Origin of the sequence: Chloracidobacterium sp. (assembly GCA_016716305.1) — a bacterium.
GTDB lineage: Bacteria > Acidobacteriota > Blastocatellia > Pyrinomonadales > Pyrinomonadaceae > OLB17.
Genome location: JADJWP010000002.1, coordinates 1 through 57,671 on the forward strand (window position 1 = coordinate 1; position 57,671 = coordinate 57,671).

The 57,671-nt window shown below is 50.2% G+C and carries 48 protein-coding genes, 1 tRNA gene and 3 pseudogenes (1 of these 52 running past the window's edge); 43 read left to right on the forward strand and 9 right to left on the reverse strand.

Annotation, left to right across the window (positions count from 1 at the left end; all coding sequences use genetic code 11):
• Positions 1-630: 630 nt before the first annotated feature.
• From IPM28_01900 to speA, 9 genes and pseudogenes are all read right to left on the reverse strand, one after another.
• Entirely contained in the window at positions 631-1,356 is a 726-nt protein-coding gene (locus IPM28_01900; protein ID MBK9171746.1) for a hypothetical protein, read from the reverse strand.
• A 24-nt stretch (positions 1,357-1,380) separates the two neighbouring features.
• Positions 1,381-1,707, reverse strand: a complete 327-nt coding sequence (locus IPM28_01905) for a hypothetical protein (protein MBK9171747.1) — start codon at positions 1,705-1,707, stop codon at positions 1,381-1,383.
• Positions 1,661-2,044: a trypsin-like peptidase domain-containing protein gene (locus IPM28_01910; protein MBK9171748.1), complete on the reverse strand. Its 384-nt coding sequence runs from the start codon at positions 2,042-2,044 to the stop codon at positions 1,661-1,663. The genes IPM28_01905 and IPM28_01910 overlap by 47 nt, the downstream gene beginning before the upstream one ends.
• Positions 2,045-2,498: 454 nt before the next feature.
• Positions 2,499-2,924, reverse strand: coding sequence for an arginase family protein (locus IPM28_01915; GenBank protein MBK9171749.1), 426 nt, complete (start codon positions 2,922-2,924; stop codon positions 2,499-2,501).
• Positions 2,921-3,013 carry a hypothetical protein gene (locus IPM28_01920; GenBank protein MBK9171750.1) on the reverse strand — a complete coding sequence of 31 codons (93 nt, stop codon included), beginning with the start codon at positions 3,011-3,013 and terminating at the stop codon, positions 2,921-2,923. The genes IPM28_01915 and IPM28_01920 overlap by 4 nt, the downstream gene beginning before the upstream one ends.
• A gap of 30 nt (positions 3,014-3,043) precedes the next feature.
• The gene (locus IPM28_01925) at positions 3,044-3,301 is read right to left on the reverse strand and encodes a hypothetical protein (GenBank protein MBK9171751.1); all 258 of its coding nucleotides are present in this window, start codon (positions 3,299-3,301) and stop codon (positions 3,044-3,046) included.
• A 204-nt stretch (positions 3,302-3,505) separates the two neighbouring features.
• Positions 3,506-4,120, reverse strand: coding sequence for a deoxyhypusine synthase family protein (locus IPM28_01930; protein MBK9171752.1), 615 nt, complete (start codon positions 4,118-4,120; stop codon positions 3,506-3,508).
• Positions 4,110-4,364, reverse strand: coding sequence for a deoxyhypusine synthase family protein (locus IPM28_01935; protein MBK9171753.1), 255 nt, complete (start codon positions 4,362-4,364; stop codon positions 4,110-4,112). Before IPM28_01935 ends, IPM28_01930 begins: the two co-directional genes overlap by 11 nt.
• A 159-nt stretch (positions 4,365-4,523) precedes the next feature.
• Positions 4,524-6,445 (reverse strand): annotated as a pseudogene (speA, locus tag IPM28_01940) (biosynthetic arginine decarboxylase).
• A gap of 321 nt (positions 6,446-6,766) precedes the next feature.
• Here speA and IPM28_01945 point away from each other — a divergent pair.
• The 43 genes and pseudogenes from IPM28_01945 to IPM28_02155 all read left to right on the forward strand — a co-directional run.
• Positions 6,767-6,979 (forward strand): prepilin-type N-terminal cleavage/methylation domain-containing protein, encoded by a 213-nt coding sequence (locus IPM28_01945; protein MBK9171754.1) that lies wholly within the window; start codon positions 6,767-6,769, stop codon positions 6,977-6,979.
• Positions 6,980-7,254: 275 nt separating this feature from the next.
• Complete coding sequence (locus IPM28_01950) at positions 7,255-7,833, forward strand: hypothetical protein (protein MBK9171755.1); 579 nt, start codon at positions 7,255-7,257, stop codon at positions 7,831-7,833.
• Positions 7,791-8,909: a hypothetical protein gene (locus IPM28_01955; GenBank protein MBK9171756.1), complete on the forward strand. Its 1,119-nt coding sequence runs from the start codon at positions 7,791-7,793 to the stop codon at positions 8,907-8,909. Before IPM28_01950 ends, IPM28_01955 begins: the two co-directional genes overlap by 43 nt.
• Before the next feature lie 363 nt (positions 8,910-9,272).
• Positions 9,273-11,342, forward strand: a pseudogene (gene lon / locus IPM28_01960) (endopeptidase La).
• A 12-nt stretch (positions 11,343-11,354) separates the two neighbouring features.
• Positions 11,355-11,933: a YihA family ribosome biogenesis GTP-binding protein gene (locus IPM28_01965; GenBank protein MBK9171757.1), complete on the forward strand. Its 579-nt coding sequence runs from the start codon at positions 11,355-11,357 to the stop codon at positions 11,931-11,933.
• Between the two features lie 234 nt (positions 11,934-12,167).
• Positions 12,168-13,568, forward strand: a complete 1,401-nt coding sequence (gene rho, locus IPM28_01970) for a transcription termination factor Rho (GenBank protein ID MBK9171758.1) — start codon at positions 12,168-12,170, stop codon at positions 13,566-13,568.
• 108 nt (positions 13,569-13,676) lie between these two features.
• Complete coding sequence (locus IPM28_01975; protein ID MBK9171759.1) at positions 13,677-13,853, forward strand: glycogen/starch synthase; 177 nt, start codon at positions 13,677-13,679, stop codon at positions 13,851-13,853.
• Positions 13,783-14,598, forward strand: coding sequence for a glycogen/starch synthase (locus IPM28_01980; protein ID MBK9171760.1), 816 nt, complete (start codon positions 13,783-13,785; stop codon positions 14,596-14,598). Before IPM28_01975 ends, IPM28_01980 begins: the two co-directional genes overlap by 71 nt.
• The gene (locus IPM28_01985) at positions 14,598-15,098 is read left to right on the forward strand and encodes a glycosyltransferase (protein MBK9171761.1); all 501 of its coding nucleotides are present in this window, start codon (positions 14,598-14,600) and stop codon (positions 15,096-15,098) included. The genes IPM28_01980 and IPM28_01985 overlap by 1 nt, the downstream gene beginning before the upstream one ends.
• Complete coding sequence (locus IPM28_01990; protein ID MBK9171762.1) at positions 15,083-15,643, forward strand: GNAT family N-acetyltransferase; 561 nt, start codon at positions 15,083-15,085, stop codon at positions 15,641-15,643. The genes IPM28_01985 and IPM28_01990 overlap by 16 nt, the downstream gene beginning before the upstream one ends.
• A gap of 89 nt (positions 15,644-15,732) precedes the next feature.
• Positions 15,733-17,044: pseudogene (locus IPM28_01995) on the forward strand (adenylosuccinate synthase).
• A 1-nt stretch (position 17,045) separates the two neighbouring features.
• Entirely contained in the window at positions 17,046-17,528 is a 483-nt protein-coding gene (locus tag IPM28_02000) for a GNAT family N-acetyltransferase (protein ID MBK9171763.1), read from the forward strand.
• Between the two features lie 121 nt (positions 17,529-17,649).
• Positions 17,650-17,725, forward strand: a tRNA-Lys gene (locus IPM28_02005).
• Between the two features lie 658 nt (positions 17,726-18,383).
• Complete coding sequence (locus IPM28_02010) at positions 18,384-21,416, forward strand: hypothetical protein (GenBank protein ID MBK9171764.1); 3,033 nt, start codon at positions 18,384-18,386, stop codon at positions 21,414-21,416.
• Positions 21,406-22,071 (forward strand): response regulator transcription factor, encoded by a 666-nt coding sequence (locus tag IPM28_02015; protein MBK9171765.1) that lies wholly within the window; start codon positions 21,406-21,408, stop codon positions 22,069-22,071. Before IPM28_02010 ends, IPM28_02015 begins: the two co-directional genes overlap by 11 nt.
• Positions 22,072-22,197: 126 nt before the next feature.
• Positions 22,198-24,096 carry a M1 family metallopeptidase gene (locus IPM28_02020; GenBank protein MBK9171766.1) on the forward strand — a complete coding sequence of 633 codons (1,899 nt, stop codon included), beginning with the start codon at positions 22,198-22,200 and terminating at the stop codon, positions 24,094-24,096.
• Between the two features lie 39 nt (positions 24,097-24,135).
• On the forward strand, positions 24,136-24,924 hold the full coding sequence (locus IPM28_02025; GenBank protein MBK9171767.1) for a hypothetical protein: 789 nt from the start codon (positions 24,136-24,138) through the stop codon (positions 24,922-24,924).
• 69 nt (positions 24,925-24,993) lie between these two features.
• Positions 24,994-25,764: a CPBP family intramembrane metalloprotease gene (locus IPM28_02030; protein ID MBK9171768.1), complete on the forward strand. Its 771-nt coding sequence runs from the start codon at positions 24,994-24,996 to the stop codon at positions 25,762-25,764.
• A 44-nt stretch (positions 25,765-25,808) separates the two neighbouring features.
• Positions 25,809-26,582, forward strand: coding sequence for a hypothetical protein (locus tag IPM28_02035; protein ID MBK9171769.1), 774 nt, complete (start codon positions 25,809-25,811; stop codon positions 26,580-26,582).
• Positions 26,583-26,646: 64 nt separating this feature from the next.
• A complete protein-coding gene (locus IPM28_02040) occupies positions 26,647-27,423 on the forward strand; it encodes a CPBP family intramembrane metalloprotease (GenBank protein ID MBK9171770.1) in 777 nt (258 codons plus the stop codon).
• Positions 27,424-27,494: 71 nt separating this feature from the next.
• Complete coding sequence (locus IPM28_02045) at positions 27,495-28,169, forward strand: hypothetical protein (protein ID MBK9171771.1); 675 nt, start codon at positions 27,495-27,497, stop codon at positions 28,167-28,169.
• Positions 28,170-28,270: 101 nt separating this feature from the next.
• Positions 28,271-29,413, forward strand: coding sequence for a hypothetical protein (locus IPM28_02050; protein ID MBK9171772.1), 1,143 nt, complete (start codon positions 28,271-28,273; stop codon positions 29,411-29,413).
• Between the two features lie 131 nt (positions 29,414-29,544).
• Positions 29,545-31,182, forward strand: a complete 1,638-nt coding sequence (locus IPM28_02055; GenBank protein ID MBK9171773.1) for a M28 family peptidase — start codon at positions 29,545-29,547, stop codon at positions 31,180-31,182.
• A gap of 428 nt (positions 31,183-31,610) precedes the next feature.
• Positions 31,611-32,336 carry a lipid-binding SYLF domain-containing protein gene (locus tag IPM28_02060; GenBank protein MBK9171774.1) on the forward strand — a complete coding sequence of 242 codons (726 nt, stop codon included), beginning with the start codon at positions 31,611-31,613 and terminating at the stop codon, positions 32,334-32,336.
• A 467-nt stretch (positions 32,337-32,803) separates the two neighbouring features.
• Entirely contained in the window at positions 32,804-33,616 is an 813-nt protein-coding gene (locus IPM28_02065; protein ID MBK9171775.1) for a DUF3667 domain-containing protein, read from the forward strand.
• Positions 33,617-35,368: 1,752 nt separating this feature from the next.
• The gene (locus IPM28_02070) at positions 35,369-36,271 is read left to right on the forward strand and encodes a glycosyltransferase (protein MBK9171776.1); all 903 of its coding nucleotides are present in this window, start codon (positions 35,369-35,371) and stop codon (positions 36,269-36,271) included.
• Between the two features lie 58 nt (positions 36,272-36,329).
• Positions 36,330-37,271: a hypothetical protein gene (locus tag IPM28_02075; protein ID MBK9171777.1), complete on the forward strand. Its 942-nt coding sequence runs from the start codon at positions 36,330-36,332 to the stop codon at positions 37,269-37,271.
• 12 nt (positions 37,272-37,283) lie between these two features.
• Positions 37,284-38,564 carry an oligosaccharide flippase family protein gene (locus IPM28_02080; protein ID MBK9171778.1) on the forward strand — a complete coding sequence of 427 codons (1,281 nt, stop codon included), beginning with the start codon at positions 37,284-37,286 and terminating at the stop codon, positions 38,562-38,564.
• 80 nt (positions 38,565-38,644) lie between these two features.
• Positions 38,645-40,765, forward strand: coding sequence for a hypothetical protein (locus IPM28_02085; GenBank protein MBK9171779.1), 2,121 nt, complete (start codon positions 38,645-38,647; stop codon positions 40,763-40,765).
• Positions 40,766-40,805: 40 nt separating this feature from the next.
• Positions 40,806-42,104 carry a DUF2029 domain-containing protein gene (locus tag IPM28_02090; GenBank protein ID MBK9171780.1) on the forward strand — a complete coding sequence of 433 codons (1,299 nt, stop codon included), beginning with the start codon at positions 40,806-40,808 and terminating at the stop codon, positions 42,102-42,104.
• Between the two features lie 31 nt (positions 42,105-42,135).
• Positions 42,136-44,274 carry a YvcK family protein gene (locus tag IPM28_02095; protein ID MBK9171781.1) on the forward strand — a complete coding sequence of 713 codons (2,139 nt, stop codon included), beginning with the start codon at positions 42,136-42,138 and terminating at the stop codon, positions 44,272-44,274.
• Between the two features lie 64 nt (positions 44,275-44,338).
• On the forward strand, positions 44,339-44,980 hold the full coding sequence (locus IPM28_02100) for an HAD family phosphatase (GenBank protein MBK9171782.1): 642 nt from the start codon (positions 44,339-44,341) through the stop codon (positions 44,978-44,980).
• Positions 44,980-45,756 carry an NTP transferase domain-containing protein gene (locus tag IPM28_02105; protein MBK9171783.1) on the forward strand — a complete coding sequence of 259 codons (777 nt, stop codon included), beginning with the start codon at positions 44,980-44,982 and terminating at the stop codon, positions 45,754-45,756. Before IPM28_02100 ends, IPM28_02105 begins: the two co-directional genes overlap by 1 nt.
• Positions 45,716-46,447, forward strand: coding sequence for a glycosyltransferase family 2 protein (locus IPM28_02110; protein ID MBK9171784.1), 732 nt, complete (start codon positions 45,716-45,718; stop codon positions 46,445-46,447). The genes IPM28_02105 and IPM28_02110 overlap by 41 nt, the downstream gene beginning before the upstream one ends.
• Positions 46,448-46,504: 57 nt before the next feature.
• Positions 46,505-48,049, forward strand: a complete 1,545-nt coding sequence (locus tag IPM28_02115; protein ID MBK9171785.1) for a hypothetical protein — start codon at positions 46,505-46,507, stop codon at positions 48,047-48,049.
• A 4-nt stretch (positions 48,050-48,053) separates the two neighbouring features.
• Positions 48,054-49,805, forward strand: a complete 1,752-nt coding sequence (locus tag IPM28_02120) for a glycosyltransferase family 39 protein (protein ID MBK9171786.1) — start codon at positions 48,054-48,056, stop codon at positions 49,803-49,805.
• 67 nt (positions 49,806-49,872) lie between these two features.
• Positions 49,873-50,847: a glycosyltransferase family 2 protein gene (locus IPM28_02125; GenBank protein ID MBK9171787.1), complete on the forward strand. Its 975-nt coding sequence runs from the start codon at positions 49,873-49,875 to the stop codon at positions 50,845-50,847.
• Between the two features lie 27 nt (positions 50,848-50,874).
• A complete protein-coding gene (locus tag IPM28_02130; GenBank protein MBK9171788.1) occupies positions 50,875-51,429 on the forward strand; it encodes an isoprenylcysteine carboxylmethyltransferase family protein in 555 nt (184 codons plus the stop codon).
• Position 51,430: 1 nt separating this feature from the next.
• Positions 51,431-52,852 carry an FAD-dependent oxidoreductase gene (locus IPM28_02135; protein ID MBK9171789.1) on the forward strand — a complete coding sequence of 474 codons (1,422 nt, stop codon included), beginning with the start codon at positions 51,431-51,433 and terminating at the stop codon, positions 52,850-52,852.
• A gap of 366 nt (positions 52,853-53,218) precedes the next feature.
• Positions 53,219-54,241: an NAD(P)-dependent oxidoreductase gene (locus tag IPM28_02140; protein MBK9171790.1), complete on the forward strand. Its 1,023-nt coding sequence runs from the start codon at positions 53,219-53,221 to the stop codon at positions 54,239-54,241.
• Positions 54,242-54,254: 13 nt separating this feature from the next.
• Positions 54,255-56,306 carry a cobalamin-dependent protein gene (locus IPM28_02145; protein MBK9171791.1) on the forward strand — a complete coding sequence of 684 codons (2,052 nt, stop codon included), beginning with the start codon at positions 54,255-54,257 and terminating at the stop codon, positions 56,304-56,306.
• Positions 56,303-57,130, forward strand: a complete 828-nt coding sequence (locus IPM28_02150) for a glycosyltransferase family 2 protein (protein ID MBK9171792.1) — start codon at positions 56,303-56,305, stop codon at positions 57,128-57,130. Before IPM28_02145 ends, IPM28_02150 begins: the two co-directional genes overlap by 4 nt.
• A gap of 78 nt (positions 57,131-57,208) precedes the next feature.
• On the forward strand, positions 57,209-57,671 hold the beginning of the coding sequence (locus IPM28_02155) for a class I SAM-dependent methyltransferase (protein ID MBK9171793.1). It continues 734 nt past the right edge of the window; 463 of the gene's 1,197 nt are visible here — the first part of the coding sequence; it begins with the start codon at positions 57,209-57,211; its stop codon lies beyond the right edge, outside the window.

The following is a 57,671-nucleotide window of genomic DNA, read 5'->3' on the forward strand; positions in this document are numbered from 1 at the left end:
TTTTAATCTTCTCTCACTTACACATTTATTAATATTCTAGACGGGAATAATCTCGACCAGTTGGTCTGCAAGATGGTTGCAGTCTTCCCGGCTTAGCCAGCTGCTCATAGTTAGTCACTGACACGCAAAAGGCTGATTTCGATGTTGGAGCAATCGTGAGAGGTTGTGATTCACCTCAGGTTGGTTGGGGTGCGAGAGGTCGTGAGTTCAAATCTCGCCGTCCGATTAATCTCATATGCCCGCTGCCGTATCGAGGCTGCGGGCATATTTCGATAGGACGCAGCGTGCTTGCATCGATGTTGTTTTCTTCTGCTGATTCCGGCATTTCAGCAACGTCGTTCTTAGCCCCGTCCTTCGGCGGATAGATCCTGTTCGATATCTTTACCAATACAAGCTGGTCAAGGAAAACAACGGCGCCGAAACCGACACAAAGCATCAGGCCAGAAACGGGCCAAGTATATAACTGCCGGAATCGAGATCGTTTGCGCGTAGGAACGACGCCGCGAGACCGAAAGCCAAAAATACTTGATGACGACAAAGACACCGAAGTACAAGAACGTTGTCCACACGCCTAAGCCCGCAACGTGCGGGCAAGAATGAAATTCGCGATCATGAGAAAAACGACCGTCGTTAACCAAAGAAAGGTCCAGCCGATCGCATCAGAAGTATTAAAACCGGCAATTGCCGCGGTCGGTGAACCAGATACTTCGCAGCCAGCTCCACGAATAACAGGTGATAGATGCGAGTATCAGCGTAAACGCAGCCAAAGCGGTGATATAGACCCTGTTCCACATATCCGGGATATTTAGCAACAAGGGGCGAGAAAGAAAAAAAGCCGTCGATCTGACGGCTAAGAGAGCGATCGTGAATTTGTACTTCCCGATCAACGCGGCTGAACGGCCGCGAAGATCGTCGATCCTTTCGCGAAACAAGGAGCAAGACCCGGCTTGGCGCCGGCGATTCTGCAACGCCGACTGACCGCCTCGGTGTCGTAAACGGCTGACGGTTCACTTCCAGCAAAATCCCCGGCTGATGCCAGCGTCGGCCGCAACGCCGTTCGGGTCGACCTCCGAGGACGACCGGGCGCAGCCCTTCGGTCTCAGTACCGGAACCGAATTGTTTTGCGATCCGCGGCGTGATCGGCCGCAGCGTCAGCCCGAGCTTTCCTCCCGGAGCCGATCGTTCCGGTGCATTGTTCTCGTTGTTCTGCATCGGGGCGACCGATGATGTTTCAGTGTCAAATCTGTCGAGAGTGGCGGTCAGATCCTGGCTGGTTCCGTCACGCAGGATCGTTAACTTGATCTCGGGTTCCGGCAGAGTTCCGGCGACCTTATTGCGGAGAGACGTTACCGTCATCGATCTTGTCACCGTTGACGGCCGTTATGATGTCACCCCCGCTTGACGCCCGCTTTCTCGGCCGCACTTCCGGGCCGAACGTTGCTCCGCTAAGACGCCTGCAGAATCCTTCAGATCAAGTGCCCGGGCCGTGTCACCGGTGATGTTCTGTATGTTAACGCCAAGCATGCCGCGGCGAACCTTTCCGTTGCTTAAAAGCTGTTCCATGACACTCTTGGCCATGTTCGACGGTATCGAAAATCCGATACCGATGTTTCCGCCTGACGTTGAAAGAATCTGCGAATTGATGCCGATCAATTCGGCATTAAGATTGACCAATGCCCGCCCGAATTCCACGATTGATCGGGGCATCGGTCTGCAGAAAATCTTCGAAACTTCCGTCGCTCAGGCCGGTACGTCGGCCTTTTGCCGAAATTATCCCGCCGTCACGGTCTGTCCGATGCCGAGGGATTTCAATCGCAAGCGATATCGCCGACGCGCACCGAATCGGAATTCCTAGAGTCAGGAACGGCATGTTCTGAGCCTCGATCTTCAGAACCGCGAGGTCGCTTGGCTTGTCGAGACCGACAAGCTTCGCCTCAAACGTCTTGTTGTCATTCATCAAGACTGTGATGCTGTCGGCACCATCAATGACGTGAGCATTCGTTAGTATCGTGCCGTCCGCACTTACGATCACGCCCGAACCCATGCCGCGTTCGACCGGCGGACGCTGTCCGCCGCGAGGCGATGGAAGCTGTTGAAAAACTCGTCGAAAGGCGACTGTGGTTGCAGGCTGTTGGGCCTGAGGCGGGCGATTGCGTTGTTCGGCTTCGATACGGACAACGGCCGAAGATGTCTTTCAACGACGTCCGCGTACGATGTCCGAACGCCATCCACGACCAGCGGCGGCGGTGGAGCTGAAGGCTGAACAGGAATTTCTCCGGTTTCACCACTGCTTCAGCAGACCGGTCTTGCAAGAGACCGTTAATACAACCAAAACAAGAACTGAAAGCGAAAGGAACCGATTAAAACTCATTGATTCTTTCTCCAAATAACTGTAGGCAGGATTTTACCGCATCCCACGGTAGCTTTAAACTCTCGTCCTGCTTTACGACGCGATTCACAAAGTTTCGCGAAAACTTGATCCGCAAGAGCCGTTCACATCATTCCGGTGACCTTTGGCGTTTCACCATCGAAGATATAAGCAAGCGTTTTGTATACCAGTTTTGAACAAAGGAACGCAGGAGAATCGTATGATTCGACGTAGGAATATTCGACGAGATCCATACCGACGACGTTCTTCTTTCGGCAAGCTTGCGTATCAACGCCAACGTTTCGTACCAGCCTAATCCACCCGGTTCCGGTGTTCCGGTCGTAGGAACAATGCTCGGATCCAGTCCATCTATATCGATCGTCAAGTAAACGTTTTCGGTCAGGCCGTCGATCGCTTCATCGATCCAGTCCATTTTTCCAACGATGTCGCGAGCCCAAAAGATCTTTGTTGGCAAACCATCTGCGATCGCACGGGCTTCGTCGGCCGAAATCGAACGAATCCCGACCTGCACCGAAGGGATACGGAGATCTTTCACGACGCGGGCCATGATCGAAGCATGCGAGTGCGGGTGCCGTCATATGTATCGCGGAGGTCAGCATGGGCGTCGATCTGCAAAACACTCAGGTCATGATATTTCTCGGCATGAGCCTTGGATTATCGGAGCCGAAACCGAGTGCTTCTCCAAGCATGCAGACGAATTTTCCGCGCCGAGCAGTTCTTTGAGAACGAATAAAGCTCGTCCATCATCACTTCCGGTGAGGGCCGCGGTTTGAATTCGTCAAGGGTATGGATACCGATCTTATATACTTCGGAATCGGTCTCGTCGTCGTAAAGCTCCATATTACGAGAGGCATCGACAATGGCCATCGCTCCGGGAGCCTGTACCGGTACCGTATGAGACCGTACCCTCATACGAGACAGGGAGAATCAGCACACGTGCAGAATCAAAAGACGAGAATTGCTCCTCGTCTATTCCACCGAAATTCATTGGCAAGCTGGCACTTTCAGACATATCTTATGGCACATCTATCGAAAGGTCTTTGCCCGCAAAGCTGAAATTCGGCCGTTTGCGACCTTTCATGAATTTTGCTGCTGTTTGCGAAAGAGCGGTAATTATCATCGGCAATGCGATCGATGGGTCACTTGGGGACGTAGGCGGTCGTGGCTCCGCGATGGAGTTTGCCGAAAACTTCGCGGTGTGTGCCGCCGAACGATGGTGTACGCGTTTCCAGCGGAGCGGAATCGGTCGTGATCGAGATCGCATATCTGTAGGCCGCGGGCGGTTGTCCGAGTAATGTAAGACGACACTTCGCCGATATTGACCATGTTCTGAGCGTTAATGCTGCCTAGCGTGATGATGCCCGAATTCCGCGTTTTTTGCGCGATCTGCATCATTTCCATCGTATCCTGCGTCGTATCAAAAGTTAACTGCAGTTTCTTCTCAAACTTTGCACGTGCGATCCCAACCGAAAGCTCGGTTCCGGCGATGTCGGGGCAAAAGACCGGGATCCGGGATTTGTAAGCAGCGGTCATAATGCCGTCTTCGTGTGCGATCTCAGCCAATTCTCGGCCCATCAGGTGAAGAAACTCACGAACGGAATACGACCGCGTCGTTTCCAGCTGATTGATGACGCTGCCGATCCATTCATCGGCTTCCTGGTACTCGTCTCGATTAGCAAGCGTGTCACCGATACGTGCTACATCAGCAGCTTCAAGTTCTTCATCGCTCATACTCGGATGCTTGATAATGATTGCGTCCAAGTGTTTCGTGTATGTCGTGGTACAAAACGGTGCCGGACATCACAATGACGTCGACGAAACGGTTCTTGATGACATAAGCTATCAACCGCCGCATTCCGGAAGGGATCAAGTTTCCCGAACCGCAAAGGTAAATCGTCGAGTTGTCGTCGAGCATATCGAGCCAGATCCGGTGGGCTTCGGCCAACTGTTTTGCACCAAAGCCTGCTCCTTCCATTTTTCCAAAAGGCCCGCGACCGAACGGTCACGGTCGATGGGAACCGGCTTTGTCGGCACGGTCAGGAATTTTGAGGCCTTGGTCTTCTTTTGAGCTACCATATTTTCTCCAAATCAATAAGTTTGCAAATATTCAAAAATCGTTCGAACGGTACCGATCTCATTCAGTGCCGTTAGGCAAAAGGTATGTGTAACTTTCACCTTGAGTTTCGTAAAACTCGATAAGCTGATTGCCCTCTTTTGTCGAGAGGTCGCCGTCTTTGATCCTTTTCATCACCGCCCGGCGAAACTGGTCGTGCAGCTGGTCGGTATCATAACGCACAGCGCCGAGTGCATCCGCAAGCGTCGCTCCGTAGATCACTTTGCGGATTATGTGCCATCTTCGCCGATAAAGATGTGAGCTTCGTGCGGGACGCCAAAAAGGTTGTGATTATTGCCCATCACTTCCTGGTAGGCGCCAACGAGCATCATTGCCAAACAATACGGCCCGTTCGGAGTTAGCTTGTGAAGCTCGAGGACCGGCTTTACGTCATGAAGATCCACGAATTTGTCCACAATGCCGTCAGAATCGCACGTGATATCACAAAGGGTAGCATATTCCGTCGGCTTTTTGTTGAGTTTATGTATTGGGATTATTGGGAATAGCTGTTCGGTTGTTCCAATTATCAGGCATCGAACGGAAAACTGAAAAGTTGGCCAGATACTTGAAGCACATCAGCTTCCTAAGGTCGTTGAACTCTTCGGATACATACTTTTCAACTGGGCAAATTGATCTGCCTTTTCGCAAATATCCCAAAACAGAACTTCGCCTTTCCCTTTGTCCTCAAGAGTGATGAGACCGAGATTGAACATCGTGAAAGCTCCTCACGGTGTTCGAGAGCGTCATGATAGTATTCGCGATAGTTCTTGCTCGTGATCGTTTCGCGTAAGTCATGCAGTTCCTTAACGACCTGAGGATCGTCGAGATCAACGGTCATCGGTGAAATATCTTCAACGACAGTCTCGATCTCGTCCTGAATGTTGGTCACAAGGATCGCGTGATAAGCAGAAAGGTATCTCCCCGATTCCTGGATTATTGTCGGGTGAGGTACATTCTCGTCTTCACAGACCATCTTGATCATGTAAATCACGTCGTTGGCAAACTCCTGAGCATTGTAATTTGCCGAGGATTCGAATGATGTTCGCGAACCGTCGTAGTCCACGGCCATACCGCCGCCAACATCGAGATATTCGATCGGTATACCCATCTGATGGATCTTAGCGTATGTCCGCGCGGCCTCTTTCATCGCATTTTTAATGCGTTTGATATCGGTAAGCTGCGATCCGATGTGAAAGTGGAGCAGGCGGAGCATGTCGACCCTGCCGGCTTCCTGTAATTGCCGAATCACATCAAGGATCTCTGTGGTGGTAAGACCAAACTTAGCGGCTTCACCGCCGGATTTCTCCCACTTTCCCGATCCTTTCGAATAGAGTTTGACCTGGACACCGATCATCGGCAGTTTTGTTTCCGGGTTCTCGTTCGTTTCTTCCGCAACAAGCGAGGGTATGGGTCAACTCGCTCATCTTCTCAATGACGATGACCACGTTCTTGCCTGCTGCCGCTCCCGCGAAAGCAAGTTTGACGAAATCACGGTCTTTGAACCCGTTGAGAACAAGAAGGCTGTCTTTAGATTGCTCAAGCGCAAGAGCCGCATACAATTCGGCCTTCGAGCCAGCCTCAAGCCCAAAGTTATATCGCGAACCTTCGCGAAGGTACTCTTCTACGACTGCACGATTCTGGTTTACCTTCATCGGATATACGCAGAGGTGGCCGCCTTCATAATCAAACTCCTTGATCGATTTCTTGAACGCTGACTGAAGTTTCCGGATCTGACCAAAAAGCAGTTGTGGAAACCGAAGCAGTACCGGTGTGTTTACGCCCCGTTTACTGAGGTCGTCAATTATCTCCTTTACGTCCGCGGTGAGGTTCTCGTTTTCAGGTGATCTGACTACGAGGTTGCCTTTTCGATTTACGCCAAAATATCCGGCGCCCCAATTATCGATTCCGTAGGTCTCGATCGTCTGTTCGATGATTGAACTCACTTTTAGTTACTCCGCGCACGAAAATCTAAGTTGTCTGAAAAAGCAATAAAAACTATAAGTGTATGAAAAAACGAACAAAAAACAAATAGGTCAACGAAACAAAGTTTTTACGCCGATAGTTGCGCGTGCCTTAGGCGTTCGAAGTTCTGGCACGTCCTTGCAAACTCGACTGATCTGAGTGCGGTCGTTAGTGGAAATCACCGCCAAAAGTCAGCAAATATGGGACTTCTTGTAGATATTTTCAGAAATTGATAATCATTCTGGCAAAAAATGGTGGCAAAAAGTGTCACACGATTTATTCGGAAGGAATTTGAGGTTGTTATGAAGAATAGTCGAAATGAAGGGTTTTCATTGATCGAATTATTGATAGTGGTGGTTATTGTCGGCGTGATCGCGGCGCTTGCTGTGCCGTCACTCCGACGGGGTATCCGTGCGGCCGAGAACGGGACCACGTTCGCAACAATGCGGACGATCTCGTCGGCCAAGTTGGATTCTTTTCGCGGAATGGCCGATTTGCCCGTGTATCCGAGCTGAACAACCAGAGTTCGACGGTATTCGGTACCACAGCCGGTGATAGGGTCGTCCGGGGACGTTATACATTCGAGATGACACCCGTGACTCCGACCGATGCCGAATTACGAAACTCATTTACTCTGACCGCTACTCGAATGGTCACCGATGACACGATCTACAAATACGAGTTGACGCAATCAGGGGAAATTGTACAAATTTTGCCTTAAGTCCTCACACCGTGTTCTCCCACACCCTTATTTCCCGCCGTAAGACCCCGCCCCACCAAGGTGCAAAAAATGAATGTTTTCGAAGACCTCATTGAAGAACTAAAAGAGGAAAACCTGCTCGAGGAGACTGTGATCGACATCGAGCGGTCGAAAGTTAGACCTCTCGCGATCGAAGAGGTGCCCGCGGAGACCGACCCGATAGCTGACACGGAGGAAGACTCGTTCGCATTTGCAGAATCTGACGAGCCCGGATCAGACGTTCAGCCCGACATTGTTCCAGATCCGATCATTGAGAGCGGGGAAGTTACACCGGATGACGATGACGACGACGTGGTAGAACCGGCTATTGCCGATGTGCCCGAAATCGCGAGATCGCTGAATCCGCGAGACTTTTTCCGTAAACGAGCGGTCGACGAAGTCTCGAGCATGCAGATGGTCGAGCACGTACTCTCCGGCGTTGAACGCGAACACATGAAGGTCGTGCCCGAACCTTACGACGATCTCGAAGCAAAAAAGGCCTTACATCGATTTCTTCAGGTAACCGACGATCCGCAATCGGCGGCTTCGGCTGAAGCGGAATATCAGTTACTTCAGGAAACGCAGAATTGGTATTCTGGCTCGCTGAACGTGACAAAGCGATATCCGTAGCGAATATCAGACGCTTTTGTGAAAACTCACGCCCGGTGCTGAGTTCGCAGGCATTGATGGCGCTTGCCCGGTTTTATCGAAATTCGCCTTTCAACGAATCTGTCCGAGGGAAGTTCGATTTCGTGATGACACGCCTTTTTGCACGCGAGGTCGATAGCGAAAAGCGTCTGCTGTTGTTTGGCCGTAAGGAAATGATCGGCCACATAAAGACACTCTACGAAAACTGGTCGAGCATCGAGCTTTTTACACACGAAGAGAACCAAGCCGAGATCGCACCCGTTGTTGCGAAATTCACCCATTTTGCTGGCGAGGCAGAACATTCCGAGTCGCTCGATGCGCTGCTGAAAACCGACATTTTTGAACGTATCAGGGTCTTCAAAGAAGACATCGGCGAACTGTTCTTTGCACCGGAGGTCGCTGCGGCCGCGATCGATTGTAATGTGCGCGTAGGGAATCGATTCATCGACCTTATCGCCGCAGCGCGCGGAAGTCAGCCGGTTGCCGAGATCGAGGAAAAGTACGGATATAGCTACGACCAACTGATCTCGAACACGACGGGCAAGACCCTGCTTCTCGTTGATCTCCTCCGCGGGTCGGACGACTTAGCCGCGGACATGGATGAGATCGATTTTACGTCTGCGATCCCTAATACTCCGGCTAAGCAGGCGACCAAAGCCAGTTCAGATCGGTCAAGCTTGAAATTTGAGCTTTTCGGTGTGAACAAGTGGTTTCTTGCAGCCACGATCCTGATCCTTCTCGTAAGCGTTGGAGTTTACGTATGGGCCGATATGTTCGCGGGAAGCCAGGCCAATGCGGTGGTCGCGAAAGACATTGATATCTCCGCCACCGAGCTCAAACAACACCTGCGGATGGCACGGGCGACAAATGAGACGCTTTACTGCGTGATCGAACCGTCGTGGGATGGCCTTAACGAGGACGCACAAAAAGAATTTCTAAAGAAGGTTCTCGATTTCGCGGGGAAAAGAGGATTGAAAAAAGTGAACCTTCTTAACTACAAAGGACGATCGGTAGCATATGCTGCAGAAGACAGGCTCGAACTCCTCGGCCCATCTTGATGCTTTTGTTGCAATATTGAAGTCCCACACTCGGAGGCGGCAATTTGCCGCCTCATTTTTTTTAACTGCTTTGAGTAGATGTGCGATCGTTGAAACCCGTGAGATCCGACCCACCTTGTAGGATCTGTGCTTCAACAATTCGCTCGAAAAAAAAGAAAATTTGTCCGAATCGTATTTTACTTGAGCGAACACCGGAATGCCGATGCTTAACAGCGACCACTTTTATTGCATTTCTTTTTGGATTTTGCGTAAATAGAGGTATTCCAAAGTTATTCGCCCGAGATCAAACGTAAACTCAGATATTCCGATTTTTGTATGCAGGAATTCACCGACCAAATGCCCTCGGACATCAAGCGCTATCCGATGGTTCCGATTCGTGACGTAGTTATTTTTCCTTATACCAAGGTTGCTTTCAAAATAGGGCGACCAAGCAGCGTGAAAGCTCTTGAAGAAGCAATGACGGGCGAGCGATATTTTTCTCGCGACCCAACACGATGCGACGATCGACGAACCGCAGGCCGACCAGATCTATCCGGTCGGGACGCTTGGCAGAATACTCCAGGCTCAGCGACAGGAAAATGGTCAGATCAAAGTCGTTGTAGAGGGTCGCGAACGAGGTCAATCGGTCAGGGTCGAGCAGGATTCCGAGGGTATGTTCTTTGCCCATGTCCGAAAGATACAATCGACCGATGAATCGGGATTCAGGACCGACGGACTGCTGCAGAAGATCCATACATTGGTTGAGCAGTTTCTGCGTGTTTCGCCCGATGCTTACACCGACGCTTTACACGCATCGCTGCGAGGAATTTCGGCAGCACAAATCGCCGACGCGATGTCTTCACATCTCCGCATCGGGGTCGAAGAGAAACAGGAACTGCTCGAGACGTTCTCGGTGTCGGAGCGCCTTCAGAAACTGATCGACATTCTTGAGGCCGAGATCGAGAAACGTCAGCTAGATCGCACGATCCATTCGCGAACGAAAAAGCAGATGGACAAACATCAGCGTGAGTACTATCTGAACGAGCAGATCAAAGCGATCCACAAGGAACTCGGCCGAAAGGACGAAAAAGCCGAACTCGAAGATCTAAAGAATCCGGGCGTCGGAAAGACGTCGCTCGGAAAATCGATCGCAAATGCGACCGGACGAAAGTTCATGAGACTCGCACTTGGAGGCGTTCATGACGAGGCCGAGATCCGCGGACATCGTCGGACGTACATTGGTGCATTACCTGGCCAGATAGTTCAGCTGATGAAGCGTGCGGGAACGGTTAACCCGGTGATCCTGCTAGACGAGGTTGACAAGCTAGGCCGCGATTTCCGCGGAGATCCGAGTGCAGCACTGTTGGAGGTCCTCGATCCGGAACAGAACAACACATTTCGTGATCATTACCTTGATGTCGACTACGACCTCTCGAACGTGTTCTTCATAGCCACAGCGAATGTTTTGCACACCATTCCACCCGCTTTGCAAGACCGTCTTGAGATACTCAACCTATCGGGGTACACCGAGCGTGAAAAACTTGAGATCGCAAAACGCCATTTGATCTCCAAGCAGTGCGAGAATACGGGTATCGATCCTGAAAAGGTAAAATTTACTGATGACGGCATCCTGGAAACGATACGTCATTACACACGTGAGGCCGGAGTTCGAAATCTCGAACGTGAGATCGGTTCTTGTCTTCGAAAGATCGCGAGGAAATATGTCGTCTCTGACACTAAGGACGATTTTAAGGTCGTCATCGACGCCGAAAAAGTTCGCGAACTGCTCGGGACCATCCGTTTCCGCAAACAGGACATTGCCCGAAAGAGCGAGATCGGGCCGTGAACGGACTCGCCTGGACCGAGGTAGGCGGCGATGTTCTCCAGGTCGAGGCGACGCTTGTTGCCGGTAAAGGCGAGGTTACTCTAACCGGTAAACTCGGCGAGGTGATGCAGGAATCTGCACGTGCTGCTCTGACGTGTGTTCGTTCGAGGGCCGAGGAACTTGGGATCAACCCGAACGATTTTCGCGAAAAAGATCTACACATCCACGTTCCGGAGGGTGCGATCCCGAAGGACGGCCCTAGTGCCGGCATCACGATCGCGACGGCGATGGTCTCGGCGCTGACACGTACCAAAGCGCGCCACGATGTTGCGATGACGGGAGAGATCACGCTTCGCGGTAAGGCTGCCCCGATCGGCGGTGTGAAAGAAAAGCTGCTCGCGGCCCATCGATTCGAGAACAAGACGCTGATCCTATCTAAAGAGAATGAAAAGGATCTTGCAGACGTTCCAGAAGAGGTTCGCGAAGACCTTACGATCCACACTGTCGATACCGTCGACGAAGTACTCCGGTATGCACTTGAACCGACGACATCCGAAACAGTCATTACTGCGGCACCGGTTTGGGAAGTAGATAAGAACCCGGCAGATATTTCTACGAATGTAGAGTAAGCTTGATCGGGAATGAAAATAGCCTCAGCCGAATTTGTCAAAAGTGCCTTCGAACGCAGCCACTGGACGGATGACGGACTTCCAGAGATCGCATTTCTTGGACGGTCTAACGTTGGAAAGTCGTCGCTCCTTAATTCGCTATTGCAGCGAAAAGGGCTTGCAAGGACATCCAATACGCCCGGCCGGACCCAAAGCATCAATTTCTTTTTGGTCAACGGATCGTTCTATTTCGTCGACCTTCCCGGATATGGTTTTGCGCGCGTTTCGAAAACAATGCGTTCCGACTGGGGCAAGATGGCAGAGGACTACCTCTCCGAACGCGAAAACCTCGCTCTCTGTATCCAGTTGGTCGATTCGCGACACGATCCGACGCAGCTTGACCTGCAGCTCTACGAATGGCTGATGCATCGCGAAACGCCATACCTGGTCGTAGCGACAAAGGCCGATAAGCTGTCGAATAATCAATTCGCGAAGCAACTGCAGATCATAAAGGCGAAGATGCCAGGGCCTGAGGTGATCGGGTTCTCAGCTGTCTCAGGTAAGGGCCGCGAGGCACTTTGGTCAGAGATCGATTCGTCCGTAAAAAGTTAAAAAAAGAGTTGCTTTCTTGCTGTTAATGTAGTAATAAATAGGTATTCCCTAAAACTCGAGGGTTGACGGAAGAGCGCGTCGCTCATTTCTGTTGCAATACTACATACATATCCATACGAATTTCTCCGCGTTTGATTTTCAAATCATTTCGAATGGCATTCCGGTTTGATTTAGTTTGAAACTACAAAGCGTTGGAACTCAACAACGTTACTCCGACACAAAACGGAAACAAAAATGGCAACCAAAACCACCACATCCCGCAGGTCGAAACCGGAAAGGCCGGACGAAGAATCGACCGAGTCTGAATCGGTCAAATCGACCGAAGAAACCGTCGATCAAAACAGCTCAAAGGCGTCGAACAGCAACAACAATGCTAATGGCGACCTTCTGAACCTTGCCGATCTAAAGGACATGTCGATCAGCGAACTCACCCATATCGCCAAAGAAATGGGCATCGAAGGAGCGACCGGCCTGCGAAAGCAAGAGTTGATCTTCAAGCTGCTCGCTGCTCAAACCGAGAAAAGCGGGCTGATCTTTTCGGAAGGTGTCCTTGAAACGCTGCCCGACGGCTTCGGATTTCTTCGCGCCCTGAGTATAACTACCTCCCAAGTACCTGACGACATCTATGTAAGCCCCTCGCAGATCCGCAAGTTCGATCTTCGAACCGGCGATACGGTCTCTGGCCAGATACGTCCGCCAAAAGAAGGCGAGAGGTATTTTGCATTGATCAAGGTCGAGGCGATCAATTTCGAAGCTCCCGAAACATCGCGTGAAAAGATCTTTTTCGACAACCTCACACCGCTTTATCCTGATGAGCAGTTGAAGATGGAGGTCGGTCCGGAGAATATTTCGGCCAGAGTGATCGATCTCGTCACGCCTATTGGTAAAGGCCAGCGTGCCCTGATCGTTGCACCTCCGCGTACGGGTAAGACAGTTCTGCTTCAGACAATTGCGAATTCGATAACCGAGAATCATCCTGAGGTCACGCTGATCGTTCTCCTTATCGACGAGCGACCGGAAGAGGTCACCGACATGCAGCGTTCGGTCAGAGGCGAGGTCATCTCGTCGACCTTTGACGAACCGCCGACGCGTCACGTCCAGGTTGCAGATATGGTGATCGAAAAGGCCAAGCGTCTTGTCGAACATAAACGCGATGTCGTCATCCTTCTCGATTCGATTACGCGTCTCGCACGTGCCCATAACGCTGTTGTCCCGCCATCCGGCAAGATCCTTTCAGGCGGTATCGATTCCAACGCCCTTCAGCGTCCCAAGCGTTTCTTCGGAGCGGCCCGCAATATCGAAGAAGGCGGTTCGCTGACGATCATCGCAACGGCCCTGATCGATACCGGCTCGCGTATGGACGACGTGATCTTTGAAGAGTTCAAGGGTACGGGCAACTCTGAGATCCATCTTGACCGCCGTTTGTCCGACAAGCGTCTCTTCCCGTCGATCGACCTCCAGCGTTCGGGTACGCGTAAGGAAGAACTGCTCTTGAGCAAAGAGGATCTCAACCGCATTTGGGTCATGCGTCGGGTTCTCAATCCGCTTTCGCCGGTCGAGCAGATGGAAGTGGTTCTGGAACGCCTAAGCAAGACGAAGACCAACGCCGAGTTCCTCGCGTCAATGCAGACCTAGTGGCCTGCCGCGTCATTATGGCCTTCCTGATCTTGCGGGCCAGGTCAACGAAACGGAGAATGCGGTACGTCCGGGTTCTCCATTTTCAATTTTCGGTTCGAAATTCGTATGCGTGTAGCGGTCATATCTGCCGAGGCGGTTCCTTATTCAAAGACCGGCGGTCTTGGCGACGTTGCGGGTGCATTGCCCAAAGCGTTGAAAGCCGTAGGCATCGATTCGGTCGCTCATCACGCCCTGTTACTGGCAGACGAAAGGCGAACATCTCTGGAACACTGCGTTCGATGATCTGGCGGTCGACTGGAAAGGTGGAATTTATCCCGCCAAGGCGTTTCACAGCGAAGCGAATGGTTCACCGACGTTCCTGATCGACGCTCCGTCGCTGTTTCACCGCGATTCGATCTACGGTTTTCGGGAGGATCACGAGCGTTTCGCGTTTTTTAACCACGCCGCGCTCGTCCTGCTCAAACGCCTCGGCACACCGCCCGATATAGTCCATTTGAACGACTGGCATTGCGGATTCGCGGCTGTCGAGCTTGCTTCGGCGAGACGGCACGATCCCTTTTGGCGAAACACGCGGACGGTCTTTTCGATCCACAATATGGCTTACCAGGGCGGCTTCAGTTCCGAAGAGCTTTTTAAGTTCGGCTTTAGCAGCGACCTCGCACGCAACGCTTTCGCATTTAACGGTTACGCTTCGGCGATGAAGGCCGGCCTCGCGGTTTCTGATACGCTCTCGACCGTTTCCCGCCGCTATGCCCAAGAGATACAGACGCCTGAGAATGGTTATGGCCTCGATTGGCTTACCCGGCAGCGTGCATCGAGGCTGATCGGCATCACCAACGGCGTCGATTACGAGGTCTGGGATCCCGCGACCGACGCCGGCTCCCGGCAAATTACAGTATCGACGACCTCAGCGGCAAGCGTGTATGCAAACGCGTCCTGCTCGAACGCTTTTCGCTGCCTGTCGATCTCGAACGCCCGATCTTTGCCAATATCACCCGCCTCACCGCACAAAAGGGTATCGATCTGATGATGCAGGCCGCCGGCGAGATACTTGCTGCCGGTGCGTATATCATCTCGCTCGGTTCAGGCGAAAAGCAGTACGAAGATTTCTGGCAGCGTCTGCGTGATCACGCTCCGCATCAGGTCGGTGTCTATCGCGGATACAGCGAACCGCTTGCCCATTTGATCGAGGCCGGAGCCGACCTCTTCATGATGCCGTCCAAATTCGAGCCATGCGGCCTCAACCAGATGTACAGCCTGCGTTACGGCACGATACCCGTCGTTCGTGCCGTCGGCGGCCTTGACGATACGGTCCAAAATTGGGACGCCGTCCATTCGACCGGCAACGGCTTCAAGTTCGGCCCTTACAACGCTCAGGCATTTGCCGAAAGCATCTACGAAGCCCTCTTCGCCTACGCCGATCCCGAATCGCGTCTCCGCATCCAACGAAACGGCATGGCGATCGATAATTCATGGGAGAACGCGGCCCGTAAATATGTCGAACTATATTCATGGACGCTGAGCTGATCAATTTACTCGTGGTCGATCACGAGATCACACTACGTCGCCTGGAAGAGACCGACGTTGATCAAATGTTCGGTCTGGTCGACAGCAACCGCCAACATTTGCGGGATTTCATGCACTGGATGACACCGGACTATTCGATAGAATCGGCACGTGAGTTTATTCAGAACGCAAAAGATGCAGTCTTGGCACGTAAGGCATTGAGCTTTGGTATCTTTCGAAAAGACAAATTGATCGGTGCTGTCGGGTTTGTACAGTTTGACTGGAATTCACGCAAAAGCGAGATCGGGTACTGGATCGACAAGGCTGAGGAAGGTCAAGGTATCATTACGAGATCCACTGCTCTTTTGATCGAATATGCATTTGAAGAATTGAAGCTAAATCGCATCGAGATCCGTTGCGCGGCCGAGAACACTAGAAGTGCCGCGATCCCAGAGCGGCTTGGATTTCTACGGGAAGGCCGGTTGCGCCAATCCGAGTATCGCAACGGCAGGCTTCACGACTTCGATGTGTACGGTCTCCTCGCGGACGACGAACGTGTTTGGTAGAATGAGGGGTGATCCCCTAAAAGGCGTACGCGTTCAAAGGTTTTGGAGAGAATGATTTCGCCCTGACCGAGGTCTGGGCTGCTGCAAATATGATCATTGTGATAATCGGTGCCCAGTGGGGCGACGAGGGAAAAGGAAAGGTCGTCGATCTGCTCGCAGATCGCTTTGACATCGTTTCGCGGTATCAGGGCGGACACAATGCGGGGCACAGCGTCTATGTCGGCGATAAGGCGTTCGTGCTACGGCTGCTGCCTTCGGGCATCATCCACCCAGACAAAACGTGTGCGCCGGCAACGGCATGGTCATTGACCCGAAGGCATTTTTCGAAGAGGTCGATCAGATCGGCGAGCAGGGCATCGAGGTAACACCCGAAAGGCTGAAAGTCTCGAGCCGTGCACACCTCATAATGCCTTATCACCGTGCATTGGACCACACATCCGAAGAACGCCTCGGCAATGAAAAGATCGGGACGACGCTTCGAGGGATCGGGCCGGCTTACGAGGACAAAGCGGGCCGCCGCGGCATCCGTGTCGCCGATGCGATGTCGCCCGAACTGCTGAAACTTCGAGTCGAACGCAATCTCGAAGAAGCCAACCGCATTATCGTCCTTTTCGGCAATCAGCCGCTCAGGGCTGACGAGATTCTCGACGAGATCACGCCGCTCGTTGAAAGGCTCAGGCCGTTCGTCTGCGAAACCTCGCACTTCCTTGCCGAAGCCCGTAAGCAGAACAAGAAGATACTTCTCGAAGGGTCTAGGCGACGCTGCTTGACGTAGATCATGGGACATATCCGTATGTCACATCGTCAAACCCGACGGCCGGCGGGGCTTCGGTAGGTGCGGGCATTCCTCCGCACCATATCACCGGCGTGCTTGGCATCGTTCGTACATATGCGACACGCGTCGGTGAAGGGCCGTTCCCGACCGAAATGATCGACGCCGAAGAAGACATGGCAGATCTCATCAGGCAGCGTGGGAACGAATATGGTTCGGTGACCAAACGTCCGAGGCGTTGCGGTTGGTTCGACGCGGTTGCTACGCGATATGCTGCAGAGCTGAACGGTTTTGATTCGATCGCCCTTACAAAGCTCGACGTGCTGGACGAACTCGATGAGATAAAGGTCTGCATCGGTTATGAGATCGACGGACGCCGTGTGGACACCTTTCCGGCCGTTTCGCACGACCTCAGGAACATCAAACCGGTTTACGAGACGTATAAGGGATGGCGATCTGACACCGTCGGCACGACCGAGTTCGACAAACTGCCGGCAAAGGCGCAGGAATACGTAAGGTTCCTTTCGGATCAGATCGGCGTTGAGATCGGCCTGATCTCGACCGGTCCCGAACGCGATCAGACGATAATACTTCACGAATCAGTGATGGAAGGCTGGTTCAAGAGCTGAGATGAGCGAGGTTCTCGAGGTGAGGATCGTGACGTTTGACCAGTCGCTGGCAAAGGCCTTCGCCGACCTCAATTACGAGTGGATCGAGCGATTCTTCGTCGTTGAGAAACACGACCGCGAGATACTCGAACGCCCAAAAGAACTCGTTATCGACCGAGGAGGGCAAATATTCTTCGCAATGATCGGCGACCAGGTCGCGGGAACGGTCGCGTTGATAAATGCGGACAGCGGGTCGTTTGAACTTGCCAAAATGGCCGTCTCGCCTGCCTTTCAGGGCAATGGGATCGGCGACCGTCTGATCGAAGCCTGCGTTGAGCACGCCGAAGCATCAGGCAAGCGGCGGCTATTCCTGCTTTCGAATACCAAACTCCGGCCTGCCATCATTCTCTATCGCAAACATGGCTTTACCGAGACGATGCTCGACGAACGTTCGCCCTACGAACGCGTCGATATTTGCATGGAATTAGACCTCGCGACCCATTGATTTACAAAATCATCTAACCACAGACAGATGACCGACACCTTCTAACGATAGTTACTTGCCATCGAACGGCTCAGATTGTACAATTTTGAATTCGGTCGGGGAACGACCCCGGCAGGAACGTGGTCCGATAGCTCAGTCGGTAGAGCAAATGGCTTTTAACCATTGGGTCCCAGGTTCGAGTCCTGGTCGGATCACCATTATCTGCAACAGTTAAGGCCAGCATGACGCCGGCCTTTCTACTTCACGCACCCATTTACTCACCTTTTCGAATCAATACGGGTTTTCTTCGTAAAGAGAATCTGCGTTTTTAACGATCTTAACGCTGCGATTTCAGATCGACTTTCGAAATGTAAACGCCATTCTGAACACACTTAATAGAAGACGACGATTCCCAGAAGGCGCCTTTTGTAGCTGCGCCAAATGATGGACAATCACGAACCGGAGCCCTAACCGGACTGCTGGCCAGGCCAAGCTCCGGGAGGCCGAACCCGCGCAAGTATTTATTATGCGATTACGCAATAAACTTCATTTCCTACGCCCCTTTGTGGCTTGATCACTTTTCGCATGGGGGAACTGAATCTTCCATCCCGAACTGCCGCACCCTGCTCGATCGCCCTCACTCCCTCAAAACTCATGCTTTTGGTATAATATTGAAATCGAGGTATAACCTACGTGCTGAATACTTATCACCGCCCATCATTTTCTTATCGGGCGATCGTCGATAATGGGCATCGATTGGTTGCAAAATAAGAATTTCTTCACAAAGTTTGCATCTGCGAGCAGCTCTGTCACGAAAGTGGGAGTTAGGGCGTCACTTTACATCAAAATAAGGCAGCTCGGCCGCGTGCCGTCGGGATGAGATCGAAACGGATTAGCTCAAGTTTTAAGCTTGTTGGCATATTGTTCCTATCTGGGGCGCAATTTGGTCTGATCGTGCTTGCTCTAGAAGTGTGCGTCGTCGCCGCAGCGTCCAATTCAGTTAAGGGAGATTTCATTGTCCGCAAATGGACTACTGAAGAGGGGCTTCCGCAGAATACGGTAACCTCGATGGTGCAAACAGAGCACGGCTATATTTGGCTGGGAACGTTTGGGGGCCTGGCACGGTTTGATGGAGTGACGTTCAAAATATTTGACTCGACTAACGCGCCGGGCCTTCGGAGCAACCGTATTCTCTCCTTGTATGAGGATCGATGGAAGCGTCTTTGGATCGGCACTGAAGCCGGGGAGGTGTATACCTTAGCTGACGGAAACTTCATCGAGTTTCAGTCAGTTCCCGATTTCAAAAGAACGGTTGTTTGGCAGTTTTTGGAGGATGACAATGGAAGGCTATTCATCGCATCCGACGCAGGGCTCGAACGCGTCGAGTTTGGGCAGGATGGCTCTGTTATTCCGGATTCGATAAAAGTTCTATCGCGCCAGAGAGCCTTCCAACTTGCCAAGGGCCCCGGGAACACAATTTGGACGTCGAACGGAAAGGCGTTCATATTGCAAGGTGAACAGCTAGTAAGAGCGGATACATTGGGCCTTCGAATCCCTAAAGATATCATCAGTCTCGATTTTTCTAACGATGGAAGAATGCTTGTGGGGACGGTCTCGTCTTTCGGATGGTTTGAGAACGGCAAATTCTCCGATATCGAGACCACAAGCTCGAAAGACAAGCTTGCAGGGTGCACTCCTGCCTTCAGGTCCACCGAACTTTGGTGCCAAAAAGGCAGCAAATTGCACGAATTCAAAGACGGCAATATCGTCACCTACGATCTGAACGAGTTCGTCACTGACGGAACCCGCCAGTTGTTTTTCGACCGAAGTGGCAATATTTGGCTGGCTACGCAATCAGATGGGCTTATCTGCCTCTCTCCAAGGAAAATCAGTCTTGTCGGGGATATGACGGATCTTGACGTATGGGCTCGTTATGCAGTTGCGGAAGACTCGGAACGAGGGGTTTGGTTGGCTGGTCATAACCTGCTGAGGGTAAGAAATGGCAAGGTGCAGAAGATCGACATGAATCCTGCCGCGCCTGGCGAACTGATAACCTCCCTCGCAGTCGATCGAAACGGAGTGATATGGGCGGGCGGGGCGGCTGCACTGTACACGATCAAAAACGGAAGGCTGTTGAAGATTCCAGGATTCATTCCTGGCCGTACTCATTCTTTATACTTCGATAAGAATGCGGCTCTTTGGATCGGAACGCAGAACGGGCTTTGGAGGTTTAAGGACGGCAGCTTCACCAAATTCACTACCAACGACGGTCTTGTCGGCGACAGCGTTCACTTCATCACTCAAAGCCGGGACGACGCAATTTGGATCGGGACGATGGCCGGGGTCAGCAGATTCAAAGATGGGAGATTTGAGAACCTCACAACGGAGAATGGGCTGACCAATAATTATGTCAGGGAGATAATTGAAGATAGCGATGGAACAATTTGGCTCGGTACCTATGGCGGCGGAATAAATCGACTGCGCAATGGAAGGATTAATGCCGTAACAACCGGGCAGGGACTGCATGATAACTATGTTTCGCGAATACTTATCGACGAAACGAATAAGTTCTGGGTACTAGGAAACCTCGGGGTCTTTTCGGTGACTCGAGAGGAGCTCAATTCGGTGGCTGACGGCATAAGCAGTTCACTCGTCGGCGGTCTTTTTACCGCTGCGGACGGAATGAAAAGCAGCGAGGCAAGTGGCGGAAATCAGCCGGCGGGCATTAGAGCGAAGGATGGCCGTCTGTGGTTCCCGATGATCAAGGACGTCGTCATCATCGATCCGCGGGAACTAAATTACGAGCCGCCCAAAGTGTTGATCGAATCTGTCAGTACACAGGTCGGCGATTCGATCCCATCTCTTAGCGAGGGTTCTGCGCTTAAAGATCGAATACAACTCGGAAGCGGAGCTAGCAATCTTGAGATCAAATTCACCGGTATTGAGTTCACTCACCCTGACCGTATAAGGTTCTTCTACAAACTCGAAGGACTCGACCAGCATTGGGTTGATGCGGCGGGCAGGCGAACTGCCACTTATCCGTATCTTCCGAGTGGATCCTACGTATTCCGTGTTAAAGCAATTAGTACAACCGGTGTTTGGAGCGAAGAAACAGCATCGGTCGAGATAAATGTTGCTAAACGGTTTTGGGAGACCGGGCTGTTCTTGCTTATGTGCGCAGCGGCGATACTGCTGACGGTCTACTTCGGCCACAAGATCCGTGTCGCTCGTCTTGAGGCCCGCCAGCGGCAACAAGAGGACTTTACGCGGAGCCTTATCAGATCTCACGAGTCTGAAAGGCTGCGGCTTGCGGGCGAGCTTCATGACGGGATCGGCCAAAGCCTCCTCATTATGCGAAATTGGGCGGAGTTCGGTCTGAAGCACGACTCGTTGGATAACGAGGCTAGAAATCATTTCGAGCAAATCTCCGAGGTCGCGTCGAACACTTTGGCGGAAACACGGGCGATCGTGGGCAATCTTTCACCTCAGAATCTCGAACGATTCGGATTGAGCGAGGCGGTAAGAAGTATCGTCTATCAGATCGAGCGATCATCGGGAATCAAGTTTGAAACGCGAATCGACGACGTGGACGACCTGCTCTCGAATGAGTCCCAATTGGCAGCCTATCGGAGTCTTCAGGAGTGTTTGAACAATGTGGTCAAGCATTCGGGGAGTCCGACGGCCACCGTCGAAATGCGCCGAGCCGCATCCGGCGTGGAGGTTCGTGTCGAAGACGTAGGGAGAGGTTTCGATAGCGAGTACATTTTTGACGAAGATTCAAGCGGTGCGGGGTTTGGGCTAAGGAACATTGGACAGCGAATTCGTCTTCTCGGCGGCTCTATCAGTATCGAGTCGGATCCCGAGAAGTTAACACGTGTAGTTATCTGGATACCAAAGGATGGGACGTAAGAATATCAAAGTTGTCATCGCGGACGATCATCCGATCTTTCGGAGCGGCCTGGTATCTGTTTTCAGCCAGCAGTCCGACATCGAGATAGTTGGTGCGGCGGCGAATGGCCATGAGGCTCTCAGCCTGATCAAATCATCTGAAGCGGACGTTGCGATCCTCGACGTCGATATGCCCGAGCTCGATGGAATTGAGACCGCCCGGCAATTAAAGGAAGCGTTTCCGAGCGTCGCGGTGGTTTTTCTCACGATGCATCGGGATACGACGATCCTCCGTTCAATGAAGACTCTCAATGCCAAGGGTTATGTCCTCAAGGATTCCGCCCTTAATGACATCGTAGACTGCGTCAGACGGGTCTCAAAGGGCAAAACATTTATTGGAACAGGTTTGGATGAACTGGTCTTGGAAGCGGTGGATTCGCTCTCACTGCGGAGTGTTCCACAACTCGCGAGGCTTACCCAAACGGAATTGCAAATAATGCGTCTCGTCGGGGAATACAAGACAAGCAAAGAGATCGCACAAGAATTATTTGTAAGTATCAAAACGATCGAGACCCACCGCTACAACATTTGTCTGAAACTCGGAATTTCGGGTCCGCACGCCTTGCTCGCGTTCGCGGTCGAACACCAAAGGCACCTCGAAAACCTCGCCGGATAAGTACTTCTACCTAGAATATTCGGGGACTATCCGTATTCAATACAGGGCAGGAATCTCCTAAACTTCTATTTCACTCAATGACACGAGGTCCGCTTATTGCGGTGCATCTGCCGAATTTGGAGGAATATGAAGTTTCGCGTTCTCGCTCTGGCAACCCTGTTTGTCTGCCTCTGTACTGCAGACCATTTCGCGCAGGATCTCTACAAACCTCGGAACGTGAAAGCGGCCTATGCAGCTGGCCTACGGTCTAAGGACGGAAAGCCGACCGCTAAGTATTTTCAGAATAGTTCGGCCCACAACATCAAGATCTCGGTGAATCCGCCGAGCAGGTACGTCTCTGGCTCCCAAGAAATTGTTTACAAGAACAATAGTCCGTTGACGCTTGACCGGCTCATAGTTCGTCTTGAAATGAATGCACACGCGCCGGAATCTGCTCGTGAGAGGAACGTTGATACGAAACAACTCACTTCGGATGTGGTGATCACCGAATTCGCCGAGAACGGGGTGGTTCGACCATGGAAACCGCTTCTCGATATCAAAGGAATGTCGCTGAACGCCATTGGCCTCGAGAAGCCGATACCACCGGGCGGAGCGACGACGCTTTCCTTCAAGTGGGTCTACGAACTCGCTGAAAAACCCGATCGTGATGGGGCGATCGATCCGACGACCTTCTATATTGCCTATTTCTATCCGCGGGTGGCAGTTCTAAGTAATGTTGACCGTTGGGACACCGATCAGCATTTGCTGGGCGGACACGAGTTTTTTGGCGATTTCAACGACTACAACGTAGAGGTGAACGTACCGAAGAATTTCATAGTTTGGGGGACTGGAACCCTCATCAATATCGATGAGGTCCTTCAGCCAAAACATGCCGAACGCCTAAAGCGGTCGTTCACAAGTGACGCGGTGATCAATGTCGCATCGCTCGCCGAGGTCAGGGCAGGAACGGTTACTGCTCAAACACCCACCGTCACGTGGAAATGGCGATCCGAGAATGTCCCGGACGTGGTTTACGGACTCAGCGATCACTACATCTGGGATGCAAGCAGTATCGTGGTCGATAAGAAGTCCGGCCGTCGAGCCAGCACTCAGGCTGCCTATGACGAGACATCGAAGAACTTCACCGAAATGGTGACATACATCAAATCGGCTCTCGACTTTGCGTCGAACGACTGGCCAGGAATTCCTTATCCGTACCCAAAGATGACCATCTTCCGCGGCACAGCCGACATGGAAGCCCCGATGATGGCCAATGACAGTTCCCAAGAGGACCCTAAGTTTCAGCATTTTATCGCCGCACACGAGATCCTGCATACCTACTTTCCGTTCTTTATGGGCATCAACGAACGCCGCTATTCCTTTATGGAAGAAGGATGGACGACCGCCTTCGAGTACGGTTTTAATCAAAAGCGCTTCGGTCAGCCTTTTACGGACGATCTATTCAAAAAGATCCGCGTTGCCAACTGGGTAAATAACGCCGACCCTTCTGCCGATCTTCCAATAATGACGCCCGAGCATGCAGTCTCCGGATTGGTCCAAACCTATGGAGATAACAAATACGGTAAGGCGGCCCTTGGTTATCTTGCCCTCAAGGAACTGCTCGGGGATACCGACTTTCGGAAAGGCCTGCACGGATTCATGAATGACTGGAACGGTAAGCATCCGATGCCGTGGGATATGTTCTACAGCTTCAACACACACACTGAGAAGGATCTGAATTGGTTCTGGAACGCCTGGTTCTTCTCGCACGGGTATATCGACCATGCGATCGTCGATGTCAGGGCAGAGCAAGGCGGCACAATAGTGATGCTGAAGAATATTGGCGGCTACCCTGCACCAGCGAATATGGTCGTGACGTTTACAGATGGATCATCAGAAACGATCCGCCAAGGTCCGGATATTTGGAGGAAAAACACTAAGGAAGTCGAAACTAGGATAAACGTGCCGAAGTCGGTACGCTCGATCGTTCTCGACGGCGGAATATTCATGGACGCGAACGCGGCCGATAACAAGTGGCCAAGGTGATCGGCAACGGCCATGGGCAATGAATTTGGAGGAAAAATGATGGCAATTAATGGAAAGGCTTTGGGGATCTTCGCACTTACCGCGATATTTGCGGTTTCGGGATTTGCGCAGGCTGACGCTCTCAAGGATCTTGTGGACACACGGGCCGCAGCGGGCGAGACGGAACTCGAGAATCGCGGGTATGAACATCACCATACTGCAAAGACCGATGCGGGGAGCTGGAGTTATTGGTGGAACTCAAGCAAGAAGAAGTGCGTGATGGTTCTAACCGCCGATGGTCGTTACTCCAAGATCAAGGACGCCGAAAATGAAGACTGCGGAAAGAAATCCGGGATGAGCACAGGGACTAAGATCGCCATTGCTCTCGCGGCGGCGGCGGCGGTCGGTGGTACGGCCGCAATCATTCACAAGGCCCATGATCACGACGACGAGAAGCATTGGGACGATAACAATCACGAGGCAGAATACGAGCGCGGCTACCGTGACGGCCTGTACAGCACCACATATCACAACTGGAACAGCACAAAAGAATATTCTTCGGGCTATTCAGCCGGGGCCAGACAGCGAAACAACAATACTAACTATCGCTCCGGGTGGGGCGGTTATCATCCGCACGTGTACGTTAACGACCTTCAAGGTGATCGAGCCTCAGGAGCGGAGAACGCAATGCGAACTCGTGGTTTTCAGAATCGCAACACTTACAAGGTCGGAGACGCCAGCTACCAGGTTTGGTGGAATGGCAACACCCGCCAGTGTGTACAGGTTATCGTCTCTGACGGGCGTTATGAGAATGTCAGAGACATCGGATCTTCGCCATATTGTCGATAGATCCTTGGACGGCTATCGCCGATCAGCGGGGTGCGATAGCTGTCATTTTACCCAATTGGTGGGTCACAGATGAACAACAAGTTCGTAGCGTCGATCGTCGTATGCACGATCTATTTACTACTGATAATCGTTGGTCAAAAGCTACAGGTCGGCGCGGGCAATATCAGCCTGAACGACCTTGCCAGTAAGCAGATACTAATCGCTCCGGTTGTTGGACTGATCTTTCTCACAGTTGTCACCCTGGTCTCCGGATGGAGCCGAGAGATCGGGATCGTGCCGCCGCGAACCTTAAAGAGTGTGTCTCTTGCCTGGCTTCCGGCCCTTTTTATAGTTTGCTTCTTCCTTTTGGGAGCGGTGATCGGGTTTCCACCGGAGCAAACACTGCTGTTCATCGGGGTCAACACTCTTCTTGTCGGAATAACTGAAGAGATGGGATTCCGGGGGATCTTATTGAACGGGGCCGCATCAAGATTCCGGTTGCCTGCAGCAATTGCATTCGCTTCGGTCGCATTCGGTGCTGTTCACGCTCTGAACGGGTTTATCACGGAGGAGTTTCTTTTTTCAGCGGCACAGGCGGTTTCGGCTGCAATGGGAGCTGTGTTATTTACCGCACTATTGCTTCGTTCCGGCTCGATCATTCCGGGGATGATCGTCCATTGGTTATGGGATTTTGGCATCTTTGTTTTCACTGCGGGCCGGCCCGAGGACGCGAATGTAACTCCGGCATCAAGTGCTTTGCTTCTAATGGGCCCGCTTTTGTTCGATCTTCCGGGATTCCTTTATGGACTCTGGCTGCTGCGAGGGATCGGTAAAAGAACCAAGGAAGAAATGGTCGGGTGATGGCAACATTTCTCGGAGAATTTTAGAACTTTCAAGAGGATACTATGAAATTACGATTATTACTTTTGCTTTCCATCCTTGTTATCGGGATCGGCGAAGTTAAGGCCCAGGACACTCCGTCAGAACTGCGAACTCTAGTTGGGGCTCGGGCATCGAGCGGGGAAGCCACGCTTCAACGCTTGGGCTACAAGTTCGTTAAGACGACCGAGGGTGACGACCGGAAATGGTCAAACTGGTGGAAGTCTTCTTCGCGTACCTGCGTAACGGTAGCGACGGTCGAGGGGCGTTACGATTCGATCGTCACTGCTCCTGCCGCTGACTGCGAAAAGGGCGAAGATCCAGGTTCGGCCTCTGGAGGCGGCTCCGACGAGTTCGAGGACCTGGTCGGCGCACGTGCGTCGAGCGGCGAATCCGAACTCAAAAGTCGCGGTTTCAAGTTTGTCAAAGCCGTAAAGCAGGACGACCGATCATATTCGAATTGGTGGAAAGCATCCAGCAAGATCTGCTTGACGGTTGCTACGGTTGACGGCCGTTACGATTCGATCGTGAAGGGGCCTGAGGCTGATTGCAGAGCGGGCGGAGGGGCTTCGGCCGGCGGTTCCGAGCAGGTTGACCTTCGTGATCTGGTCGGTTCGAGGGCTGCCGGGGCGGAGACCGAAATGCAGTCCCGGGGATTCCGCAACGTGAAGGGCAGAAAGGCCGGTTCGACGAGCTATACATACTGGAAGAACGACGACACGGGCCAGTGTGTTCAGGTTGCGGTTCGAAATGGCCGCGTCAGTTCCATTCTTCGCAACAACGCGAATAACTGTAAATGACCTGATTGCGGGCTCGTGCTATATGTCCGGGCCCGCATACGAAGTCCCATGAATAGAGGCCTATATGTATAAACGGTTTGTCATATCTTTCATCGTTCTGGTCGTTTACCTCGCGATCATTATGGGCGGCGCAAAATTAGAAGTTGGCGACGGCACCATGGGGCAGGGGGAGATGATCAGCCGACATATCTCGACCAGCTTGGTTGTCGGACTTGTTTTCTTGCTTGCGGTAGTTGGCGTCTTTGGTTGGGCCCGTGATTCAGGGCTGAAGCCTGTTCGAAGCACGAAAAGCCTCGTGGTCCTATGGCTTCCCGCACTTTTGATTCTTGGCTTCTTTTCTGTTGGCTTGTTCCTCGGCTATCCGCCGCTCAAGGTGTTGATCTTCGTTGGGATAAACACGCTGATGGTCGGAATCTCGGAAGAGCTCGCGTTCCGAGGCATCTTCTTTAGCGGAGCCAGATCAGCGATGCGGCCTTGGCCCGCGATCGCTATTACTTCGGCGATTTTTGGCGCGGTGCATGTGCTGAATGGGATCACTACCGGCGACTGGGGAGCGGCCACTACGCAAGCTGTCGCGGCCGCGATGTCAGGAGTTTTGTTCATCGCCATTCTGATCAGAACAGGCTCGATCATTCCGGCAATGATCGTTCACTGGCTGTGGGATTTTGGCGTCTTTACGATCAGCACCCGGCATGGACATCCTGCCGCTCCGGTGGAGCCGACAGAACCTGGTCTTTTTCTTCTTTTTGCGCCAGTGCTGTTCGTTTTACCGAATTTTCTTGTCGGGCTTTGGTTTCTTCGCGGAGTTGGGGAGAGATCCAGCGAGGAATTACTGGACTAACGGTGAGAGCCCTGTAGTTCGATCTCGGAGAACTCGCCATGCACCGATTTCCGGCACATTTGAACAAGATTATGAAACACGATTATACCTTTACCGCGGTGTTGACTCTTGCATTCCTATCAGCTGCATGCGGTTCGCCGGCTACGATTAACAACGGCACGAACTCACCGAAGGCGGTCTCGGCTAACAGCGGCCGCGTGTCGGAATCCTTGATTACGACAAACTCAAATTCGGTGGCTGCTCAAAAGCCGTTTACCAAGACGTTTGAGCTCCACGGGATCAAGTTTGTCGTCGAGAGTCCCAATACGACGTCCGGAAATACCGTAAAGGTAACGCCCGCCGGCCTTGAAATATCGAATGATGTCCAGATGAAGGCTGTAAGCGGAGAGGTTTACGGTGCTGAGGTTGGCGACCTGAATGTCGATCAATCGCCCGAGATTTACATCTACGTACGCGACTTAGACGGAAAGAAAAAGACAAGCTTGATCGCATACTCAGCGAACAAGAAAAAATCGCTTAGCGAGATCAACCTACCGGCTGACGACCCGAACTCAAAAGAGCTAGTTGGGTTCAATGGCGGTGATGAATTTGCCGTCGTTGAGAGCTCGCTCGTGCGGAGGTTCTCGGTCTATGACGGTGCCACTAGCGAGGCTAATAAGACCGGGAAGACCCGTCAGATCCAGTATAAGTTGCGGGCTGGCGAAGCTTCCTGGCAGCTTGTTGTCGATAAGGTGACCGAGTTCTAGAGCGTGTTAGGGAGCGGACGCGAAGCAGTTCGAACTGTTAAGACTTGGAGCCCGGAAGCCGAGAAACGGCTCGATCCGGTGAGATCAATGGAGACGAATTTATGACATTTAGAAACTTATCAGTAGTACTTTTGGTCAGCACGATGTTGGCTATATCAACCTATGCACAAGACACGCCGTCAGATGTGAGAGATCTGATCGACGCACGAGCCTCGAGTGGCGAGACGCAGCTTCGCAACCGCGGATACCGAAAAGTGAAAAGCTCAAAGAGCGACGATCGTTCGTATTCGAACTGGTGGCGGTCTTCATCGCGGACCTGCGTCATCGTCTCGACCTACGACGGACGGTTCGAGTCGATAGGCACTGCACCGGCTGAAGACTGTAATCAGAACTTGCAATCCGGCGGAAACTGGGGTGGCGGAAGCTGGGGTGGCGGACAGGTAAATCCGCCGTCATGGGCTCGCGGTACGTGGTATGGAAGCGGCCCCGGCGGTGAGCAGATCACGCTGACCATAAGCAACAACGGAAGTGTGACTGCAAGTATCAATGGCGGTATAAGCAATGGAACGTTTTCCTCTGGAAATCTACTAAACATCGGCGGCGCGACCGCGCGCGTTACCCGACAGGGCAACGGCATCCTAACGACCCGAACCGACAACGGTGAACGGATCGCCTATACCAGATCAGGTTGGGGCGGCGACAATGCAGGAAACACCGGCGGTGGACAGATAAACCCGCCGAGTTGGGCACGCGGGACATTCTTCGGACGCGGCCCTCGGGGCGAAGATATCCGTCTGATCATAAATTCCGGTGGATCGGTTGAGGTCTACATCAATGGCCAGGCGTCCAACGGTACCTTTACCCGCGGAAACTACCTGAATCTCAATGGCGCAACCGCAAGCGTCACCCGGCAGGGCAACGGAATCCTTACGACCCGGACGGACACCGGCGAACGAATCTCCTATACCCGCGATCAGTGGGGCGGCAACAACAATCAAAGCGGAAACTGGGGCGGAAATAGTGGAAACGGTGTTGATGTAAGTGACCTTGTCGGCGCACGAGCGTCTTCAGGCCAATCCGAACTTCGCTCCCGCGGATTCCGAAACGTTGACACGTTCAAGACCGGAAACACCAGTTACACCATCTGGTGGAGACGCTCAAGCGGCCAGTGTATTCAAGTTGCTACCGCCGATGGACGATTTGATTCCGTGAGCGACATCGGTTCGCATCCGAAGTGTAATTAACAATTATGGGGCTTCTTCGAAGCATCGAAGCGGCCCCGATTTACGCGCAAAGAGTGGACGCTGCCCAGGCACGCTGTCTTCCGATCTGTTATCACGCAGAGTGGCCGATCAAACATAAACGAGGGATCGCTATGATTTCTGAAACTACTACATACTTGAGAAAGTGCATCGTACTCTTAATTCTCGCGGCATTTCTTTCGACCGGCGTTTCAGCTCAGTCTCGACTTTCAACGGACGAAAAACGGCTGACGAGAAACATAAAGGTTTCGACGATAAAGCGCATTACGACCGAACTCGCGTCTGACCGATTCGAAGGCCGCGGAACGCTCCAACGGGGCGGCGATATGTCCGCCAGCTGGATCGCAAGCCAGATGAAGGCCATGGGCCTGAAGCCGCTCGGCGATAACGGCACATATCTTCAATCGATGCCGTTTGTTGAAACAGTGTTTACCGACGAGACCGAGGTAAGCCTTAATGGCCAGAAATTGGTCTACGGAACGGACTGGAGCGCTCCTCTTCTCCTCGCGGATATGAGCGGCGAGAGCCAACTTATTTTTGTCGGCCACGGGTACGTCTCAGATGAGCTCGGCCGAAATGACCTTAAGGATGCAAATCTAAAGGGTAAGATCGTTGTGCTTATAGACGGTCCGCCGCGAAACTACACAGCAGAAAAATGGAAAGAGATAACGGATAAATCCTCTGCGGTTCCACTTTTGCTCCAGCGTGGGGCCGTCGGAGTGCTTCTCGTGGGCAATGGGCGCGAGCTCTACAAACACGACTTTATTGTTGACCAAACCGCTCGCCGCAATATCGCAACTCCTGAGAAAGCAAAAGAACGGTTTCCTTTGTCGGTGATGTTCCTTGGCGATGCGGCCGGAGCGAAGCTCTTTGCAGGTTCGGGGATGACGATCGGTGAAGCGATGGATGACGCATCAGACCTTGAGTTTCAACCGATGGAACTGAAGCCGAACCTGAAAGTGCATCTGCGGTCAAAGCAGACAGAGGCTAATTCTCACAACGTTGTGGGATTCATCGAAGGCTCTGATCCCGTCCTCAAGAGCGAAGCCGTGGTCTTCACAGCTCACTATGACGGATTCGGGCTGCTAAACGGCAAGATCTATAACGGAGCAGCAGACAACGCGATCGGCAACGGCGAGATGTTGGCCGTCGCAGAGGCATTCTCTAAGATGAAGGTCAAACCAAAACGCTCACTGGTATTCGTGTCGACAACTTCGGAGGAATATGGGCTTCTGGGCGGATACTACTTCGCTAAAAATCCAAAGTGGGAAATTACGAAGATCGCCGCAAACCTGAACCTGGACGGCATCGGCACCGAGATAATGGGTCCAATTAAGAACATGGTTGGGTTTGGTGCTGATTACTCCACGCTTGGGGCCATATTCAATGAGGTCGCCCGCTCATACAACATCACCCCGATGGAAGATCCGATTCCCGAACAAGGTGTATTCGGCCGATCCGATCATTATCCCTTTGTAACGCGCGGTATACCCGCATTGATGCTCGTAGGTTCGCCCGAAGCGACAAAGGAAGGATTTGTTCGCCGATTCAACGAGTTCGAGGAAACCAAATACCACCAACCGACCGATGACGTTTACAAAGATTGGTATTGGCCCGGAGCTAAGACCGTTGCGGACATGATGGGCATACTGGGGTATCGCGTCGCGCAGGCCACTGCCCCTCCGACGTGGATTACCGGAAACAAGTACTCAGGTCTGAAGCGCGGTGACTCGCTCCCTGAAGATAACTAGATCCTCCCACGGCCATTGTGGCCAGGGCGGGTGGTTTCGCGCTAACGAAGTCAAACCGTAAATCGGTTGTTTCCAAAGCTAAGAGATCGGATCGTCATTCGGTAAATTGCAGCCGTCAATAATGAGGTTATCAGCAAGATCACAACGGCTTTTGACAACGACTTGGTTACTACCGGTCGGGTTGATATTAGGGGGCCTTTCAGGAATCTGGCATCGGCTGATGAAAAATTGGAGCCGGGCGCGTCGGACAGAACTGCGGCCCGAGAGCTTGTATGAGCAACTTAGGGCTTTGCTTGCAGGCAAGAAGTGGGAGTAGAACCTCTCGGCAAATTTGAGAGCATATTGGAAGCGGAGCTGCCATTTTCAGACGTTGCTGGCCGGTTCGCAGGGCCGCTTGAATTGGAAAAAAAAAGGAGCTTAGAGCAGAGATGAAATTCATAAGACCATTCCTTGGGTGTACCTTGATCATGTTCGTCGGACTCTGTTTTTTCGTCACTAGTGCTGCAGCCCAGAAAAAGGACGCAAAAGAGCGTGCCGAGGCCGCAAAGACCGCTGGCGATGCGACCAAGGTACTCAACGAATTAATGACGATACCCGCCAAGTCGATACCACAAAGCCTTTTGAAGAAAGCTAAGGCAATCGCCGTCTTCCCCGGGGTTATCAAAGCGGCCTTCATAGTCGGCGGACGAGGTGGAAAGGGATTGATCTCCCGTCGGGTGAAGGGCGGTTGGAGCGCTCCCGCACTGTTCAAGCTCGGTGGCGGGAGTGTTGGGTTTCAGATCGGCGGGTCATCCACGGACGTCGTGATGCTATTCATGACGGACGACAGTCTGAAGAATTTGCTCGAGGATAGATTTGAGATCGGCGGTGAAGCCGCGGCCGCAGCGGGCCCAGTAGGCCGCACGGTTCGGGCGACAACGGACGCGCAGTTACAGGCCGAGATCCTTTCGTACTCGCGAAGTAAAGGAGTATTCGCGGGAGTCTCGATCTCTGGCGCAGTGATCAGTCCGGACAACGATGCAAATCAAATTCTTTATTCGTTAGACGCCACGGAACTTCTGACTGGAGAAAACAAAGTTGCGTTCAATTCGATTCCAGCCGAGACGGCCGGGTTCCATAAAGCTATTACCCGGCATGCAAAGACGGTGCGCTGAATGAGACGAGCGCGAGCAGGAGACTGGAAACCTGAAGAGTTTTCAAACGCGGTTAGGTGCCTGCTCCGATTTTAGAGCGGTCGCAGTCGGGCGGGTAATGCGGGGACTCTTCGGCAGTGTCAAACCGACGGACCGCCGGCGATCATCGTTTCGATTTTGCCGAACACCGATAGGGTGACAGCGGCATGACCTGGAAGAAACTTTAGCGTGAGTGCTGGAGACCTCTAACCGCTCGGCCTTTGTTGTTCGGCTCCCGTTTGTCCTTTAGAGACGCCAATGCAGAATACATCGTGGGTCAAAGTCGTCGGAAATGACCGCCCTGGCCGAATAGGTACGTCCGCGAAGATGAGAGAGCCCTTGCACGTTCTTCTTGCTACTGACCACGGCAAAGGCGGAATAATTAGGCCAATCCAAAAGGGTAACGGACGGGAGCTCTTGAGGTGGTAATCGCATAATTGGTTTTGAACATGTCGTCCAACAGAGCGCCTTCAAATGCGGGTCACGATGCCGCGGCCGGCAAAAACTGTCTCAACTGCGAAACGGCCATCGACGGGGAGTTCTGTAAGGTTTGCGGTCAAGCGTCTTCTGCCGAACGATACTCTTTAAGTTCGTTAGCTCAAGAGGTCTATATTCAGCTTCGAAAGATCGAGGCGGCAAAAACTGCCCGGACTGTTTGGGCGTTAACGGTTTCTCCCGGACAGTTCGTTCGTGATTATCTTGCCGGCAAAAGGGTCGCGTACATCAATCCTGTTAGGTATTTCTTCTACGCTTTCTTCATTGAAGTAACGGTAAAACTCGCGGCTGTTTCAGTTGTGCCTGAAAATCCCCTCGTTGTGCAGGCTCAGGGAGGAATAACGATCGAACTCATGAACTTCGGACTGACGATCGTCTGGGGTCTACTTTGGTCCGTGCTCTATTACAAAGCAGACTTAAACTTGATCGAATATGTAATTTCCGCGATATTTTTTGTTGCCCAAACATTTATACTTTCCGCAGCGCTGTTGCTAGTCATGCTCCCGTTTGCGGTTGCCCTGCCTTCTCCTGCCGTTATACACGCCTCGATCGACCTCGCGGTCTATTTCGCCTATTCGTGCATCTTTGCCTACACCCTATTCAACGTCCGCTGGCCCATACTAATCCTCAAACAGATCTTGGTGGCGGTAATTTTTGTCGCGATCATCTGGATACTCTTTTCGAAGGGATACTACCGCGCTTCGAAGCCAGTTTCCGGACCCCTGACTGAACAGGCCGGTCCGCGAACGCTACCGCCCGTTCGCTAGTGGCAATTTGTCCGCCGGACGCTTCTGTCGCAGCCTCGCGTCAGCCGTATTAGCATGGTCAGGAAACGACCTCCGCACATGCTTTATTTGTTGGCGGCCCCCGCGTCGCCAACATCCCACCCAACTCGCTAACGGACATGAAGAGGCTAAATCTCTTTTGCAGATTACAGAGTGTGGGTAAGCGGTTACCACGTTTGGGATAGAAGGATGTTCAACGAGGGCTCACAGAAAGTATGGAATGATTTTGAACTCGCTTCCTGGTGGTCGCAGAAACAATGAGCAAAGCACATTTTTCGAAACACCATACGCTCCCCTGGACTCCAACATGCCAAAAGTTGGCCGTTGCTGCACCCTATGCATTTATCGATGTGAGAAACCGACTGCTGATCTGGTCGCCCGTTGAATGATCGGACTTATGATGCGACAAAAATTCCGACTCTGCTAGTTCAATCCATCCCTCGGTTTCGCTCAGTAGATATTTCTTGATTTTATTCCATAGGGTTAATACTTGTTCATGCGGTACCCATCGACCATGTGGTACAGGTAAAATCACCGGGTTCGTATGGTGCATCCGAACGGAAATCTCTCCGTGACCATTAGAATCTGCGTGCTTGGTACCGTCTCAGTGATATGCGAGCGAGTCAGGGCTCGAAGCATTGTAGCTTCGCAGGACCCTCAGTCGTCGAAACCGCTGTATTTGAACCGAACTTCGCGCTTCGCGGGAAAATGCGGTGCAATCCGGGCAAAATCCAAGCACACGCACGCATATAACAACCAAATCCTCTCGCCATATGCTTGTGCCTGTCGCTCTCGTTAAAACGCGTAAACAACGTGAAAAACGCTCATATCTATCCCACGGTCACTCGCCTTTTCAATCACCTTTTGACATGATCTTTCAGGTTATCGCAAATCGCCAGAAGATTCCTTGAGTCGCAGAGAGATCAATAAAACAAGGTGTTCGATAATACACAAGATAGGTCATGATAATCGAGGAATATAAAGGTACGCCGGCTTTCAACCATTGGGTCCTAGGTTCGAGTCCTGGTCGGATCACCATTTTGATTTTCCGTCCATTAATGGTGTCCTTTTGGGGACACCATTTGTTGTTTTCACCCGCGTTGAGCTAACTTATGCAAATCGCCAAGAATGTTCAGACGTGTTGCGATCATGGATGCTGAGATGTGTTTGATGACTCTCAAAGGCGATTACTGCGATGATCTAGGTTAATTTCACAATTTATGCGCATTTTGGGCCAACAAAAATATTGGTTTCGTATACCGAACCTATAATCCTGTTTGCTGTTCGTTAACTGGATCTTTTACTGTTCCATAGGTTTGAATTTGTAACGGTCTCGAGTCGTATGCTGGCAAATTCCCGTGAAATCTGACGTCAATCGATGTCGGGCAATACCAAATAGTGAAATATCAGTTCCTTTAGTGATTTTACACGTGGGTTGGAAACGCCATTGCCGGATCGTGCGACAATCAATTTGTCGTCGTATCGGTTGGGACCGCAATCGAGATTCGCGTTTGGGTCGCCTGAATCGAGTTTGTGTTTTTCGGTGCTGGATCAGTATGTTTGTGATTTCGTGACGATCAATTTGTCGAATGATCACTACTGAGTTTCTTAGCAAGTGATTTCACAACTTGAATCGAACCGAGTAACGTCCGAGCTTTCGGTGTCTCTCATATTGCTGTTTCGAGGATTCGAATTGCTTTCTGCGTCCTCGATTTCAAGGCGTATTGGCTACTTATGCAAGTATCGAAACCTAAACTGTCAGTCGTGATCGCATCGTGTGTTGGCGCACCATATATCGATAGATGCCTTAGATCGCTTGAGAAACAGATAGCGACAGACGACATCGAGTGCATACTTATCGATCGGGCGGGAGCAGACCTGGCTGACCGGATCGAATCAGAATACAGGTGGTTGAAGGTGTTTCGCAGGCCGCCCGGCGAAAGCGTCCCTGACCTGAGACGATATGGTATCTCTCAAGCCCAAGCCAACTTTGTTGCGATCATAGAAGAGCATTGTGTTGCGCAAGAGGACTGGATCGAGACCATAATGAAGTCGATCGAGGGGAATCCGGCTGCGATCGGCGGAATCGTTGCAGACGCAGATTACGAAAGGCTGACAGATTGGGCCGTTTATTTTACTGAGTACAATTCGTATATGCCTCCCGGCATAAGTGGTGAAACGAATGACGTTTGTGTTGCGAACTGCGTTTACCGTCGGGACCTTCTCTTGAAGTATCTTCCGACAACAGGAAGCGGGTACTGGGAAGCTAGTTTGAATAAGACACTTCTCGATTCGGGCGAGCGGTTTCTTACCGAACCCCGTCTAGTTGTGTCACGTACAGTGCCTTCTGGACTTTCGTATTACCTTCACCAACGATATTTATTCAGCAGGGCGTTTGCCGGAGTTCGTCGTGATCATGTGTCGCTTTTGTTCAAGCTGTTTTATGTCTTCCTGGCACCTATTCTCATGCCGCTTCTTTGGGCACGCATAGCTTCGCGTGTGCTCGCGAGTAAACGCAACGTGGGTAAGTTTGTCGCGATAACGCCTTTAATGGTGCCAATAATGGCGACCTATGTTTTCGGTGAGTGCGTTGGTTTTTTATTGGGTCCTGGTGATAGTTTGAAAAAGATCGAGTAAAAAAGTGAAATCTCAATTGCAAGAAGTTAAACCATCCGGGCCAGTACTGTCTATTGTTGTGGCAATAATCGAGGGCGGTCGACATGCAACTGAATCCTGCCTTGAAGTTCTGAGCAGGGACGCGGAGGATCTCGAGATCGAGTGTATTGTCCCTTACGACGCGAGACTCGAAGATGTGAGCGAACTAGCCGCGAAATTCCCATTTGTCAATTTTGTTGATTCGCGCGATCACGTTGACGCAACGGAATACGGTTCAAATAGTCGCGAACATCACGATATTCTACGAGCGATCGGGCTTCGGCTTGCGACAGCTCCAATAGTTGCACTAATCGAGGATCATGCTGCACCGGCGGCCGGTTGGTGTAACGCTGTAATTGTCGCGCATCGCGACTCCAAAGCATCCGCGATAGGTGGCGCCGTAGAAAATGGCGTCGATCGCCTCCTCAACTGGGCAGTATATTATTGCGACTTCGGACGATATGAAAATCCAGTTCCATTGGACGCGGTTGAATTCGTAAGCGATAGTAACGTGTCATATAAACGTGATGCACTCATGGCCGTTAGAGAGCAATGGCACAGTGCTTTTCACGAAACATCTGTGAATTGGGAGATACGGCGCCAGGGCGGCGAGTTGAGGCTTGATCCGAATATGGTGGTGTTTCAAAAGAGAAGCAACCTGCGTTTCGTTCCAGCTTTGAAAGAACGAATCGTTTGGGGGCGTTCATTTGCTGGGACGCGGGCTAGCGAAATTTCTAGTCTAAAACGGATGGTATTCACCTGCCTTACCTTTGCATTGCCTTTCGTTCTCACTTCAAGAATCGTATTTAGAGGAATTCAGAAAAATCGACATACAAAGAAGATCGTGTTTTCTTTGCCTTTGATCTTTGTCCTACAGATCTTCTGGTCGATCGGAGAATTCGTCGGGTACGTAACTGGTCGTGCAGACACCGGTCGCAGCAGGCCCCGATCGCTTGATGTAAATAGCCGTATGAACGATTAGGTCGATAGGATTTTGTCAAGATCACTCTTCGGAAATTTCCTTTCTCTTGCTGGGGCAGAGGCATTCACTAAGGTGATCACCTTTGTCGCATTCGCCTATCTTGCACGTATATTTGGACCTGTTGGATTCGGATATATCGAATGGGCAGGTACGGTACTTATGTGCACCAGTCTTATTGTCGATCAGGGCTTTAGCGCTTACGGTGCCCGAGAGATCGCCAAATTTCCCGACCAGACACCTCGGCTGGTGAGGGAGATCGTAACGGCCCGTGTTCTTCTTGCAGGATTAGGATATTCGATAATCGTTATCTTCGCGTTGTTCTTTGTACGCGACGAAAGCACAAAGAATCTGCTTTTGGTTTATGGGCTTAGTCTTTGGACCTTGCCATTTCTACTTCAGTGGGTATTTCAGGGCCAGGATCGAATGGGAATCGTAGCCGTAACGCAACTTGTCCGTCAATCGATCTTTGTCACTGCCGTGTTTTTACTCGTGAGCGAAGTGAACGATCTGGTGTGGGTTGGAATTGCTGAGCTCGTAGGCGTTGGTTCAGCTGCAATGGTGAGCATTTATTCGTATATCAGGTACTCAACGAAGAGTGTGAAACTTCGGCCGGCCTTTTCAATGAGACTCTTCCGCGAAGGTACTCCGATCGGTTTAAGTCAGTTATTTTGGGTCGTGAAAATGTGGGGAGCCACCTTCATTATTGGCTTGGTCGCGACAGCTGAGGATACGGGATATTTTGCAGCAGCAATGAGGATATACATCGCCCTACACACCTTCGTATGGCTTTACTTCTTCAATATGCTTCCGTCTTTGTCACGTGCATGGGAGCTCGGGCCCGTTCAAATGGCAGCAATGCTACGAAAGTCGATCAAGATTGTCGCGCTCTTAAGTCTATTGGTAGGTGTAATTTGGATCGCGACCGCACCGTTTGTAATGACAACTGTGTACGGTCCAGACTTTTCGCCGGGGGCAGAAGCACTCAGCTGGCTAGGAGGCGCGTGCATCGCTGCGGCGTATAGCGGGCATTTCAGGTACGGATTAATTGCCGCAGGTTATCAGAGTAGAGAAATGCTCGCAATGGGTCTTGGTACCTTAATCGCCTTAATACTCATCCCTATCGGTTATTTTTATGCGGGAATCAGCGGGTCTGCGGCAGCGCTGTTTTTTGTTGAGTGTATCGTGTTATTCCTTTCGTGGCTGATTGCCAAACGAACGATCTTAAGACGGTTAGGGAATAGCTTAAGTAGTACCAAGACTTCGCTTAAAAGTGCTTTGGGCATCGTATATTGAAAGACGTGAAATCCATTACATCGGCCTCGAGTCATAACCTGTTTCATAGGCTTCTCCGAATCGCATGTTGGACGGCCGCATTGGGTAGCCTTGTATTTGCTTTTTTATCGCCGCAGTATCGAGACGGCGAAGGATTTTTCAGAGGGAATGTGTGTTTCCCGATTGCCCTTGCAATTGCCCTCTTCTTGGTAGGATATGGATCATCGAAATCATGGAAGGAGACCGCCTTCTGGCTGGCATTAATACTAGTTGGGCAGGCAGCTGCAGTGCAATTAATCGATGCGGGTCAGGTGATCAGGTACCCACATTATCGGCCTTTCATGACATTGATTTCAGCTTCGCCGTGGTTCGTATCGGTGATTGCTCTTCAGGCGATTTTCGTATTGATCGGATTACGCGGTCGATTCAATAAAATCAAATCGTGGGTCTCCGGCAATTTTAATTCTTGGCAGTTTGCCGGATTAGTCTTTTGTTTCTTCGTCACAAGTGCCACGGTATCGCGAGACACCGGCCTTTATATTCAAGAAATCCCACTTGCTGGGTTCATTCAGTTTATAAATTTGATCAATATCGTGATTGCGGTATGGGCGATTCCTGAACCCGTCGTACTTCTTTGGCGCACTCGAATGGAGCGATTGTCAAGATCAGCCTCGCGCGGCAAGTGGAAATTTGATCCCGTCGCTATCGCAGCCGCAATTTTTGCAGCCATATTGGCTGGCGTTTTGAGCTTTTTTGTCTACGAACGTCATCCACACCTAGGTGATGAAGTAGCATATCTGTACCAAGCGCGCTATTTGGCATCGGGTATGCTTTCTATGCCTGTCCCTGTACCGCTGGAGGCGTTCAACTTGGATCTGTTCGATTTCGACACCCAGAGATGGTATGCGACTCCGCCGGTTGGCTGGCCTTTGGTGCTTTCATTCGGTGTGATTCTGAACGCAGACTGGGTGGTTAATCCGGTTTTATCAGGTATGTGCGTTTTGCTTACGTTTTTGCTGGTACATGAATTGTATGACCGACAAACGGCGAGATTGACTGTGTCGCTCTTGGCTCTATCACCATGGCACGCATTTGTTGGGATGAGCTATATGACTCACATGTCGGCATTGGCTTTTGCGCTACTTGCTGCAGTTGCAGTCGTTTGGTCGGGGAAAAATCGCAGTACGTTCTTGGCGTTGGTAGGCGGAATGGCGACCGGTATGGTTGGGATGATTCGTCCCCTAGAAGGGGCGATAATGGGTTTTTTACTTGGACTATGGGTAATCGGTATTGGTCGCAAGCGCTTGAAATTAACAGGAATTCTTGCCTGGATACTAGGTATCAGTTTTATTGCAGTAGCGATTTTTTATTACAATCATCTGCTGACCGGAGACCCAACAAAATTTCCAATAATGGTTTGGGCCGACAAGTACATGGGTGTGAACAGCAATGCATTCGGTTTTGGGCCTGAACGCGGAAGCGGGTGGCCAATCGATCCTTATCCAGGACATAGTCCGCTTGACGCAATAATCAACTCTAACCTGAACATTACTGCGATCAACGCCGAACTTTTCGGTTGGAGTACTGGCTCACTGATCTTAATATTGCTGTTCTGCTTTTGGCTAAAATTTCGCGGAGCAGATTGGCAGATGGCGATTATGCTTGCAGCGGTTTACATAACGCATTTCTTTTATTGGTTCAGCGGCGGTCCTGATTTCGCCGCACGGTACTGGTTTCTGATGGTTGTTCCCTGTGTGGTTCTTTCAGTGAGGGGGGTACAGGAGTTGAGCGCGAGGCTCGATCGCAACCAGCGTACGGCGGGGATCTTGAATCTTAGGGCACTCGCGGCTGCGATTTTCTTGAGCCTGATATCGATTATTGGCTTTACTGCGTGGCGGTCGATCGACAAGTATCACCATTATCTTAAAATGCGTCCGGATGTGCGTCACCTCGCCAGTGAATACAGATTTGGCAAGAGCTTGATTCTCATCCGCGGTGAGCAGTTCCCTGATTTTGCATCTGCGGCCATATATAACCCAATTGATCTACAAGCAGAGGTTCCGATCTATGCGTGGGATGAAAATCCGAATTTACGTCTCAGAATTCTGCAGGCTTTTAGAGATCGACCCGTATGGATCGTGAATGGGCCTTCACTGACAAATGGGGGTTTCCAAGTCGTTGAAGGGCCATTGTCGGTTGACGTAGTTTTGCAGCGAAAGTAGCCGACTCAAGTTGTCTTAATTCAAGTATTACAATGAATCGATGAAATCAGTCGCAGGAGAATTCATTATAGATCGGCTGCGAACCGATACCAAAAACTCGCAATTTCGTAGACTGACCTACTTATTATTGCTTCTTATCCTTTGCATCGCGATTGTTGGGATAGCCTTACCAGCCGGCTTGGGCTGGGACTTTGCAAACTTCTATGATACCGGACGGCGTGCGGCATCTTGGCAAATATCTGATTTGTACAAGCCGGAAAGTCTTATCGATGGTGAGATGCCTCAGGGCAAGCTTTCATTCTGGGGTGCGCCGATTTCTGCCTTGTTTTATATGCCCTTAGGCCTTTTTTCGGCAGAATTGGCCTTGGTTCTCTTTAAGATTCAGAACACGCTCGCATGTTTTGCCGCATTATACCTGACTTATTTGCAGAATCGTCGATACCTTGGGTCCAAAATAACGACAGATTGGCGCTTTGCAGCCTTGTTTGCAGGAATAGTGTTGATATTTCAGCCGATTTGGTCAATTTACCGAATTGGTGGGCAAACGACCCCTACGGTCTTCCTACTGTTTTCGATCGCCTTGCATTATTACATGCGAGAGAAATTTCGACTTTCGTCAATATGTATCGCTTTGGCATTATTGATTAAACCGGGATTTGTATTTGTTCTTTTGCCACTCGGCCTAGTTTCCGGTTGGAAATTTCTTAGGGAAATCCTGCTTATTTTTACGGTAATCGGACTGTTTTCGTTCTTTCTCTTGGGTTGGAACGTGCACTATGAGTTCCTGAAAGTCATGATGCTCGGCTCAGTCAAAGCGTTTTCTTGGCAGTATAACAGTTCACTCTACGTAATGGTTGAGAATTTACGATTTTTGCCCGTTGACCAGGTCAATCCTGAAATAATCGGAGCGCTTCTATTGCTCGTTAAACTTTCGGTGGTTGTTTTATTCGGCCTCTTGTTTTGGACGAGTCGAACTGAACACTGGACAACGGCATCCCGAAGTCGATTCAATTTCTTGATGTCCATTACATTTTGTCTTATGATTTCGCAAACGGTTTGGGAGCACTATCTAATTATTCTCTTTCCGCTTCTCGCCTATATAGTCGCAAATCACACTAGCTTCAGTTTAGGCGCGCGGATACTAGTTGCGATCGCTATCGTAATGTCATTTGGCCAGAACATCGTTTTTGTGAATTTTCTCGAAGCCCAAGTCAGTTTCGATACGATTCCGGAGTTGGTCTTAATTGGGCTATTGAAGAGTTGTCCTTTGTGGCTTATATTCACTTTCTTACTAAAATACCGAGTCGAATTCTTCCGGAGTTTTGTTCATCCAAAATAGTCGTAACTGACAAAAAGGAGTTAAATTGGCTGTGAAAACACGTGAGACGGAAATTCACTTTCGCGAAAGCCGGAGTCAACTCAAGAACATCGTAAAAGTGGTGCTTTTTTCTGGTGGAAGAGGATCGCGGGTATTGTCCAAGGAGTTGATCAATCACCCGCAAGTTAGACTCACACTTGCCGTGAATGGATACGATGACGGAGCGTCTACTGGCGAGATTCGAAGGTATTTAGGAGATTGTCTTGGACCTTCAGACTTTCGCAAAAATGCCTCACGAATGGCTCGCGAGCTTAGGTCGTGCCAAACTGAGCTAATTGACATCCTCGATTTCCGACTGCCGGTTGGTTGTTCGAATAGTGAGGGTTTAGCGACAGTGCAAATGTTATCGGGGCGCAACTTTGAACCCACTACTGACTGGCAAACGAAACTCCTGGAATACTCTGCCAAACTTGAATCTGGAAGACAGTCGCTTTTATTCACCAAGTTGGCTCGATTCGAAAAAGAACTCGGACGGGGAAGTCGTGTCTTTTCTTTTTCGGACTGCGCTCTCGGGAACATCGTCTTCGCTGGGTCTTTCCTAGAAATGGGCCGAAGTTTTAACGATGCAATCGATGATTATTGTTCATTGTTGGGTTTGCCTCTAGGGCTAATTGAAAACGTCACCAGTGGCGAAAACGCATGTCTGGTTGCCTTAAATCGAGATAACAAGCTTCTCGCAACCGAGGCCGACATAGTAAGTTCCGCCAAGCGCAATTTCATCAAGGATATATTCCTGTTCGATCGAGTCTTGACTTCGGAAGAAGAAGCATGGGCGGCGACCGCTACAAATGAAGAAATCCGGAGATTAATTACACAACGCACAAAGGTTCCGTCCGTCAACCCGCGTCTCATTGATCGGGTTTCAGAGGCGGATTTAATAATTTACTCGCCGGGCACGCAGCACTCAAGTCTTTTTCCATCATACTTGACTCCTGGTTTGGGCGAAGCAATCGCAAATAACCTGACGGCAGTAAAGCTTCTAATTACCAATTTGCAGGAAGACGCCGAAATTCCCGACAGTAGTGCTGTCGATATTATAGAAAGGGCCGTCTTTTATCTTAAGGCTCGGAACACTAGACCGATCCCCACTCCTTGCTTGATTACACATTACCTTCTAAACGACCATCGCCAAACGAAAGAAGAAAAACCTTATGTACCGCTTGGACGACTGGAAAGTCTCGAAGACCCGCGACTGGTTCGTATCGGCAATTATGAAGAGGGCACGACAGGCACGCACGATGCTGCGAAGATCGTGTTGCCGTTTATCAAGTCGATCCTAAACCGTGAAGAGAGCCAGAATATCGCGGTCTGGTTGCTTGAATGTGATTCACTAGACAAGATCGCCCAGACCTTACTTGAAGCGGTTCGTGGGGGCTTAGACGGGCTACCGTTTTCGACCACCTTTTTTTATTCCTTCACGGAATCATTAGACAGTACATTTACCAGCCTGCTACCGTTTGATGTCCGTAATGTAAAGACTGACGGAAAGTCGGAAACAGACGCGTTTCGGAAGTCATTGATAGAGAACGAATTCGATTATGTCCTTCTGTTTGATTCCTCAGGGATGTACAAGGGGGAAGAGGTCGTAAATTTGATCTCATCGCTTACAAATCCAAGGTTCGATGCCGTATGGGGAAGCCGTCGATTATCCGTCAAAGATATCGTCGAATCATACAAGTTCCGGTATCGGGACAAGTTTCTGCTTGGAACTGTCAGTTTTGTAGGTAGCCATTTGCTCAGTTTGGCGTATTTATTTCGTTATGGGCGTTATATGTCAGACACGCTTTCAGCGGTCAGGGTCGTTAGAGCCTCTTATCTGCTTGATGAGAAACTCGAAATTGACGCGCCGAACTTCAACCAGAAGTTGCTTTGCTCGCTTTTGGAGGACAGAGCTGAATTATTGGAAACGCCGGTACGGTTTTTCCCGCTCTCACCGGATAAAGTGAAGCGAACGACTGTCTTGGACGGTCTCCTGTCCCTAATTACTGTCTTTACGAGCGTTTTCAGGTTTAAGCGCAGTGCACTGAGAACGGAAGAATTGCTTGGATCGGTTTTTCCGAGTCGGAGATACCCTGCGGCAGCGGAACGATTGATCGCAAAAAGAAAGAGCCAACCGAAGGAGATTATTTGATAGTGAAAGATAGCTCGTAAGAGATTAGGTTGAGGGCGTATACAAGATCGAATTATCTTGAGCTATGGAATTCGAATTAGTCATATTCGATCTAGATGGTGTTTTGGTAGATTCGTCGTCATGCCACGCACATGCTTTCAATGACCTGTGGTCACTCCTAGAATTGACAGGACCTAGTTACGAATCCATTGCAGGTCGCAGCACAATAGAGGTGATAGAGCAAGCGACGATCGAAAAAGAACCTAAACCGGAGCAAATTGCGGAATGGGTTGCATTCAAACAGCAGCGAGCCCGCGAATACATGGTGAACAGGGAAATCGCCTTTGAGGATAGCGAGAAATGCATAAGGTTCCTGCATGAAATAGGTCAACGACTTGCGCTTGGTACTGGTGCGTCCCGTGAGACCGCACAGATGGTGCTCCGACGGTTTGGATGGGAGACGGCGTTTTCGACCATTGTCACTGGTGAAGATGTAGTTAACGGTAAACCCGCACCGGAAATATTTCTAAAGATAATGGATCGCATGAATATTTTACCGATTCGCACGCTAATAGTTGAAGACAGCAGATCAGGGCTTTCAGCCGCGCTCGCATCAAACGCATTTTCAGCAATTGTTAGAAGCGGGATACAGATCCAGAACGAACGATTTATTGGCAGTTTCCCCGACATTGAATCAATGCTTAGATCTATAAAAGAGGTACTCTAATGGGTCGAGTGTTGATCATTCCAGCTGCGGGGTTAGGCTCGCGTCTCCAATCTGATGTGCCTAAAGTGCTATTTCCCGTAAATGGTCGGCCGATGATTGATTACCTAATCGACCTCTATGCGCCGTTTGTCGATCGCATTGTGTTGGTGATAAATCCGAGTCATTCCGCAATTATCGACGCTTATTGCGAAATGTATGACCGTCCTTTTGATATCGCCATACAAGTGTCACCGACAGGTATGCTCGATGCTATCTTGATGGCACGGAATTGTGTGGAGAAAAATTTGCATCATGATCGAGATCAAGTTTGGATAACATGGTGCGATCAGATTGCTGTGAACCCAAATACGGTGAAAAAATTGGCCGTACTTGCCGAAAGATGCGATGGCGTTATAATGCCCACGGTCATTAGGAGTCAGCCGTACATTCATTGGGTTCGTAATCAGAGTAGTATGATAATTGATTTGCTTCAGCAACGCGAAGGCGATGAAATGCCGAAGATTGGTGAAGGAGATGTCGGATTGTTTGCCATGACACGGCGAACGTACCTTGAACTACTCCCGGAATTTGCGGCTAGATCGGGAGTTGGAAAAAAGACAAGTGAGAGTAACTTTTTGCCGTTTGTCCCATGGGTAGCGAGTAGGGTCGAGGTTGTGACTTTCCCAGTTCAGAACGAGATTGAGTCTATTGGTATAAATACGCGGGACGAGCTTTCTCTGGTTGAAGACTATTTGAATGGAATTACCCAAACTATCGATCATCGTTCCAGCCTATAACGAAGAGAGATTCATTCGGCAATTACTTGAAAAGGTAATTGCTGTTGATTTGTCGCAGTTCAATTTGGACAAGGAGGTTATTGTTGTCGATGACTGTTCTAAAGACGGCACGGGAGAAATTATCGGAGCGTTTCCGGGAGTTCGTTTGATTAAGCATAAACGCAACACCGGAAAGGGGGGGGCAGTCAGAACCGGCATTAATGCAGCTACTGGTCTTTATTTGATAATTCAAGATGCCGATCTTGAATACGATCCTGCCGATTATCAGAAAATGGTCGCCGCATTGCTGAGAAATCAAACGGCTGCAGTTTATGGGAGCCGGTACTACAAATATCCTGGATACAGTCGCATAGTTAATTTGCTGACCGGTAAACACAAGCGCCAGTCGTGGCTGGCCTATCTCGGTGGACAAAGCTTGAGTTTCGCTGCTTGTATTTGCACCGGACACTACTTGAGCGATACGGTGACGGCACTCAAGCTATTTAGGCGCGAGGTTATCGTGTCTCTGGATTTGCAATCTAACGGTTTCGAACTCGATCACGAAATAACCGCTAAGGTTTTTGCACTTGGCGGGCAGATTGAGGAAATCCCGATTAGCTATTTTCCGCGGAGCAAGCGTGACGGTAAGAAAATCGGCCTCAAGGACTGGTTTATTGCTATCAAGACTTTTTATCGTTATCGCAATGGATAGGTACCACAAATTCAAAGTCATTTGCTGGTATAACACAGATCTGAATTTAACGACGCTATGACCGACAAAGAGTCGAATCTGCAAGGCGATAATGAGCACGTTCGCGCAATTCTGCATGACCGAACCTTGACAATTCGATTGTTCTTGGTCTGCTGGATCGTTTTTTCGCTTCACTTCGCTACGAATACTGTTCGAGAAATATATCCGGCGTTGAGTCTTGGTGACAGTTTGAGCTTCGATGTTTCAGAGTATGCGGGGCTTCATCCGGACATCTTTGAAATGCCCGGACGGGGAACTTTCATTAACAATAATCCCGGAGCATCGATCTTGGGTTCGATACCGTACGTATTGTTTAGACCGCTAACGGATCTGATAGTCGAACGAGTTGAAAGAACTCGAAGGGCTAATCCGGAGTCACAGCCGATCAAATTCGATACGATCTACCCGCTCTCGCAAGAGTTCCTCAGAAAATCCAGAGAAAAGGGCTTAGATGTGAAATTTGGGCTAGCCGCCGGAATCATGCAAGTCTTTGCGATGGCACCGTTGTCTGCGTTAGGCGCGGTCGTTATGTTCTGGGTTTTATTTTCCGTATCGAACAATCGAAGAGCGTCGCTTTTGTTTGCGTTTCTTTATGCGTTCGCAACTCCTGTGCTTTTCCGGACAGCTCAGTTGAACCAGAATATGCTTGTTGCAAATTTTGCCTTATTTGCATTCGCATTGCTTTGGCGGCCGTGGAGTACGAAGGCGTCCGCAAACCGACCGTTTTACTTCCTTGCGGGGCTTTGCAGCGGATGGACAGTTGTGCTCGACTACAGTGGCCTGGTTGTCGTTTTAGCAATGAGCGCGTATGCGTTTTCAAAATGGCTCGCAGTTCGAAGCGAAGACCGAACGGTTCAAGATCTGCTACGGTTTGCCGCGGGTGTCGGAATTTGCGCGGTTCTGATGATGGTGTATCAATGGGTGTGCTTTGGAAATCCGATCCTTCCTGCCCAAAGCTATATGCCGCCTGCGAATTTTACCGAACTCGGTTATCGAGGATTCTCCTTCCCGCAGATCGATCTTTTCTTTGAAACCATGTTCGGATTTCGTTACGGGTTGTTTACGTCCGCGCCGATACTGATCTTGGCATTTCTATTCCCGGTTTGGCTGCGGAAATCGACCCGTTTTCTTGAAAATCAAGAAATTGTGTTCATTTGCGCGTTTACAATGTTGTTCTTTACGTTTTGTGCTGCCAATCAATACGGGCGCATGCAGTTCAATACGGGTGTTCGCCACATTGTTCCCGTGGTACCGTTTGTTTTCCTATTGACTGCGAACGTACTTTTTGTTTTGCCTCGAATCGTCTCGGCTTTGATTGGAATAGTGGCGACATATTGGTCGTGGTGCCTCGCTATGTACCGCGATGTTGAGCAGGGACTTGGCGTATTCGAATCGGTTAGACACGTAACTCTCGAAGGCTTCCGTTTTCCATGGCTAACGACGCTGGAAAAAATGGGCTTTGTCCAAGATGCTTCGGCGATTCCGTTGCTCTTTCTTTGTGGTGTAATGATTTGGGCGATTTTGTCGGTCGGCCATGGTCGGTCGAAACAAGAATTTAGTTAATTAAATGTCAAGGTTTTCGAGTATTACGCGTTTGGCGATCGTAATTGTGGGCGTAGGTACATTGTGTACAGCCGCTTTCGTCGCAAGCGACGGCTTTATCAAGTACTTACTTGGAATCGAGACAAAGGACCTCGGGTGGGGCCCAACACTGTTTCGCGTACTTTTGGCGTTTCACGGGATATTATTGGTTTGTGTAGGTATCGGGTGGAGTCGACTAACAAGACTGAGCAATGTTGAGACTTCCGAGTTTTCTGCGAAATGCGATTCCCGGATTTCGGTTTCGACTTGGACGATTCTGATTATTCTCAGTGTGATAGGTCTTATTTTGCGGCTTTGGAACCTCAATTCTGACCTTTGGATCGATGAGGTCTTTACGCTTATCGATATCGTTCGGTTGCCGTTTGGCGAAATTGTGACTAGTTTTGCAAGCCAGAATCAACACATGTTGTTCTCCATACTGGCCTGGGGATCGACGCTGTTGTTCGGCGAAAGTCCGTGGTCGTTTCGTTTACCTTCGGTTTTGTTCGGAGTCGGAAGTATTTGGGCTTTGTTTTTTCTTTGCCATCGACTTCTGGGTATTCGAGAAGCACTTTTCGCAAGTGCGTTAATGACGTTTTCTTATCACCACATTTGGTTTTCGCAAAACGCTCGCGGTTACATGGGGCTTCTATTCTTCACACTTTTGGCAACGTGGTTTTGGTTCGAAGCTCTGGAGAAAAGCGAATGGAGTTGGTGGTTGGCGTACGCCATGGCGATCGTTCTCGGAATGTGGATTCATATGACCATGGCGTTTGTGGTAGCCGCGCACGGGCTTCAGTATCTGCTTGCATTGTTGTTTCCACGGCTGGTGGGAAATGATTCCCTAATTGAGAGACGGGCCGGGATAAGGCCGATCGCGGCATGGTTTTTAAGCGTATCTTGTACGCTGCAGCTGTACGCCCTTTCGCTGCCGGAGTTTTTGAGCGTCGGGCTCCACGAAGAATCGAAAAATTCCGAATGGACGAACCCGATCTGGGTCGTAACCGAGAGTATTCAAGGTCTGAGCATTGGTTTTGCGGGAGTTTCGGTGGTGATCTTAGGCGGAGCATTCGTAGCGTTTGGCTGGTTGGCCCTTCTACGCAAAAACGCTCGACTGGCGATTCTAACGATCTTACCTGCAATATTGGCCGGGGTGACAATGCTTGCACTTGGACACAATCTCTGGCCACGATTCTTTTTCTTCTCGATGGGTTTCGGAATAATGATCGTTGTTCACGGTGCAATGTTGCTGCCGGAAGCGATCTCCGAAAGAGTGCAAATTCTTCGTAATCACCCCAAATTAGCTCATTCGGCAGGAGTCGCGTTAGTTTCATTATTGATAATTGCATCTTTGGTCACGATTCCCCGAAATTATGCATTGCCAAAGCAGGATTTTTCAGGTGCCAGGGATTATGTAGAGTCTCAACGGCTGCCAGGCGAAAATGTTGTTGCGGTAGGTCTTGCTGACGTAATGTATCCAAAGTACTTTGCTCCGGGATGGGCTGCCGTCAAGACAGGGGATGAACTCGAGATGATCGACCGGAGCGATCAAAAAATTTGGCTTGTTTACACTATTCCGATCGAGATCAAAGCATTTCGTCCTGACCTTTGGACAGTCATTCAACGAGATTACGATGTAGTAAAGGTCTTCCCTGGTACTCTCAACGGCGGAGAGATTTATGTTTGCCGTAAACGTGATGTGAACCCAAGCGAAAACGGAACTAGCAAACAATTATGACAATCCGACCGAGACAGAAGTTTAGTAGCAAGAAGCGATTCAGCAAACAGACATCGGCATCGTCAAAATGATCAATATAGGCCAAATAAAGAATTTCACCGTGGTGATTCCGGCATTTAATGAAGGACTGGCCGTGCGGGAGAGTGTTCTCGAACTTCGTGAGCTCTTCGCCGGTTCCAATGTCACGCCTGAGATCATCGTCGTCGATGACGGCTCGAAAGACAATACTGCACATGAAGCCAAAGCAGCCGGCGCACGTGTAATTCAACATCGGAGCAATCGTGGATACGGAGCATCGTTGAAAACGGGGATTATTGCTGCCTCTAACGACATTATCGCGATCACCGATGCCGATGGGACGTACCCGGCTAAGTACTTGCCGGACATGCTGCTTGAACTGGAACACAACGATATGGTTGTTGGTTCTCGAACCGGGACCGATGTAAACATTCCGCTTATCCGACGGCCTGCGAAATGGGTTCTTCGGGTTCTGGCAAATTACGTGTCTAATACAAAGATCCCCGACCTGAACAGTGGATTGCGTATTTTTCGGCGCGATGTAGCTATGCAGTATTTTCCGATTTTGTCGGATCAGTTCAGCTTTACGACCACAATAACCCTTGCTTTACTTTGTGATAAGTATGCGGTCACGTACATGCCGATCGATTATCGGAAGCGCCAAGGAAAATCTAAGATCGTACCCTGGGATGCTGGAAGTTTCGCGATCTTGATCTTGCGCGTTGCGATGCTCTTCAGGCCGCTTCGCGTTTTCGTTCCAATTGCGGTTTTATGCGTTGCCTACGGTGTCGTTAAAACCACCGTGGATATGCTGAATGACCCGAACATTTCGGCTTCCGCAATTCTCGCGTTTGTGAGCGCTTTAATAATGATCTTCACCGGCATGCTCGGCGACGCTGTGGCGACCAGACTCGGCAGATTTAACCAATATTCGGCGATGGGTGTGAGGCCCAAAGAATATGTTGAGGTTCAGGAGGACATTTTTGCAGATCCAAACGATTTAACAACCGATTTGCAGAATTGAGAAAGTTTCACGTAAAAGATGTTGTTATTGCAGTTATATCTTTTTTTCGGACTGGTGCTTCACAAAGTAATTTGGGAGGCGCTCAGGCACAAGTCAATCTCTAAGCCGTCGGAATCCGGCTCCGCAATCCTCACGCTTATCAAGATCGTCAAGGTCGGCGTTCTGATTGGAATTCTTGTTCAAATTTGGCTGCCCGACATATTACCTATCGCGACTGAGTCTTTTAATATTCGATCGACTGGTACCGTCATTTATACAGTCGGACTGGCAACGGCGATAATCGGACGATTTCAACTAGGGGACAATTGGGCGAACATTGAATCAGGACAGGTTCTTCAGGATCAGAATGTCGTCGCTAGCGGTATCTACTCTTATATTCGCCACCCTATTTATGTTGGTGATCTTTTGCTACTGACAGGTTTGGAGCTTGCCTTGAATTCGTGGATGGTTCTAGGTGTGCTGATATTGACCCCTGTTGTTTTGTTCAAAGCGATGAAAGAAGAGCGGATGCTTGCCGAAAAACTGACCGGCTACGATATCTATTGTCAAAGATCAAAGCGGTTTATCCCGTTCGTATTTTGAAATGGCAAGAACTCGGATCGCGATTTTAGGTGCGGGACCGGCAGGCCTGGGTGCCGCGTGGCAACTTGCGCGTCAAAATAAAGCAGACGTCACGGTACTGGAGCAGCACCCTGTTGTCGGCGGAAATGCAGGAGGCTTCGAGCTTGACGGCATTCGAGTTGATTACGGGAGCCATCGTCTGCATCCCGCTACCGACCCTAGAATTCTCAAAGATCTTCAAGAATTGATGGGAGACGATCTTCTCGATCGGCCTCGGCACGGACGAATTCGCCTGAAGGGTCGTTGGATTCATTTTCCTCTCAAGCCTCAAGATCTGGCTCTTCGTCTTCCGGTTTCGTTCAGCTCTGGAGTTGCGTTCGATTCCCTCAAGAAGCTTATAAGGCGTACCGACAATCAAAATGGGCACGAGACTTTCACCACTATTCTCGAAAAGGGCCTCGGTTCAACGATATGCCGAGACTTCTATTTCCCATACGCAAGAAAGATCTGGGGCGTGCCGCCTGAAGAACTCTCGGCAATTCAGGCGAAACGACGGGTCGCGGCTGGTTCGTTGGGCAAAATGGCGAAGAAGATAATGTCAATTGTGCCAGGATTCAAGAAACCGGGAGGTGGGCGGTTTTTTTATCCTCGTGGCGGATTTGGTCAGATCACTGAAGCTATAGGAATTGCGGCTCAGAACCAGGGTGTGGAAATCAAGTTCGGATGTAAAGTCAACCAGATCGAGATGGGCAGACGGCATCGTGTATCATTTCTTCGAAACAACGCACAAGAAACAATAGAAGTGGACCATGTTTGGTCCACTATCCCGGTCACGGTTCTTTCAAATGTGGTCAGCCCGTCAGCACCTATTGAGGTCGTTGAAGCGAGCAGGGAAATATCATATCGGGCAATGGTCTTGATTTACTTGGTGTTGGAGCAGGCTCAATGGACGCCGTATGACGCCCATTATTTCCCGGAGTCCGACATTAAATTGACAAGACTTTCGGAGCCGAAGAATTATTCTGGAACAATCGAACCGAAAGATCGAACTGTGCTGTGCGGGGAACTACCATGTACGATCGGCGACGAAATTTGGGCTGCCTCGGACGAAAAGCTGGGCGATGTAGTTAAAGACTCGTTGGCTCTTTGCGGTTTATCGATCGAATCGCGTGTTCTAAAAGTAGTTACGAAACGATTACCGTTCGCCTATCCGATCTACCGTGAAGGGTATGAAAAACACTTCCAAAGGCAGGATGAGTGGGCCTCGGGTTTAGATCGGGTATTGACGTTTGGCCGACAAGGACTGTTCGCTCATGACAATACCCATCACGCACTCGCAATGGCGTATGGAGCAGTTGACTGTCTCAGCGTCGACGGCGTATTCGACATGAACAAGTGGTCCGATTACAGAGAGGCATTTGCAAAACATGTAGTTGAAGACTGATTGGAGATTGCCATTCCTAATGTTGTACTTGAACAATAGCGCAAACCTGCCCTGGTTTTGCGTTCGAGTCAGATTGTCCGGTTGCATATGCCTTTCAGTCGGTCATAAATATGCATGGAGTCGTGCCCTGATTTGTAAGGAATGATTCCTAACACAGTTCTGCGGCTGTTTATAATCCTTTGGATTTCGGATCGAATGAACCGATTTACGCATGGGATCGCGACGTAGAAACACGAAGAGAGTTGATCGCGGCATTTGGAGACAGGAAGATCTGGTTAGTCAAGGGGCCATCGCTGACCAAAAAAGGCTTTGAAGTCGCTGCGGGGCCGCTTGAGCCGAGTGAAGTACGTTAATACAAGTATTCGAGTGAAAAAAGACCTTACCGGACAAAATCAATCGTACTTGAAGAACTATCGCGATTTACGTGTTGTAGTTCTTGGTGCCACGGGATTTATCGGCCGATGGGTCGCCAGGAAACTCTCCATTGCCGGTGCAAAGCTCTGCTTGCCGACGCGTGACCCTCTCAGGGCAAAGAAAATATTCACGAATTACGGTGTTTACGGCAAAATTTGGCAGTTCGAGGTGTCAAATAAGCAAACATTGCAGGCAGTTTATGAAGAGTTTAATCCAAGCCTAACGTTTAATTTAACAGGCTATGGGGTCGACCGCACGCAGCAAAACGAGCAATTGGCGGACGAAGTGAACGTGAAATTCGTTGCATTTCTTTGTGATCTGGTAGAGATGCATCGGGACCTCAATTGGTATGGTCAAGACCTTATCAATACCGGGACGGCTTTAGAGTATGGAAGGACTGGTGGTGATCTCTCTGAGGATTCGAAGACCGATCCAACAACGGTGTACGGTCGATCAAAATTAGCTGGGACGCTTGAATTCGCCCACAAATGCAGGTTACTTGGCTTGAAAGGAGCAACTGCCAGGCTTTTTTCGGTCTACGGACCTGGGGAGGCGACGAACCGCCTATTACCTACACTTTCTATTGCTTCACGGACAGTAGACCCGGTCTTATTGACTGAAGGAAAACAGATGCGAGATTTTGTTTATGTTGAGGATGTTGCTGGCAGCCTTTTGAGACTCGGTTTGGTCGAGTTCCCAACTGTTGGGATTGTTAACGTTGCAACCGGCAAAAATACGACTGTTAGGGAATTTATTGAAACTGCGGCTAATGAGCTTGGTCTGAAGCACGAAAGGTTATTATTTGGGGCAATTCCGACAAGAGACGAGGAGATGATTCATGAGCCAGTTAATAACGAATACCTAAGAAACCTTACAGGTTACGTTCCAAACACGACTATAAGAGATGGTATTCGGAAAACTCTTTCTTTTGAACCTTTACTTCGAAACACAAATTCCGTGAGTCGTTGCGGATAACGTGGAGGCATTCATGCATGTTGTCTTGGCCGATCTTGGCCACAATCAGGTGACGATTTCGTCGGACGTTTTTCCATTAGGGATTGCCAATCTTGCAGCTTATGCTCAAGAAAAAGTGCGATCGTCCGAGGATATTCGCTACACGATCGTTCGGGAACCTCAAGCCCTTAAGGATATTCTCGACGACGGTGAGCCAGACATCTTGGGATTGAGCAGCTATGCGTGGAATCACGAACTCGCATATTTCTTTGCAAAATATGCGAAAGCTCGAAATCCGAAAATCGTCACACTGATGGGAGGGCCGAACTTCCCGCTGACGGTAGCTGAGCAGGAGTCATATTTGCGCACACTTCCAGCAATTGACATTGCAGTTCGAGGGCCGACTTATGAGGGTGAAAGATCATTTACAAATGTTATTCAACGTTTTGTCGATACTCGTAAGGACCTCAAGGAACTTCAGTCAGCGGCTGTCCCTGGAAATCTTTGGATAGACAAGAGAACGGGAGATTTTGTTCATGGTGGTGAGGTAGATCGCATTCTTGATCTAGACGATATTCCGTCGCCGTATTTGAAGGGGCTTCTGGATCCCTTTTTTGATACCGGTTATTTTCCGATGATGCAGATCTCTCGCGGCTGTCCGTTCAGCTGTCAGTTCTGCAATTCGAGTGTTTTGTCGAACAGCAAGATTCATAGCCATTCGTTGGAAAACGTAAAGGCCGATCTACTCTATATTGCTGAGCGTATCAAACCCGAGATCTGTCTTTGTTTCGCGGATGATAATTTCGGAATGTACGGGCTCGATGAAGAGGTCGCTGACTACATTGCGTTTCTGCAGCAGAAGTTTCGATGGCCACAATATATTCGGACGACGACGGGTAAGAACAAGCATGAACGAATTATTCGAGTTATGCGGAAAACCGGTGGCATACTTCCGATGACTTCCGCGGTTCAATCAACGAATCCCGAGGTCTTGTCGAATATCAAGCGATCGAATATCAAGCTTGAGGCTTATTCAGAGATACAAAAGGAATTGATGGCGCAAGGCATGCAGTCATACGGCGAATTGATCTTGTGCATGCCGGGCGAGACGAAGGCATCTTTCATGAAGTCAGTTGAAGGACTGCTTGATTCTGGGGTCAAGCGGATTTCCGCTCATCAGTTGATGCTGCTTCACGGCGCCCCGTTGAACGATCCCGAAAGTCGGGAAAAGTGGCAGTTCAACACCAAATTTCGTGTCGTTGCCCGAAATATAGGCCGATATGCCGACGAACCGATTGTTGAAATTGAAGAGATCGTCGTCGAAACGCCAACGTTCAGTTTCGAGGAATATTTGGAATCACGAGTATTTCACTTGTTGCTTACGATCTTCTACTACGAAGGCAACTATGAGGAACTATTTGAGTTTGCGAAGCAGCGTGGAATTAAGCCATTCGATTTGGTAGTCAAAATGGCCGAACTAACAAGCCTTGCACCCGCGGGTTTTCAACAGATAATTGACGACTTTATTCGCGAAAGCAAAGAAGAGTTGTTTGATACCAAAGATGAGTGTTTGGCCTGGTCAAAGACAAACTTCCAGGAATTAGCCGACGGGGTGAAAGGCGGAAATCTCTTGAGCAAGTACTCAATGATCGGTCGATTTTACGTGTTCCACGAAGGCCTGGAATTCTTGAGCGCGGTCATGGGCGAAATGTTGGAACGTGACCGAACTGACGAAGATTCAGAGATCCTCAAAACGCTGATCGATTATTTGGGATCGGTTCTTTTGCACGCTCCCTTTGCTAAGACAATCAGTGAGGTTCCAAAATGGCGCACGTCTTACGATGTGGAAACTTGGCGGTCTGATCAGTATTCTCGTCCTTTAAGCGCCTATCGGTTCGAGAGTTCACGTATATTCACGGCAGTGGTTTCCGATGAAGCCAGTTCAAAAATCATGTCGCGAGTCGCGACATTCGGTGAACACCCTTCAGGACTTGGCAAATTTACACGCACTATGTTTGCTCAAGATCTGAGGCGAAAGGTGATTGAGGCGAATGGGGCGGGCGGCAAAGGGGAGTTGGTTCAGTGAACGCGACTGCAAAAAATACCGCTCCGGACGTTTCTTTCGTTGTTCCATGTTACAACGAGGAGGATATCATTGGCTACACACTCGATCGGCTTCGAAAGGCCTTCGATAACGCCGGGTACACTCTGGAACTGGTAGTTGTCGACAACGGGTCGTCAGACCGAACAGGAGAGATCATCGCTGAGTTTGCATCCCGTCTCGACCACGTTATTTGCCACAGGGTCGAAGTGAACGAAGGTTACGGTTGGGGCGTATTGAATGGTCTACCATTGTGCTCAGCGCCGTGGGTTGGAATAATTCCGGCTGACGGGCAGGTTGACGCCGAAGATGTAGTTCGTCTATACCAGGCAGTTTTGACAACCGATGGAAAAGTTATCGGAAAGGTTCGCCGTCGCTTTCGTATGGACGGTCTTTATCGAAAGGTAGTTTCGGTCACCTACAATGCGTTCGTACGGTTGCTTTGGCCGTCGCTGCAGTCGATCGACATTAACGGAAGTCCAAAACTTCTTAGAAAAACCGAGATTGAACGAATGGGATTGATTTCAAAGGGTTGGCTACTCGATCCTGAGATCATGATCAAGGCTCACCATATGGGATTGCGAGTGATGGAGTTCAACGTTTTTTCTCGAATGCGTGGAAACGGGGTGTCGCACGTGAAGGTCACAACCTGTTGGGAGTTTTTGAGCAGTTTGTTGACCTTTCGCTTTTCGGCAAAATGGAGAAGTGATATGAAAAGGGCAGCTCGGATGGGTTCAGAAGCGATAAGCTTTGAAAATTCGAATAGACCGGCCCAAGATGATGACAGTCTCACTGAGCGGGTAATTTAGTCAACGTTGCTAATGTTCGATACGAAGAAAAAGTCAATTAAAAAGCGAACTCGCTGCAGGGCTTGCAGTGGTGCCAGTTTGAATAAATTCCTTGATCTGGGAAATTCACCTTTGGCGAATTCATTCCTAAGTTCAGAATCCGAATTTGCGAATGAAGCATTTTTTCCTTTAGCCGTTTATTTTTGCAACGAATGTTCTCTCGTACAACTCACGGATGTGGTCGATCCGGACGTATTGTTCAGTAATTACCTTTACGTTACCGGGACGTCCGACACAATCCTTTCGCACAACCGAGAATACGCTGACGCCGTCATCGACCTTATGAAGCTCGGTTCAAGGGACCTTGTTCTCGAAGTAGCGAGCAACAATGGCAACCTACTGTCGTGTTTTAAGGAAAAAGGGATCAGAACGCTTGGGGTCGAGCCTGCAAAAAACATCGCGGAGATCGCGAATCGGGCGGGAATTGAAACGATCGTAGCTTTTTTCAACTCAACGACTGCAAGCCAAATCTCAGATATTCACGGAAAAGCGCAGGCGATCG

Coding starts and splice junctions, on each gene's coding strand:
- IPM28_01900 (MBK9171746.1), bottom strand. CDS start 1,356: ATGACGGTAACGTCTCTCCGCAATAAGGTCGCCGGAACTCTGCCGGAA.
- IPM28_01905 (MBK9171747.1), bottom strand. CDS start 1,707: ATGCCCCGATCAATCGTGGAATTCGGGCGGGCATTGGTCAATCTTAAT.
- IPM28_01910 (MBK9171748.1), bottom strand. CDS start 2,044: ATGGGTTCGGGCGTGATCGTAAGTGCGGACGGCACGATACTAACGAAT.
- IPM28_01925 (MBK9171751.1), bottom strand. CDS start 3,301: ATGAGGGTACGGTCTCATACGGTACCGGTACAGGCTCCCGGAGCGATG.
- IPM28_01930 (MBK9171752.1), bottom strand. CDS start 4,120: ATGAGCGATGAAGAACTTGAAGCTGCTGATGTAGCACGTATCGGTGAC.
- IPM28_01935 (MBK9171753.1), bottom strand. CDS start 4,364: ATGGAAGGAGCAGGCTTTGGTGCAAAACAGTTGGCCGAAGCCCACCGG.
- IPM28_01945 (MBK9171754.1), top strand. CDS start 6,767: ATGAAGAATAGTCGAAATGAAGGGTTTTCATTGATCGAATTATTGATA.
- IPM28_01950 (MBK9171755.1), top strand. CDS start 7,255: ATGAATGTTTTCGAAGACCTCATTGAAGAACTAAAAGAGGAAAACCTG.
- IPM28_01965 (MBK9171757.1), top strand. CDS start 11,355: ATGAAAATAGCCTCAGCCGAATTTGTCAAAAGTGCCTTCGAACGCAGC.
- rho (MBK9171758.1), top strand. CDS start 12,168: ATGGCAACCAAAACCACCACATCCCGCAGGTCGAAACCGGAAAGGCCG.
- IPM28_01975 (MBK9171759.1), top strand. CDS start 13,677: ATGCGTGTAGCGGTCATATCTGCCGAGGCGGTTCCTTATTCAAAGACC.
- IPM28_01985 (MBK9171761.1), top strand. CDS start 14,598: ATGATGCAGGCCGCCGGCGAGATACTTGCTGCCGGTGCGTATATCATC.
- IPM28_01990 (MBK9171762.1), top strand. CDS start 15,083: ATGGACGCTGAGCTGATCAATTTACTCGTGGTCGATCACGAGATCACA.
- IPM28_02000 (MBK9171763.1), top strand. CDS start 17,046: ATGAGCGAGGTTCTCGAGGTGAGGATCGTGACGTTTGACCAGTCGCTG.
- IPM28_02010 (MBK9171764.1), top strand. CDS start 18,384: ATGAGATCGAAACGGATTAGCTCAAGTTTTAAGCTTGTTGGCATATTG.
- IPM28_02015 (MBK9171765.1), top strand. CDS start 21,406: ATGGGACGTAAGAATATCAAAGTTGTCATCGCGGACGATCATCCGATC.
- IPM28_02020 (MBK9171766.1), top strand. CDS start 22,198: ATGAAGTTTCGCGTTCTCGCTCTGGCAACCCTGTTTGTCTGCCTCTGT.
- IPM28_02025 (MBK9171767.1), top strand. CDS start 24,136: ATGGCAATTAATGGAAAGGCTTTGGGGATCTTCGCACTTACCGCGATA.
- IPM28_02030 (MBK9171768.1), top strand. CDS start 24,994: ATGAACAACAAGTTCGTAGCGTCGATCGTCGTATGCACGATCTATTTA.
- IPM28_02035 (MBK9171769.1), top strand. CDS start 25,809: ATGAAATTACGATTATTACTTTTGCTTTCCATCCTTGTTATCGGGATC.
- IPM28_02040 (MBK9171770.1), top strand. CDS start 26,647: ATGTATAAACGGTTTGTCATATCTTTCATCGTTCTGGTCGTTTACCTC.
- IPM28_02045 (MBK9171771.1), top strand. CDS start 27,495: ATGAAACACGATTATACCTTTACCGCGGTGTTGACTCTTGCATTCCTA.
- IPM28_02050 (MBK9171772.1), top strand. CDS start 28,271: ATGACATTTAGAAACTTATCAGTAGTACTTTTGGTCAGCACGATGTTG.
- IPM28_02055 (MBK9171773.1), top strand. CDS start 29,545: ATGATTTCTGAAACTACTACATACTTGAGAAAGTGCATCGTACTCTTA.
- IPM28_02060 (MBK9171774.1), top strand. CDS start 31,611: ATGAAATTCATAAGACCATTCCTTGGGTGTACCTTGATCATGTTCGTC.
- IPM28_02065 (MBK9171775.1), top strand. CDS start 32,804: ATGTCGTCCAACAGAGCGCCTTCAAATGCGGGTCACGATGCCGCGGCC.
- IPM28_02070 (MBK9171776.1), top strand. CDS start 35,369: ATGCAAGTATCGAAACCTAAACTGTCAGTCGTGATCGCATCGTGTGTT.
- IPM28_02090 (MBK9171780.1), top strand. CDS start 40,806: ATGAAATCAGTCGCAGGAGAATTCATTATAGATCGGCTGCGAACCGAT.
- IPM28_02100 (MBK9171782.1), top strand. CDS start 44,339: ATGGAATTCGAATTAGTCATATTCGATCTAGATGGTGTTTTGGTAGAT.
- IPM28_02105 (MBK9171783.1), top strand. CDS start 44,980: ATGGGTCGAGTGTTGATCATTCCAGCTGCGGGGTTAGGCTCGCGTCTC.
- IPM28_02110 (MBK9171784.1), top strand. CDS start 45,716: ATGGAATTACCCAAACTATCGATCATCGTTCCAGCCTATAACGAAGAG.
- IPM28_02115 (MBK9171785.1), top strand. CDS start 46,505: ATGACCGACAAAGAGTCGAATCTGCAAGGCGATAATGAGCACGTTCGC.
- IPM28_02120 (MBK9171786.1), top strand. CDS start 48,054: ATGTCAAGGTTTTCGAGTATTACGCGTTTGGCGATCGTAATTGTGGGC.
- IPM28_02125 (MBK9171787.1), top strand. CDS start 49,873: ATGATCAATATAGGCCAAATAAAGAATTTCACCGTGGTGATTCCGGCA.
- IPM28_02135 (MBK9171789.1), top strand. CDS start 51,431: ATGGCAAGAACTCGGATCGCGATTTTAGGTGCGGGACCGGCAGGCCTG.
- IPM28_02145 (MBK9171791.1), top strand. CDS start 54,255: ATGCATGTTGTCTTGGCCGATCTTGGCCACAATCAGGTGACGATTTCG.